Source organism: Micromonospora sp. A3M-1-15 (assembly GCF_024213425.1).
GTDB lineage: Bacteria > Actinomycetota > Actinomycetes > Mycobacteriales > Micromonosporaceae > Micromonospora > Micromonospora chersina.
In genome coordinates this window covers 221,932-277,834 of sequence record NZ_JANAVK010000007.1, presented here as the reverse complement: position 1 = coordinate 277,834, position 55,903 = coordinate 221,932, and the positions used below count along the sequence as shown (strand labels likewise).

Annotated in this window: 50 protein-coding genes, 1 pseudogene and 1 riboswitch (1 of these 52 cut by a window edge); of the genes and pseudogenes, 20 read left to right on the top strand and 31 right to left on the bottom strand. The window is 73.7% G+C overall.

Translation table 11 applies throughout. The features are described 5' to 3' along the window. Window positions 1–90: 90 nt before the first annotated feature. The gene (locus NLX85_RS29960; RefSeq protein ID WP_254340782.1) at window positions 91–2,130 is read left to right on the top strand and encodes an AAA family ATPase; all 2,040 of its coding nucleotides are present in this window, start codon (window positions 91–93) and stop codon (window positions 2,128–2,130) included. A gap of 14 nt (window positions 2,131–2,144) precedes the next feature. On the opposite strand, the gene NLX85_RS29955 is transcribed toward NLX85_RS29960, so the two are convergent. Beyond that, window positions 2,145–2,747 (bottom strand): hypothetical protein, encoded by a 603-nt coding sequence (locus NLX85_RS29955; protein ID WP_254340781.1) that lies wholly within the window; start codon window positions 2,745–2,747, stop codon window positions 2,145–2,147. Window positions 2,748–2,918: 171 nt separating this feature from the next. Between NLX85_RS29955 and NLX85_RS29950 the strand changes: the two genes are divergently transcribed. The 3 genes from NLX85_RS29950 to NLX85_RS29940 all read left to right on the top strand — a co-directional run bounded on the left by NLX85_RS29950 (window position 2,919) and on the right by NLX85_RS29940 (window position 5,406). Further along, a complete protein-coding gene (locus NLX85_RS29950; protein WP_254340780.1) occupies window positions 2,919–3,806 on the top strand; it encodes an ABC transporter ATP-binding protein in 888 nt (295 codons plus the stop codon). A 9-nt stretch (window positions 3,807–3,815) separates the two neighbouring features. Further along, window positions 3,816–4,553, top strand: coding sequence for an ABC transporter permease (locus tag NLX85_RS29945; protein ID WP_254340779.1), 738 nt, complete (start codon window positions 3,816–3,818; stop codon window positions 4,551–4,553). Window positions 4,554–4,647: 94 nt separating this feature from the next. Continuing rightward, the gene (locus tag NLX85_RS29940) at window positions 4,648–5,406 is read left to right on the top strand and encodes a VOC family protein (RefSeq protein WP_254340778.1); all 759 of its coding nucleotides are present in this window, start codon (window positions 4,648–4,650) and stop codon (window positions 5,404–5,406) included. Window positions 5,407–5,415: 9 nt separating this feature from the next. Here the strand turns inward: NLX85_RS29940 and NLX85_RS29935 are convergent, their stop codons facing one another. The 4 genes and pseudogenes from NLX85_RS29935 to NLX85_RS29920 form a co-directional block, all read right to left on the bottom strand. Continuing rightward, the gene (locus NLX85_RS29935; protein WP_254340776.1) at window positions 5,416–6,195 is read right to left on the bottom strand and encodes an ABC transporter ATP-binding protein; all 780 of its coding nucleotides are present in this window, start codon (window positions 6,193–6,195) and stop codon (window positions 5,416–5,418) included. Next, window positions 6,192–7,277, bottom strand: coding sequence for an iron ABC transporter permease (locus NLX85_RS29930; protein WP_254340922.1), 1,086 nt, complete (start codon window positions 7,275–7,277; stop codon window positions 6,192–6,194). Before NLX85_RS29930 ends, NLX85_RS29935 begins: the two co-directional genes overlap by 4 nt. 104 nt (window positions 7,278–7,381) lie before the next feature. Further along, on the bottom strand, window positions 7,382–8,317 hold the full coding sequence (locus NLX85_RS29925; RefSeq protein ID WP_254340774.1) for an ABC transporter substrate-binding protein: 936 nt from the start codon (window positions 8,315–8,317) through the stop codon (window positions 7,382–7,384). Between the two features lie 114 nt (window positions 8,318–8,431). Further along, window positions 8,432–8,523, bottom strand: a riboswitch (cobalamin riboswitch). A 107-nt stretch (window positions 8,524–8,630) separates the two neighbouring features. Continuing rightward, window positions 8,631–9,935 (bottom strand): annotated as a pseudogene (locus NLX85_RS29920) (M14 family metallopeptidase); the annotation flags it as partial. 207 nt (window positions 9,936–10,142) lie between these two features. Between NLX85_RS29920 and NLX85_RS29915 the strand changes: the two are divergent. Together NLX85_RS29915 and NLX85_RS29910 are read left to right on the top strand one after the other, a co-directional pair. After that, window positions 10,143–11,465 carry a C39 family peptidase gene (locus NLX85_RS29915; RefSeq protein WP_254340772.1) on the top strand — a complete coding sequence of 441 codons (1,323 nt, stop codon included), beginning with the start codon at window positions 10,143–10,145 and terminating at the stop codon, window positions 11,463–11,465. Window positions 11,466–11,494: 29 nt separating this feature from the next. Then, a complete protein-coding gene (locus NLX85_RS29910; RefSeq protein WP_254340770.1) occupies window positions 11,495–12,835 on the top strand; it encodes a C39 family peptidase in 1,341 nt (446 codons plus the stop codon). A 71-nt stretch (window positions 12,836–12,906) separates the two neighbouring features. On the opposite strand, the gene NLX85_RS29905 is transcribed toward NLX85_RS29910, so the two are convergent. Genes NLX85_RS29905 through mqnE form a run of 4 tightly spaced genes read right to left on the bottom strand, consistent with a single transcriptional unit; the run spans window position 12,907 to window position 15,363 of the window. Next, the gene (locus NLX85_RS29905) at window positions 12,907–13,392 is read right to left on the bottom strand and encodes a hypothetical protein (protein WP_254340768.1); all 486 of its coding nucleotides are present in this window, start codon (window positions 13,390–13,392) and stop codon (window positions 12,907–12,909) included. Window positions 13,393–13,446: 54 nt separating this feature from the next. After that, window positions 13,447–13,725, bottom strand: coding sequence for a DUF4229 domain-containing protein (locus NLX85_RS29900; RefSeq protein ID WP_254340767.1), 279 nt, complete (start codon window positions 13,723–13,725; stop codon window positions 13,447–13,449). A 26-nt stretch (window positions 13,726–13,751) separates the two neighbouring features. Continuing rightward, window positions 13,752–14,183 (bottom strand): hypothetical protein, encoded by a 432-nt coding sequence (locus NLX85_RS29895; RefSeq protein WP_254340764.1) that lies wholly within the window; start codon window positions 14,181–14,183, stop codon window positions 13,752–13,754. A gap of 10 nt (window positions 14,184–14,193) precedes the next feature. Further along, complete coding sequence (mqnE, locus tag NLX85_RS29890) at window positions 14,194–15,363, bottom strand: aminofutalosine synthase MqnE (protein ID WP_254340762.1); 1,170 nt, start codon at window positions 15,361–15,363, stop codon at window positions 14,194–14,196. A gap of 241 nt (window positions 15,364–15,604) precedes the next feature. Between mqnE and NLX85_RS29885 the strand changes: the two genes are divergently transcribed. The 4 genes from NLX85_RS29885 to NLX85_RS29870 all read left to right on the top strand — a co-directional run bounded on the left by NLX85_RS29885 (window position 15,605) and on the right by NLX85_RS29870 (window position 21,743). After that, window positions 15,605–17,176 (top strand): C40 family peptidase, encoded by a 1,572-nt coding sequence (locus tag NLX85_RS29885; protein WP_254340760.1) that lies wholly within the window; start codon window positions 15,605–15,607, stop codon window positions 17,174–17,176. Between the two features lie 108 nt (window positions 17,177–17,284). Beyond that, entirely contained in the window at window positions 17,285–18,778 is a 1,494-nt protein-coding gene (locus NLX85_RS29880; protein WP_254340758.1) for a hypothetical protein, read from the top strand. A gap of 187 nt (window positions 18,779–18,965) precedes the next feature. Then, window positions 18,966–20,981, top strand: a complete 2,016-nt coding sequence (locus tag NLX85_RS29875; RefSeq protein ID WP_254340756.1) for a DEAD/DEAH box helicase — start codon at window positions 18,966–18,968, stop codon at window positions 20,979–20,981. Between the two features lie 141 nt (window positions 20,982–21,122). Continuing rightward, the gene (locus NLX85_RS29870) at window positions 21,123–21,743 is read left to right on the top strand and encodes a putative glycolipid-binding domain-containing protein (RefSeq protein ID WP_254340920.1); all 621 of its coding nucleotides are present in this window, start codon (window positions 21,123–21,125) and stop codon (window positions 21,741–21,743) included. Between the two features lie 4 nt (window positions 21,744–21,747). On the opposite strand, the gene NLX85_RS29865 is transcribed toward NLX85_RS29870, so the two are convergent. From NLX85_RS29865 to NLX85_RS29855, 3 genes are read right to left on the bottom strand one after another with little or no spacing between them, the layout of a single operon-like run. Continuing rightward, complete coding sequence (locus NLX85_RS29865) at window positions 21,748–22,839, bottom strand: PLP-dependent cysteine synthase family protein (protein WP_254340748.1); 1,092 nt, start codon at window positions 22,837–22,839, stop codon at window positions 21,748–21,750. Between the two features lie 10 nt (window positions 22,840–22,849). Continuing rightward, window positions 22,850–23,692, bottom strand: coding sequence for an SDR family oxidoreductase (locus NLX85_RS29860; protein ID WP_254340745.1), 843 nt, complete (start codon window positions 23,690–23,692; stop codon window positions 22,850–22,852). 46 nt (window positions 23,693–23,738) lie between these two features. Continuing rightward, complete coding sequence (locus NLX85_RS29855; protein WP_254340743.1) at window positions 23,739–24,197, bottom strand: Lrp/AsnC family transcriptional regulator; 459 nt, start codon at window positions 24,195–24,197, stop codon at window positions 23,739–23,741. Between the two features lie 279 nt (window positions 24,198–24,476). On the opposite strand from NLX85_RS29855, the gene NLX85_RS29850 reads away from it, so the two are divergent. Further along, a complete protein-coding gene (locus NLX85_RS29850) occupies window positions 24,477–24,743 on the top strand; it encodes a BldC family transcriptional regulator (protein ID WP_013473529.1) in 267 nt (88 codons plus the stop codon). Between the two features lie 60 nt (window positions 24,744–24,803). Here NLX85_RS29850 and NLX85_RS29845 read toward each other — a convergent pair whose 3' ends face one another. Then, window positions 24,804–25,448 (bottom strand): UbiX family flavin prenyltransferase, encoded by a 645-nt coding sequence (locus tag NLX85_RS29845; RefSeq protein ID WP_254340741.1) that lies wholly within the window; start codon window positions 25,446–25,448, stop codon window positions 24,804–24,806. 139 nt (window positions 25,449–25,587) lie between these two features. Between NLX85_RS29845 and NLX85_RS29840 the strand changes: the two genes are divergently transcribed. Then, window positions 25,588–26,547 carry a terpene synthase family protein gene (locus NLX85_RS29840; protein WP_254340733.1) on the top strand — a complete coding sequence of 320 codons (960 nt, stop codon included), beginning with the start codon at window positions 25,588–25,590 and terminating at the stop codon, window positions 26,545–26,547. 7 nt (window positions 26,548–26,554) lie between these two features. Here the strand turns inward: NLX85_RS29840 and mqnP are convergent, their stop codons facing one another. Then, the gene (gene mqnP, locus NLX85_RS29835) at window positions 26,555–27,466 is read right to left on the bottom strand and encodes a menaquinone biosynthesis prenyltransferase MqnP (protein ID WP_254340731.1); all 912 of its coding nucleotides are present in this window, start codon (window positions 27,464–27,466) and stop codon (window positions 26,555–26,557) included. Beyond that, window positions 27,466–28,926 carry a menaquinone biosynthesis decarboxylase gene (locus tag NLX85_RS29830; RefSeq protein ID WP_254340729.1) on the bottom strand — a complete coding sequence of 487 codons (1,461 nt, stop codon included), beginning with the start codon at window positions 28,924–28,926 and terminating at the stop codon, window positions 27,466–27,468. Before NLX85_RS29830 ends, mqnP begins: the two co-directional genes overlap by 1 nt. 154 nt (window positions 28,927–29,080) lie before the next feature. Between NLX85_RS29830 and NLX85_RS29825 the strand changes: the two genes are divergently transcribed. Next, a complete protein-coding gene (locus NLX85_RS29825) occupies window positions 29,081–29,953 on the top strand; it encodes an alpha/beta fold hydrolase (RefSeq protein WP_254340727.1) in 873 nt (290 codons plus the stop codon). Window positions 29,954–29,962: 9 nt separating this feature from the next. Here NLX85_RS29825 and NLX85_RS29820 read toward each other — a convergent pair whose 3' ends face one another. Further along, complete coding sequence (locus NLX85_RS29820; protein WP_254340725.1) at window positions 29,963–30,523, bottom strand: carboxymuconolactone decarboxylase family protein; 561 nt, start codon at window positions 30,521–30,523, stop codon at window positions 29,963–29,965. 64 nt (window positions 30,524–30,587) lie between these two features. Here NLX85_RS29820 and NLX85_RS29815 point away from each other — a divergent pair, with 64 nt between their 5' ends. Both NLX85_RS29815 and NLX85_RS29810 read left to right on the top strand, forming a co-directional pair. Beyond that, on the top strand, window positions 30,588–31,058 hold the full coding sequence (locus NLX85_RS29815; RefSeq protein ID WP_254340723.1) for a MarR family winged helix-turn-helix transcriptional regulator: 471 nt from the start codon (window positions 30,588–30,590) through the stop codon (window positions 31,056–31,058). Between the two features lie 53 nt (window positions 31,059–31,111). Further along, on the top strand, window positions 31,112–31,300 hold the full coding sequence (locus NLX85_RS29810; RefSeq protein ID WP_254340721.1) for a hypothetical protein: 189 nt from the start codon (window positions 31,112–31,114) through the stop codon (window positions 31,298–31,300). Between the two features lie 48 nt (window positions 31,301–31,348). Here NLX85_RS29810 and ccsB read toward each other — a convergent pair whose 3' ends face one another. From ccsB to hemL, 6 genes are all read right to left on the bottom strand, one after another. After that, the gene (gene ccsB / locus NLX85_RS29805; protein ID WP_254340720.1) at window positions 31,349–32,320 is read right to left on the bottom strand and encodes a c-type cytochrome biogenesis protein CcsB; all 972 of its coding nucleotides are present in this window, start codon (window positions 32,318–32,320) and stop codon (window positions 31,349–31,351) included. Further along, entirely contained in the window at window positions 32,320–33,942 is a 1,623-nt protein-coding gene (locus NLX85_RS29800; protein WP_254340718.1) for a cytochrome c biogenesis protein ResB, read from the bottom strand. The genes ccsB and NLX85_RS29800 overlap by 1 nt, the downstream gene beginning before the upstream one ends. After that, entirely contained in the window at window positions 33,942–34,781 is an 840-nt protein-coding gene (locus tag NLX85_RS29795; RefSeq protein ID WP_254340716.1) for a cytochrome c biogenesis CcdA family protein, read from the bottom strand. Before NLX85_RS29795 ends, NLX85_RS29800 begins: the two co-directional genes overlap by 1 nt. Continuing rightward, a complete protein-coding gene (locus NLX85_RS29790) occupies window positions 34,781–35,353 on the bottom strand; it encodes a TlpA disulfide reductase family protein (protein ID WP_254340714.1) in 573 nt (190 codons plus the stop codon). Before NLX85_RS29790 ends, NLX85_RS29795 begins: the two co-directional genes overlap by 1 nt. Then, window positions 35,353–36,000 (bottom strand): histidine phosphatase family protein, encoded by a 648-nt coding sequence (locus tag NLX85_RS29785; protein WP_107075864.1) that lies wholly within the window; start codon window positions 35,998–36,000, stop codon window positions 35,353–35,355. Before NLX85_RS29785 ends, NLX85_RS29790 begins: the two co-directional genes overlap by 1 nt. A 64-nt stretch (window positions 36,001–36,064) precedes the next feature. Further along, window positions 36,065–37,402: a glutamate-1-semialdehyde 2,1-aminomutase gene (hemL, locus tag NLX85_RS29780; protein WP_254340712.1), complete on the bottom strand. Its 1,338-nt coding sequence runs from the start codon at window positions 37,400–37,402 to the stop codon at window positions 36,065–36,067. Window positions 37,403–37,552: 150 nt separating this feature from the next. Here hemL and NLX85_RS29775 point away from each other — a divergent pair, with 150 nt between their 5' ends. Continuing rightward, on the top strand, window positions 37,553–37,885 hold the full coding sequence (locus NLX85_RS29775) for an STAS domain-containing protein (RefSeq protein ID WP_254340711.1): 333 nt from the start codon (window positions 37,553–37,555) through the stop codon (window positions 37,883–37,885). 91 nt (window positions 37,886–37,976) lie between these two features. Here the strand turns inward: NLX85_RS29775 and NLX85_RS29770 are convergent, their stop codons facing one another. Both NLX85_RS29770 and NLX85_RS29765 read right to left on the bottom strand, forming a co-directional pair. After that, on the bottom strand, window positions 37,977–39,569 hold the full coding sequence (locus tag NLX85_RS29770) for an ABC transporter permease (protein WP_254340710.1): 1,593 nt from the start codon (window positions 39,567–39,569) through the stop codon (window positions 37,977–37,979). Further along, window positions 39,566–40,468 carry an ABC transporter ATP-binding protein gene (locus tag NLX85_RS29765; protein WP_254340709.1) on the bottom strand — a complete coding sequence of 301 codons (903 nt, stop codon included), beginning with the start codon at window positions 40,466–40,468 and terminating at the stop codon, window positions 39,566–39,568. The genes NLX85_RS29770 and NLX85_RS29765 overlap by 4 nt, the downstream gene beginning before the upstream one ends. Before the next feature lie 96 nt (window positions 40,469–40,564). On the opposite strand from NLX85_RS29765, the gene NLX85_RS29760 reads away from it, so the two are divergent. Continuing rightward, the gene (locus tag NLX85_RS29760) at window positions 40,565–41,074 is read left to right on the top strand and encodes a GbsR/MarR family transcriptional regulator (protein ID WP_254340708.1); all 510 of its coding nucleotides are present in this window, start codon (window positions 40,565–40,567) and stop codon (window positions 41,072–41,074) included. Window positions 41,075–41,078: 4 nt separating this feature from the next. Here the strand turns inward: NLX85_RS29760 and NLX85_RS29755 are convergent, their stop codons facing one another. Then, entirely contained in the window at window positions 41,079–41,636 is a 558-nt protein-coding gene (locus tag NLX85_RS29755; protein WP_091315495.1) for a two-component system response regulator, read from the bottom strand. After that, complete coding sequence (locus NLX85_RS29750) at window positions 41,633–45,985, bottom strand: HAMP domain-containing protein (RefSeq protein ID WP_254340918.1); 4,353 nt, start codon at window positions 45,983–45,985, stop codon at window positions 41,633–41,635. Before NLX85_RS29750 ends, NLX85_RS29755 begins: the two co-directional genes overlap by 4 nt. A gap of 182 nt (window positions 45,986–46,167) precedes the next feature. Here NLX85_RS29750 and NLX85_RS29745 point away from each other — a divergent pair, with 182 nt between their 5' ends. Further along, window positions 46,168–48,225 carry a SpoIIE family protein phosphatase gene (locus NLX85_RS29745; protein ID WP_254340707.1) on the top strand — a complete coding sequence of 686 codons (2,058 nt, stop codon included), beginning with the start codon at window positions 46,168–46,170 and terminating at the stop codon, window positions 48,223–48,225. A 34-nt stretch (window positions 48,226–48,259) separates the two neighbouring features. Here NLX85_RS29745 and NLX85_RS29740 read toward each other — a convergent pair whose 3' ends face one another. Continuing rightward, a complete protein-coding gene (locus tag NLX85_RS29740; protein ID WP_254340706.1) occupies window positions 48,260–49,735 on the bottom strand; it encodes an FAD-binding oxidoreductase in 1,476 nt (491 codons plus the stop codon). 100 nt (window positions 49,736–49,835) lie between these two features. Here NLX85_RS29740 and NLX85_RS29735 point away from each other — a divergent pair, with 100 nt between their 5' ends. Continuing rightward, window positions 49,836–51,932, top strand: a complete 2,097-nt coding sequence (locus NLX85_RS29735; protein ID WP_254340705.1) for a S9 family peptidase — start codon at window positions 49,836–49,838, stop codon at window positions 51,930–51,932. Between the two features lie 69 nt (window positions 51,933–52,001). Here NLX85_RS29735 and NLX85_RS29730 read toward each other — a convergent pair whose 3' ends face one another. After that, a complete protein-coding gene (locus NLX85_RS29730; protein ID WP_254340703.1) occupies window positions 52,002–52,943 on the bottom strand; it encodes a threonine/serine dehydratase in 942 nt (313 codons plus the stop codon). A gap of 64 nt (window positions 52,944–53,007) precedes the next feature. Between NLX85_RS29730 and NLX85_RS29725 the strand changes: the two genes are divergently transcribed. Beyond that, window positions 53,008–53,172: a hypothetical protein gene (locus NLX85_RS29725; protein WP_254340701.1), complete on the top strand. Its 165-nt coding sequence runs from the start codon at window positions 53,008–53,010 to the stop codon at window positions 53,170–53,172. A 33-nt stretch (window positions 53,173–53,205) separates the two neighbouring features. Here NLX85_RS29725 and NLX85_RS29720 read toward each other — a convergent pair whose 3' ends face one another. The 3 genes from NLX85_RS29720 to NLX85_RS29710 all read right to left on the bottom strand — a co-directional run. Further along, window positions 53,206–55,323: a bifunctional polysaccharide deacetylase/glycosyltransferase family 2 protein gene (locus NLX85_RS29720; protein ID WP_254340699.1), complete on the bottom strand. Its 2,118-nt coding sequence runs from the start codon at window positions 55,321–55,323 to the stop codon at window positions 53,206–53,208. A 2-nt stretch (window positions 55,324–55,325) separates the two neighbouring features. Beyond that, entirely contained in the window at window positions 55,326–55,745 is a 420-nt protein-coding gene (locus NLX85_RS29715; protein ID WP_254340697.1) for a hypothetical protein, read from the bottom strand. A gap of 95 nt (window positions 55,746–55,840) precedes the next feature. Next, window positions 55,841–55,903, bottom strand: the 3' end of a protein-coding gene (locus NLX85_RS29710) for an ABC transporter permease (protein WP_254340696.1). 1,461 nt of this gene lie beyond the right edge of the window; 63 of the gene's 1,524 nt are visible here — the last part of the coding sequence; its start codon lies beyond the right edge, outside the window; its stop codon occupies window positions 55,841–55,843.

Sequence of the window (55,903 nt, the reverse complement as noted above, 5' to 3'; positions counted from 1 at the left end):
GGTGAGTAGCACCGCACAGGACGTCCCCGCGCCGACCCGAGGTCGGAAACGCGAGCGGCAGCGTTGTTCCCCGTGACGAGGAGTACGTGGATGACCCTGCACGCCCAAGAACAGACACTGGATGCCGAGCTGGTCGCCGAGCGCGCCCACCTGGACACCTCCCGCGCGGCGCTGCGCCGGATGCGCGAGCGCGCCGAGTCCCTCTTCGCCACCGGCGACAAGGTGGCCGGGGACGCGTACACCGCCGAGCAGCTCGGCCGGCACATGGCCCGGCGGGTGAAGGAACTGGCCGACGACCCGACCACCCCGCTCTTCTTCGGCCGCCTCGATTTCGGCGACATGGATCCCGACCACGCCGGACGCGACTACCACGTCGGGCGCCGGCACGTCACCGACGAGCTGGGCGAGCCGCTGGTGCTGGACTGGCGGGCCCCGGTCTCCCGGTCGTTCTACCGGGCCAGCGCCCGGGACCCGCAGGGCGTCGCGGTGCGGCGCCGGTTCGGGTTCAGCGCCGGCGTGCTGACCAGCTTCGAGGACGAGCGCCTGGACCGGGGCGAGGAGCTGGGCACCGCCAGCCGCATCCTCACCGCCGAGGTCGAGCGCCCCCGCGTCGGCCCGATGCGGGACATCGTCGCCACCATCCAGCCCGAGCAGGACGAGCTGGTCCGGGCCGACCTGGCCGACTCGATCTGCGTCCAGGGCGCCCCCGGCACCGGCAAGACGGCGGTCGGGCTGCACCGCGCCGCGTACCTGCTCTACCTGCACCGGGAGCGGCTGCGCCGGTCGGGTGTGCTGATCGTCGGGCCGAACCGGGCGTTCCTGTCGTACATCGCGGCGGTGCTGCCGGCGCTCGGCGAGGTCGAGGTCGAGCAGGCCACCGTGGAGGACCTGGTCGCCCGGGTGCCGGTCCGCGCGGTCGACGACCCCGCCGTGGCCTCCCTCAAGCACGACATCCGGCTGGCCGAGGTGCTGCGCCGCGCGGTCGACGCGCACATCGGCACGCCCACCGGGCCGATCATGGTCTCGGACGGCTCGTTCCGCTGGCGGATCGGCCTCGACCCGCTGCACCGGCTGGTCGAGGAGACCCGCCGCGAGGGGCTGCCGTACGCGACCGGCCGCGAACGGGTCCTGGCCCGCCTCGTGGGGCTGCTGCAACGCCAGTCCGAGGCCCGCCGGGCCGAGTCGCCAAGCGACGCCTGGCTGCGCCGGATGAGCAGGGTCAAGCCGGTCACCGAGTTCCTCGACGCGGTCTGGCCGGCGCTCACCCCCGAGGGGCTGCTGCACCGGCTGCGCACCGACCCCGAGGCGCTCGCCGCCGCCGCGGACGGCCTGCTCACCGCCGAGGAGCAGGAGCTGTTCCGGACCGGCCCGGTGGGGCGTACCCCGAAGGCGACCCGGTGGACCGCCGCGGACGCCGTGCTGATCGACGAGGCCGCCGGGCTGCTGGAACGGCCCGCGAGCTTCGGGCACGTGGTGGTCGACGAGGCTCAGGACCTCTCCCCCATGCAGTGCCGGGCCATCGCCCGGCGCAGCGAGCACGGCTCGATCACCCTCCTCGGCGACCTGGCGCAGGGCACCGCGCCCTGGGCGGCCACCGACTGGCGGGAGTCCCTGGTCCACCTGGGCAAGCCGGACGCGGTCGTGGTGCCGCTGAGCGTCGGCTTCCGGGTGCCCGCCGCCGTGGTGGCGTTCGCGAACCGGCTGCTGCCGGCGCTCGCCGTCGACGTGCCACCGGCGCAGTCGCTGCGCCGGGACGGGACACTCGACGTGCGTACCGTCGAGGACCTGACGGCCGCCGCGGTGGTTGAGGTGCGGGCGGCCCTGGCGCACGACGGCTCGGTCGGCGTGATCGCCGCCGACGGCGCGGTGGACCGCCTCCGCGCGGCCCTCGCCGACGCGGGCGTCGAGACCGCGACCGCCGACGACGTGGAGGCCGCGGCGCGGGTGACCGTGGTCCCGGCGACGCTGGTCAAGGGCCTGGAGTACGACCACGTGGTGGTCGTCGAGCCGGCCGCGATCGTGGCCGCCGAGCCGCGCGGCCTGCACCGCCTCTACGTGGTGCTGACCCGGGCGGTGTCCCGGCTGGCCGTGCTGCACCGGGAGCCGCTGCCCGAGCCGCTGGCCGGCTGAACCCCCGGCCGGGCTCAGCCGGAGAGCGCGGCGGCGACGTTGCGCAGCGGCCGGCCCGACTCGGCGATCGGCACGGTGAACGCCAGCCAGGAGCCGTCGGCGAAGTCGAGGCGCAGCCGCTTCGGGTTCAACCGGTGCCAGCCCACCCGGGCCGACGCCACCTCGGCCCGGGACGCCGACCAGGCGACCCCGGTCTGCGCCACGGACCGCTCGTCGTCCGCGCGGCTGGACAGCAGCTTCATGGGCCCGCTCACACAGGCCAGCAGCCGCCGGTCGGTGGCCACCAGCAGGACGTCCCGTGCCGCCAGGTCCGGCGCGGGTGGATGCAGCGCGTGGCGCAGCCGGGAGGCGGCGGAGCCCGGGGCGCCGCGCCCGGCGATCCCCCAGATCACCCGGTCGACCAGCCGGTCGCCCCACGCCCAACTGACCAGCGGCGAGATCAGGTTGAGCAGCACCGCCCCGGCGCTCACCCGACCGGCGGGCGCCTCCGGCCCCGCCGCGTCGGACGGTGGAGGCGGCGGCGCCCCGTGGGCCGGCTCGGCCTTCGCGTACGCCAGCACCCGCTCGCCCGGCTCGACGAGCCGGCCGATCCGGTCGCGGTATCCCGTGCCCTCCATCGGCCCAGTATCGATCATGGACGTAACCGTCGTCGCCCGGCCGCTCCGCCGCCGGGAGGCACCACAGTGGGCGATCGGCACCCGCCCGCGGGGGACAGTGAAACTCGCGCCGGCACGGTACACAGGTGGGGGCATGCCCGTCCGGGGACCGCAACCCGTGAGGAGCTGAAGATGATTCTGGCCCGCGCCGACCAGGTCAGCCGCCGCTACGGCGAGGTGCTCGCCCTGGACCGGGTCGACCTGACCGTCCGCGCCGGAGAGCTGGTGGGCCTGCTCGGCCCGAACGGCGCCGGCAAGAGCACCCTGTTCAACCTGCTGGTCGGGCTGCGCCGCCCCAGCGCCGGCCGGGTCGAGCTGCTCGGCGGCGACCCGCGCGACCCGGCGAGCCGGCGGCAGCTCGGGGTGACCCCGCAGGAGACCGGCCTGCCCGGCACGCTGCGCGTCGGCGAGGTGGTCGACTTCGTGGCCGCGCACTTCCCCGACCCGGTCCCCCGCGACGAGCTGCTCGACCGGTTCGGCCTCACCGACCAGGTGCGCCGGCAGACCGGTGGCCTCTCCGGCGGGCAGCGCCGGCGGCTCGCGGTGGCGCTCGCCTTCGTCGGCCGGCCCCGCCTCGTGGTCCTCGACGAGCCCACCACCGGGCTGGACGTGGAGGCCCGGCACGCCCTGTGGGAAGCCGTCCGCGGCTTCCACGCCGAGGGCGGCACAGTCCTGCTGAGCAGCCACTACCTGGAGGAGGTGGAGGCGCTGGCGCAGCGGGTGGTGGTGATCGGGCACGGCCGGGTGCTCGCCGACGACTCCGTGGCGGCGATCCGCGGCATCGTCGGCGTACGCCGGGTCAGCCTGGTCGCCGACGACCTGCCGCCGCTGCCCGGCGTGGTGGCCACCGAGCACACCGAGGGCCGCACCCACCTGCTCACCACGGACGCCGACCAGCTCGTCCGCGACCTGGTGACCGCCGGCGTGGCGTTCCGCGACCTGGAGGTCCGGCCCACCTCGCTGGAGGAGGCGTTCCTGACCCTCACCGCCGACGACCGGCCCGCACCCACCCCCGCCTAGGAGACCGCCGTGCCGCTCGCCCTGGTTCACGCCCGCTACCAGCTCCTGGAGATCGTCCGGATCCCGGTCGCGATCTTCGGCAGCGCGTTCTTCCCGGCCGCCACGATGCTCTTCTTCGTCGTGCCGTTCGCGGGCGACGATGCCACCGCCGCCACCTACGCCACCGCCGCCATGGTCACCTTCGCGGTGATGAGCGCCAACATCTTCCAGTACGGGATCGGCGTCGCCGAGGACCGCGACCAGCCGTGGAGCTCGTACAGCCGGACGCTGCCCGCCGGGCCCGGCCCGCGCTTCGCCGGCCGGATCCTGGCCGGTCTGGCGATCACCTACTTCTCCATGCTCCCGGTCGTGGTGATCGCGGCGGTGGCCACCGCGGCCCGGGTCACCCCGACGCAGTTCCTGCTCGGCGCCGCCGGGGTCGCCGTGATCTCGGTGCCGTTCACGCTGCTCGGGCTGGCCATCGGCTACTCGCTGCCGAGCAAGGCGGCCATCGTGCTCGCGCAGCTCATCTTCTTCCCGCTCGCCTTCGGCGGCGGACTCCTCTTCGGCCCGGACAACGCGCCCGGCTTCGTGGACGCGATCGCGCCCTACCTGCCCACCCGCGGCGCGCTGGAGCTGATGTGGGCGGCCGTTACCGACTGGCGGCTGAACCCGATCTCCATGGTCATGCTCGGCGTCTGGATCGTGGCGCTCGCGGCGGTCGCCGGGTGGGCGTACCGACGGGACGAGGGACGCCGCTTCACCTGACCTTTTGTCCTAATCCGGCCCGGCGGTCGGTGCGGCGGTGCCACGATGCCGGCAGGGCGTGCCAGCGGGGCCGCCCCCGGCGAGAGGGGTCAGCGTGGACGGCGTGGAGCCCGGCACGCCCTGCTGGACCGACCTGGCCACCCCCGGGCTGGACGACGCGAAGCGCTTCTACCCGGAACTGTTCGGCTGGACCGGCCGGGTGTCCGACGAGCCGACCGCCGGCGGCTACACCACCTTCCTCAAGGGCGGTCGGGCCGTGGCCGGGGTCGGGCCGCCGGCCGCCCCCGAGCAGGTGCCGATCTGGTCGACGTACGTGGCGACCGACGACGCGGACCTGGCCGCCACCCGGGTGGAGGCGGCCGGCGGCCAGGTGGTGGTCTCCCCGTTCGACGTCTTCGAGCAGGGCCGGATGGCGGTCCTCTCCGACCCGGCCGGGGCGGTGTTCAGCGTGTGGCAGTCCATGGCGATGCGCGGGGCGGAACTGTTCAACGCTCCCGGCTCGATGTGCTGGAACGAGCTGGTCACCCCCGACCCCGACCGGGCGAAGGAGTTCTACGCGCTGGTGTTCGGCTGGCACCCCGAGGAGCAGCAGGCAGGCCCGGTCACCTACACCGGGTGGCGGTGCGGCGCCCGGATCGTCGCCGGCATGATGCCGCAGCTGGAGCCGCTGCCCCAGGACCTGCCCGCGTACTGGACGGTCTACTTCGCCGTCGAGGACGCGGACGCCACCGCGGCCCGGGCCGCCGAGCTGGGCGGCACCATCCTCGTCCCGCCCCGGGACAACCCGGCCGGGCGCAGCGCCGCGCTCCGCGACCCCCAGGGCGCCCTCTTCTCCGTCGCCGCCCTCCGCTGAGCGGCCCGGTCAGCGGGGGCGGACGGGGACCACCAGGGGACCGTGGTCGCCGGGGATGACCCGGACGTTGGCGCGGTAGTGGCGGGCCAGCAGGGTCTCGGTGAGGACCTCCTGCGGTGGGCCGGCGGCGGCGACCCGGCCCTCGGCGAGCAGGACCAGGCGGTCGGCGTACTCGCCGGCGATGGAGAGGTCGTGCATGGTGGCGAGCACGGTCAGCTCGTGCTGCCGGCGGAGCTGGTCGACCAGCTCCAGCACCTCCTGCTGGTGGCCGATGTCCAGCGCGCTGGTCGGCTCGTCGAGCAGCAGCAGGGTGGCGCCCTGGGCCAGCGCCCGGGCCAGGAAGACCCGCTGCCGCTCGCCGCCGGAGAGGGTGGCCAGTTCGCGACGGCCGAACGCGCCCAGGTCGAGCCGGTCCAGCACCTCGTGCACGGCGGCCAGGTCGGCGGCCGACTCCCGGCCCAGCGCCGGGATGTACGGCGTGCGCCCCAGCAGCACGTAGTCGAAGACCGACATGCCGGCGGGCACCACGGGGGACTGCGCCACGGTGGCCACCACCCGGGCGCGGTCGCGGCGGCGGAGGGAGTTGATCGGCGTACCGAAGAGGGAGACCGCGCCCGGCGCGGGCAGCAGGCCGCCGACGGCGCGCAGCAGGGTCGACTTGCCGGCGCCGTTCGGGCCGATCACGGTGACCCACTCGCCGACGGCGACCGCCAGGTCGACGCCGGCCAGGATCGGCGTGCCACCCAGCTCGACCCGCAGGTCACGCAGCTCCACCGCGGGGGCGGTCATGTCAGCACCCGGCGGGCGGTGCGCAGGACCAGCACGAAGAACGGGCCGCCCAACAGCGCGGTGACCACGCCGATGGGGATCTCGGCGGGGGCGGCGGCGGTGCGGGCGACCACGTCGGTGAGCGCCAGGAACGCCCCGCCGAAGAGCATCGACAGCGGCAGGATCACCCGGTAGCTCGACCCGGCGAGCAGCCGGACGGTGTGCGGCACGATGATGCCGACGAAGCCGATGAGGCCGGAGGCGGAGACCGCGGCGGCGGTGCCCAGCGAGGCGGCGGCGATCAGCAGGTAGCGGGAGCGCTGCGGGTGCAGCCCGAGGCTGGTGGCCTCGTCGTCGCCGACGGAGAGCACGTCCAGCTCGCGCCGGTGCAGCAGCACCACCACGGCGGTGAGCACGAAGTAGGGCAGGACCAACCGGACGTCGTGCCAGCCGGCGGTGGCCAGCCGCCCGAGCAGCCAGGAGTAGACCTGCTGGATGCTGTCGGAGTGCCGTTGCAGCAGGTAGGTCTGCCCGGCGGAGAGGAACGCGGAGACCGCCACCCCGGCCAGGATCAGCGTGGCCGGTGACCGGTCCCGCCCGCCGGCCGCGCCGAGCAGGTACGTCATGACGACCGCGCCGAGCGAGCCGACGAAGGCGGCGAGGGGGATGGTGAGCGGCATGCCGGTCAGCGACCCGCCGGCCCCGGCGCCGAGCGCGATCGCGGCGGTCACCGCCAGCCCCGCCCCGGCCGCCACGCCCAGCAGGTACGGGTCGGCCAGCGGGTTGCGGAACACGCCCTGGTAGCAGCCGCCGGCCAGGGCGAGCAGGGCGCCGACGAGCAGGCCGAGCACGACCCGGGGCAGCCGCAGCTCGGTGACGATGGCGATCTCCCGCTCGCTGAGCCCGCTGTCGAGGTGCACCCCGGGCAGCAGGTTGAGCAGCTCGGCGGCGACGCTGCCCGGGGGCAGGCTGACCGGGCCGAGCGAGACGCCGGCCACCAGCGCGACCAGCACCGCGCCGAGGCCGGCGAGCAGCCAGCGGGTGCGGAGCCCCGCCGGCCGGACCGTCGCACCCGGCCCGGCCGGCGGCCGTTCCGCGACCACCCCGGACCCGCCCGAAGGGTCGACGTCGGGCACGCCGGCCGGCCGGGACGCGTCGGGCGTCCCGGCCGGCCGGTGAGCGTTGTCCGCCGGTCGCACGGTCACCGTCAGGCCGGGACCTTGGCGGTGGCGTCGACGATCGCCTTGAGCAGGTCGACGACCCGCGGGCCCCAGCGCGAGGCGATGTCGTCGTCCAGGGCGACGACCTGGTTGTTCTTCACGGCGGTGACGCCGGCCCAGCCGCTGCGCGCCTTGACGGTCTCCGCGTTCTGCTTGCAGCACTTGGTGTCGGCCAGGAAGACGAAGTCGGGGTTGGCCTTGACGATGACCTCCTGGGAGAGCTGCGGGTAGCCGCCGCTCTTGCCGTCGGCGTCCGCCGGGTCGGCGATGTTCTCCAGGCCGGCGAGCGCGTAGATCGAGCCGATGAAGGTCTTGCTGGTCGCGCTGTACAGCTCCGGGCCGAGCTCGTGGTAGTAGGTGAGCTTCTTCGCCCGCTGCGGCAGGTCCTTGGTGAGCGCCGCGATGTCGTCCTTCATCTTCTTCGTGACGACGTCCGCCTCGGCCGGGTGGCCGGTGAGCTTGCCCAGGTCGGTGAGCTGCCGGTACGTGTCGTCGAGGGTGGTGGCCGCCGGGGTGAGCAGCACCGGGATCTTCAGCGTGGTGAGCTGGTCGACGATCTTGTTGGTGTCGTTGGAGAGCACCACGAGGTCGGGGCTCTTGCCGGCGATCGCCTCGGCGTTCGGCTGGAAGCCGGAGAGGTCGCTCTTCGGCGCCTCCGCCGGGTAGTTCGACTGGTCGTCGACGGCGGTGACCTGCTTGCCGGCGCCGATGGCGAAGAGCATCTCGGTCGCCGACGGCGACAGCGAGACGATCTTCTCGGGACGCTTGTCGAGGGTCAGCTTGCCGACGGTGACCGGGAAGGCGGCCGCCGAACGGCCGCCGGCGGCGGGGGTGTCGTTCGAGGTCTTCTCGGCGCAGCCGCCGAGGAGCAGCGCGCCGACCGCGAGGGCGGCGGCGAAGAGCCGGGGGGTACGTCTGGACATCGGTCCTCCTGTCGGTCGAGGAGCGTGGTGCTTCGCCGACAGGGACCGCCTGGGCGGGCCCGTCCGCGAGGCGCCCTTCCTCGAGAGCGCGTGTCGCGACCGTGCCGCAGGCGACCTGGCTCGTCCCCACGGTTGTCGGCGCCGGCGGAGGCCGGCGCCGCGTGCGGGGCATCACAGTTGCGGGACAGCGCCGGTTTCACACCGGCTTCGCTGCGGTCTGGTCGGTGCCACCGTAGCGCACGACCAGCGGAGATCGTCCGGACGGGAGGGGTGGTGGGGGCCTCGGCCGGGGCCCCCACGGCGCATCGCGTCAGCAGTAGGTGCTCTGCTTGCCGATCGCCCGGTACGGGCAGTCGGCGTACTCGGAGAGCAGCAGCACGGCCTCCCGGTTGCGGGAGGTCTGCGCGGGGATCACCTCGTCGGGCGGGTAGAAGCCGCCACCCGAGGCCGAGCCGGGGTACATCTCGAAGGTGTACGCCCAGATCTTGTGGGCGCCCCACATCCAGTCGATGCTGGTGCCGTCGGCGATGTAGAGGTCGCTGGACTGTTCCGGGGTGTAGCCGTTGCTGGACGCCATCTGCCGGCCGATGGTGGCGAAGGTGTTGTACTGGTCGGCGTTCATCCCGGTGGCGGTGTTGCTGTACGTGTAGCCGTACGGCCAGAGCACCAGCTGCGAGTAGGTGTGGAAGTCGATGTTCGCCTTGATCTGCTGCACCCCGCCGACCACCCGGCCGTTGACGAAGGTGCGCAGCGCCGCGGTCTCCGGCGCCGAGAAGGCGGACGGGCCGCGGTAGGTCTCCGACGAGGTCGAGCCGGACGAGCCGCCGCAGCAGCCCCACTGGTACGACCAGTTCCGGTTCAGGTCGGTGCCCACGTACGAGGAGCCACTGTTGGGCTGCCGGTTCTTCCGCCAGGAGCGGTAGGAGCCGGTGGCGATGTCGTACTCGCTGCCGTCCGGGTTGACCGTGGGGACGATCCAGATCTCCCGCGAGTTGACGATGTTGGTGATCCGCGAGTCGCTGCCGTAGTTGTCGGTGAACAGGTTGAGCAGGTAGATCGCCATCTCGACGGTCAGGTGCTCGCGGGCGTGCTGCTGGGCGTTGAAGAGGATCTCCGGCTCGTTCTCGTCCGTGCCGACGTTGTCGGAGATCTTCACGGCCATCAGGTCCCGGCCCTGGTAGGACCGGCCGATGCTGAGCTTGCGGGCGATGGCCGGGTGGTCGGCGACCACGGTGTTCACCACCGCGGTCAACTCGGCGTAGTCGTGGTAGTTGGAGTCGGCGGGCGGGAAGGCGTAGGCGACGGCGCCGGCGGCCGGGGCCGGGGCGACGTCCTTCTCCAGCCGGAAGCCGAGCCGGGTGATCGCGGCGGCCTCGGCGGTGGTCGCCGTGACGTGCAGCACGCCGTGTTCGGAGTGGTCGATCGCCGCGCCGGTGCGGGCGACGGCGCTGCGGTCGGCGAGGGTGCGCGGGCCGAGCACCCGGTAGGCGACGGCGGCCGGTTCGCCGTCCGGCGCGGGGCGGGCGGCGGCCGGGCCGGTGACCGCGGCGACGAGGGTCAGGCCGACGGCGGCGGCGAGGGCCAGCCGGCGGCGGAGGGGGGACGTGCGGAGGGCCATGGACAACCTCCTCGGGGTACGGAAGATCCCGTTGTCCGCACACTTCACCAGCAGTTACATGGTCATATCAACATTCATGATTGTCTGCTTTCCATCCCGACCGGATCCTCACGCCGGCAATGATTTTCCATGCGTGAACCTCTGGCGAAACTTCCCTCCAGGCGCGACAGTGAACGGCAACGATGCCGTTCTCCTGGAGGAGCTGCCATGGACCGGACATCCCTGCGGTCGGTCGCCGTCGCCGGCGCCACCGCGCTCGCCCTCCTCGCCACCGCCGCGCCGGCCGGCGCGACCACCACCACCGTCACGCACGACGAGCAGATCACCTGGCAGGGCTGGTCCGGCACGGCCTGGTCGACCGGCACCGCCGCCGGCACCACCGGCACGGCGGCCGGCCTGACCCTGGCCACCCCGGTCGGCACCATCCTCTACAAGGACCCGCACAGCAGCACCCGGCGCACCTGGGCCTACGGGACCTGGACCTCGCCGCTCACCCAGGTCGGCTTCTCCGCCACCGAGCTGGTCACCTCGTGGAACGCCGACACCCCCGCCGGCACCTGGCTCCAGGTCGAACTCCAGGGCACCTACACCACCGGCACCCGCACCCCCTGGTACGTGATGGGCCGCTGGGCCTCGGGCGACGGCGACATCCGGCGGACCAGCGTCGACCGGCAGGGCGACAAGACCTCCAGCGTCTACACCGACACGTTCGCCATCAACAGCCCGGCCGCCGGGGTGCTGCTGCGGGCGTACCAGCTCCGGGTCACCCTCTACCGGGACCCGGCCTCGACGGTCACGCCGGTGCTCCGCTCGGTCGGCGCGATGAGCTCGAACGTGCCGGACCGGTTCACCGTCGCCCCCAGCGCCGGGCACATCGCCTGGGGCACCGAGCTGGCCGTGCCGCGCTACTCGCAGAACATCCACGCCGGCCAGTACCCGGAGTACGGCGGCGGCGGCGAGGCGTGGTGCTCACCCACCTCCACCGAGATGGTGGTCGAGTACTGGGGTCGCAAGCCCTCCCCGGCCGACACGTCCTGGGTGGACCCGGGCTACGCCGACCCGACCGTCGACCACGCCGCCCGGATGGCCTACGACTGGCAGTACGGCGGCACCGGCAACTGGCCGTTCAACACGGCGTACGCGGCCAGCTTCCCGGGGCTGGAGGCCAGGGTGACCCGGCTGCACTCGCTCGACGAGGTGGAGCACTTCATCGCCGCCGGCATCCCCGTGGTGACCAGCCAGTCCTTCCTCGCCAGCGAGCTGGACGGGGCCGGCTACGGCACGGCCGGGCACCTCATGGTGGTGGTCGGCTTCACCGCCACCGGCGACGTGATCGCCAACGACCCGGCCTCGCCCAGCGACGCCGCGGTCCGGCACGTCTACCGGCGCGACCAGTTCGAGCAGATCTGGCAGCGGACCCGGCGGACCACCGCGAGCGGCGGCACGGGCAGCGGCTCCGGCGGCGTCGTCTACCTGATCAAACCGACCGAGGTGGCCTGGCCCGCCGTGGCCGGTTCCACCAACTGGTGATCCATCCCTACCCACCCAACGGAGTGCACATGGTCAGACCAGCCCTGCGTGCGGTCGCCCTCGTCGGCGCCGCCGCGCTCGCCCTCGTCGGTGTGACGGCCCCCGCCCACGCCGACAACAACCTGCCGGTCGTCGCGCACGACGAGCAGATCACCTTCCAGGAGTGGTCCAAGTACCCGGACTGGCGTGCCGGCACCCACGAGGGCACGTACGCCATCCCCGGGACCCGCACCGGGATCACCATCGGCCAGCCGGCCGGCACCACCGAGTTCACCGACGAGCACACCGGCGCCACCCGGACCTGGGAGTACGCCACCTGGACCTCGCCGGAGCGGGCGGTCGGCCTCGACGCCAGCGAGCTGGTCGCCTCGTGGAACGCCGCGACCCCGGCCGGCACCTGGATCCAGGTCGAGCTGCACGGCACGTACAACACCGGGCAGCAGACCCCCTGGTACGTGATGGGCCGCTGGGCCTCCGGCGACCAGGACATCAAGCGGGCCACGCTGGACGGCCAGGGTGACCCCTGGTCGACCATCTGGACCGACACCTTCTCGATCGACAACGCCCAGGCCGGGGTGCTGCTGCGGTCGTACCAGCTCCGGCTGACCCTCTACCGCGCGCCGGGGCAGACGGCCTCGCCGCGGGTCTGGATGCTCGGCGCGATGAGCTCCAACGTGCCGGACCGGTTCACCGTCGCACCGAGCGAGGGCGGCATCGCCTGGGGCACCGAACTGGCCGTGCCGCGCTACTCGCAGAACATCCACATCGGGGAGTACCCCGAGTTCGACAACGGCGGTGAGGCCTGGTGCTCGCCCACCTCGACCGAGATGGTGGTCGAGTACTGGGGCCGGAAGCCCTCCGCCGAGGACACCGCCTGGGTCGACCCGAGCTACGCCGACCCGACCGTCGACCACGCCGCCCGGATGACCTACGACTACGAGTACGAGGGCGCCGGCAACTGGCCGTTCAACACCGCGTACGCGGCCAGCTTCCCCGGCCTCGACGCCCGGGTCACCCGGATGCACTCGCTGGACGAGGTGGAACGCTTCATCAAGGCCGGCATCCCGGTGGTCACCTCGCAGTCCTTCCTGGCCAGCGAGCTGGACGGGGCGAACTACGGCACCTCCGGGCACCTCTTCGTGATCGTCGGCTTCACCGCCGACGGCGACGTGATCGTCAACGACCCCGCCTCGTCGTCCAACGACGCGGTGCGCAACGTCTACAAGCGGGAGCAGTTCGAGCAGATCTGGCTGCGCACCAAGCGGCACCGGGCGAACGGGACCGTGGCCTCCGGCTCGGGCGGCATCGCGTACCTGATCAAGCCCACCGACATGGCCTGGCCGGTCGTGCCGGGTTCCACCAACTGGTGACGGGACGGGCCCGGCACGGTCCCTCGGGACGGTGCCGGGCCCATCGGTACGGTCGTGGACCGGCCTGCGGGTCAGGCCGACGGAGCGAACGAGGCGGGCGGGGCCGCGGGCTCGGCCCGCCGGCTGCGCCTACGGATTGCCCGGACGATGATCACCACCCAGGCGACCAGGGCGGCCACACCGGCCAGGGCGAGCCCGGTGACCAGCAGGTAGGTCGAGCCGCCAGCGGTGGAGAAGACGCCCTTCCGGGCACCGGAGTCGAGCGCCGGGGCGGTGGCTCCGGCCGTCAGTCCGTCCGGCGCGTCGTAGAGGATCACGTCGGCGCGCTGGGCGCCGCCCTCGGTGGCGACGAAGGTCCCGTGCCACTCGCAGTTACGCCGGCCGCATTCCTCGTTCACCGCGGTGAACGTGCCCGGCGTGCCGCCACCGTTCTTCGCCTCCCAGGCCGGGGCGAGGTCGGTGACGCTCAGCATCAGTCCGATGGCGGCGATGACCGGCAGGCCGATCCAGACGAAGACCTTCGTCCGCCACCCGTTGATCGTGTTCAGGAAACTCACGGCGGCCGACCCTAGCGGTCGGCGTCGTTTCCCGCTGCCCCGTTCTCCGGAGGCTCAGCCCTCGCGGCGCTCGTCGGTGCCCTCGGCCTGGTCGTCCCCGGCCAGCGCGGAGCGCAGCCGGTCCTTCTCGGCGCGGCGCCGCTCCGACGCCTCGGCCATCTCCCCGGCCATCTCGTCCCGCCAGCCGCGGAGCAGGAAGAAAGACAGCGCGGCGGAGAAGACCAGCGCCAGCATCAGCCGCAGGAACATGTTCATCTCGACGAACCAGAGGGCCGCCAGCACGCCGACGAACAGCCCGATCCGGCCCAGCGTGTACTTGACCGCCGCGCTCAAGCCCGTACTTCCTTCTCTCTCACGCCTCAGCCCGTCCGCCGGGCCAGCCAGTGCACGCCATGAAACCAGATCACCGCGTAGACCACGGTGAACACCGCCGCGGCCAGCGCGCCGGAGAACAGCGGCGGCAGCCCGGCGGCGAGGCCGGCCACCAGCAGGCCGGCGAGGACGCCGACCGCGATCCCGGCCAGCGCCGCGAGCACCCGGGCGGCGCCGAACTCCCAGGCCCGGAAGTCGTCCCAGAACAGCCAGAGCGGCAGGATCACCGCGAGCCAGCCGTTGGTCCGCCCGAAGCCGCCCGCGCCCATGGTGGCGAAGGCCCACTCGAAGAGCACCAGCGCCAGCACCCCGATCACCAGGCCGGCGAGGCTCACCCCGAGCAGGTCGCCCAGGGTGAGGATGCGTCCCTCGGCGTCCCGGCGGGGAAAGCTCCGCTGCTGCTGCTCCTCGGTGCTCATCGACGTGCGGTCAGGCCCAGACCTGCTGCGGCTCGGCGCGGCGCTCGGCCAGCGACGGGGCCGCGTCGTACTCGCGGACGATCTCGTAGCGGGTGTTCCGCTCGACCGGGCGGAAGCCGGCGTCCCAGATCAGGTTCAGCAGGTCCTCGCGGTGCATGGTGTTCGGCGTGCCGTACGAGTCGGCGTCGTGCGTGATCTTGTATTCCACGACGGAGCCGTCCAGGTCGTCGACACCGAAGTTCAGCGACAGCTGGGCCACCGAGAGGCCGTGCATCACCCAGAAGTTCTTCACGTGCGGCACGTTGTCGAAGAGCAGCCGGGAGACGGCGAACGTCTTCAGCGACTCGGCCGGCGAGGCCATCGTGGTGCGTGCCTGGATCCTGTTACGGATCTTGCCGTCCGCCGAGTCCACGAAGTCGTGCTGGTAGCGCAGCGGGATGAAGACCGCGAAGCCGCCGGTCTCGTCCTGCAGCTCGCGCAGCCGCAGCACGTGGTCGACCCGGTGCCGGGGCTCCTCGATGTGGCCGTACAGCATCGTCGCCGGGGTCTGCATGCCCTTGCGGTGCGCCAGGGCGTGGATCCGCGACCAGTCCTCCCAGTGGCAGGCGTGGTCGACGATGTGCTGCCGGACCTCCCAGTCGAAGATCTCCGCGCCGCCACCGGTCAGCGACTCCAGGCCGGCGTCCATCAGCTCGTCGAGGATCTCGTCGGCGCTCAGGCCGCTGATCTTCTCGAACCACTGCACCTCGGTCGCGGTGAAGCACTTGAGCTTGACGTTCGGCAGCGCCGCCTTGAGCTCGCGCAGCACCTTCGGGTAGTAGCGCCAGGGCAGGGTCGGGTGCAGGCCGTTGACGATGTGCAGCTCGGTGAGCTGCTCGTCCTCCATCTCCTTGGCCTTGCGGACCGCCTCGTCGATGCGCATCGTGTAGGCGTCCTTCTCACCCGGCTTGCGCTGGAACGAGCAGTACGCGCACGAGGCGGAGCAGACGTTGGTCAGGTTGAGGTGCCGGTTGACGTTGAACATCACCCGGTCGCCGTTCATCTCGGTGCGCTTGTGGTGCGCCAGCCGCCCCAGCCAGGCGAGGTCGTCGCTCTCGTAGAGGGCCACTCCGTCCTCGCGGGTCAGCCGCTCCCCCGCGTAGACCTTCGCTTCGAGCTCGCGCTTGAGTCCGGCGTCCATCGAAAGCCACGTCCCTTCCACCTGCGGTCCCGGTCGAGCGTACGTCGCGCGTCGGACGAACCGACGACCCGGTCAACCGCAGCGACCTACTTCACCGGCCTCCCGGTCGGCCGTCACGCTCCGCGCATCGACATTGCTGCGTTGGTGAGGTAAGACAGGATGGGGCGGAACACACACCGGTACCGTCCTGGCTCACCGCGCCCACCTCGCGCGGAACACACCAGACCGGGACGGGGAGCGAATGGTCGACAGCACCCAGGGCCGACGCCGACGAAGCCGGAATCCGGTGGTCTCGCCGGTGCTCCGCCCGGCGCTCTGGTCCGCTCTGCTCGGGGCGGTCGCGGCCGCGGCGCTCGCCACGCCGGCCTGGGCCGACCCGCTGCCCGACACCGTTCCCGACACCGGCTCCCGCCCCCGGGTCACCGGCGCCCTCCAGCTGCCCACCGTGCCCGGCGCCGTCCCCGGCCTGCCCGGCACGGTGACCGGCGGGCCCGGCCACACCCCGGGCCTCCCCGGCGCCACGCCCGGCGTGACCAACCCGGCCGACGGCCCGCTGATCGCCCAGATCAACCAGGTCGACGCGCAGGTCGCCCAGCTCGGCGACAACCTGCTCACGATCAAGGGCGAGCGGGACACCGCGCAGGCGGACCTCACCCTCGCCGCCACCCGGCTCAAGGAGGCCCAGGACGCGCTCGTCCGGGCCCAGGAGAACGCGAAGACCGCCGCCGCCGACGCGGTCAAGGCCGACGCCGCGCTGCCGCCCGGCGAGTTCGGGGCCAACCTGCGCGAACTCGCCAACCTCCAGCGGATCACCCGGGGCGACAAGGCCGAGGGCGCCACCACGGCGGTGACCGGCGAACTCGCCCGGGCCACCGCCGCCGAGCGGGTCGCCCGGGAGGCGCACGCCTCGGCCGAGCGGCGCGCCGCCGAGAAGACCGCCCAGTACACCCGGGTCGAGACCGACCTGCACAAGCAGGAAGCCGCGCTGCTCAAGCTCCGCAGGGACAACGCCGCCCGGCTGCTGGAGATCGAGCGCCGCGAGGACGCCGCCGAGCAGCAGCTCGGCAGCCCGTACGTCGTCAACCAGAGCGTCAGCGGGTTGGTCGCCGACCCGAAGGCCCTGGCCGCGGTGCGGTACGCCCTCGCCCAGCTCGGCGACCCCTACCTCTGGGCGGCCGAGGGCCCGGACCGGTTCGACTGCTCCGGCCTGATGCTCGCCTCCTACCAGGCGGCCGGCTACCAGGGGCTGCCCCGGGTCTCCCGGGACCAGTACTTCGCCACCCGCTCCCGCACCGTCGACCCCAACGCGCTCCTCCCCGGCGACCTGCTCTTCTTCGCCTCGGGCAGCAGTTGGACGAGCATCCACCACGTCGCCATGTACATCGGCAACGGCAAGATGGTCGAGGCGCCGCGCACCGGCGACGTCGTGAAGATCTCGGTGGTCCGGTGGTCCCGGCTCTACGCGGCCACCCGGGTGATCGGCGCGGTCCCCGCCCCGGCCACCCCGGCGCCGGTCCCGACACCGACCCCGTCCACCACGCCGCCGAAGCCCAGCGCGACGCCCAAGCCCACGAAGACGGCGACGCCGAAGCCCACGAAGACGGCCACGCCGAAGCCGACGTCGAGCACGTCGAGCCCGACGCCCACCCCGTCGACCTCGCCCAGCGCCACGCCGACGCCGACGCCGAGCCCGTCCGACACGCCGAGCCCGACGCCGACCGACGCCGCCAGCGCCGAGCCGACCGGCAGCGCCGCGGACCCGTCGGGCAGCGCGGCCGAGAGCACCTCGGTCAGCCCGAGCGCCACCGACTGACCAACCGCCGCTCCGGCTGTGCTCCCGGGCCGGAATGTGGCACGGTGAGATCCAGGCACGCCCGACCGGCGCCACGGTCGGGGGCGAGCGTGGGCACGGAGGGGCGAGATGGGCGAGCACGACGTTCCGGCGGAGACGGTCCACCCCGGATCCGTCCCCGACGCCGCCGACCGGCCGACCGGCCCCGCCGAGGAGCGTCCGGGCCAGACCGCTCCGGTGGCCGTGGCCCGGGCCCGGGTCAGCGTCGCCGGCGCCACCGCGCCACCACCCGACGGGGAGCGGCCCAGCACGCCGGCCACCGGCAACACCTACCGGGCGGGTGGCTCCCCGACGGAGCCCGCCCCGGCGCTGGACCGGCGCCAGCCGGGTGCCTCCGTCCCGCCACCCTCGACCTGGTCCGCCTTCGCCGCGGCCGAGCGCTCGCCGGCCGACGGCGCCACCTCGACCGAGGGCGAACCGGCACCCGGCACGGACTCCCCCGCCGGTGGCGCCGGCACCGCACCGGTCGCCCCCGCACCCCGGGCCGCCGGCTCCGCGGCGGTGCCCGCGCCCCGCACGGAAGAGCCGGAGGTCGAGGCCGCATCCGCCCCGGCGGGCCAGCCGCCGGCCGACGCCGCCCCGGCGTCCGGCCAGGCCGGGCAGCCGCGGGCCGGCGTGGGGCACGCCCGGGCCAGCGCGTCGGTGCCCGGCCTGACCCGCGTCTCGGCCGACGAGGTCGCCGCCGCGCTCGCCGGGACGCCTGGCAGCGCCAAGGTCTACCGGGCGGGCCCCGTCAACCCCGAGCCGCCAGAGCCGGCCCAGCCGCCGGAGCCGGCCCAGCCCCCGACGCCGCCCGTGCCGGAGCCCGAGCCGGCGCCGACGCCCGTGCCCGGTCCGACCCCGCCCTCCCCGGCACCTCCCGTGCCGGCGCCCGAGCCCCCGTTCCGGCCCACGCCGCCGGTGCCCGCACCGCCGCCGGGTCCGACCCCGCCGGGGCCGGTCCCCCCGGTGCCGGGTCCGCCGGCGCCGCCGCCGGGACCGCCGGTGCCCCCGCCTCCGGCGCCGCCCGGCCCGATGCCGGCTCCGCCGTTCCCGCCGCCGCCCGCCATGGCCGGCGTGCCCGGGTCGACGCCGTTCCCGGGCGCCACCCAGCCGGGACCGGCCGCCCCGGCCTGGGCCGCCGCGCCGGCCTCCGCTCCGCCGCTGCCCACCGCGCCGCCCGTGGTGCCGGCACCGGCCCTGCCGTCCTGGCCGCCGTCGACCGACCCCACCGAGTACCGGGCCAGCCAGCCCGGTCAGGTGCCCGCGCAGCCGAGCCGCCCGGTGAACCACCCGCCGGCCGGTCCCGACCTGGCCGGCACCGCGTACGGCGGCACCGACGGGCCGGGATTCGCCACGGTCTCCCTCCCACAGGGCAATCCCCTGGAGAACTCCGGCTCGCTGACCGGGCACATCCTGGCGCAGGGCTGGGCCGAGGACGCCCCGGCGACCCGGTCCAGCAACACGAAGGTGGTGATCGTGCTGGCCGTCGCGCTGGCGCTGCTCGTGGCGATCAGCCTGGCGGTGGTCTTCCTGGCCAACGACGCGCTCAGCGGGATCACCGGCACCGCGCTGACCCGGTGACCGGGGTGAGCCCGCCCACTACGCACTCGCGGTGCGGTGGCAGGTTCGCCGCACCGCCGTACACTTGTGGAGATCACTGACCCGGCGCGCCCGTTGCGCGCCCATGGGCGATCTTGCGGGCGAATCGGCGGCGTGACGAAGCCGCGGCGGGCCATCGCGAAGATGCGCCCCGCTCGAAAGGCATTTCTTGACCACCATCGCTGCCTCCGGCACGTCCCCGTCCGCCGACCCCACCATCGACACCCCTGACTTCGCCGCGCTCGGCCTGCCCCGGCAGCTCGTCGAGGCGCTCGCCCGGCAGGGCATCACCACCCCGTTCGAGATCCAGCGGGCCACCGTGCCCGACGCCCTCGCCGGCCGCGACGTGCTCGGCCGGGGGCAGACCGGCTCGGGCAAGACCCTGGCCTTCGGCCTGCCGGTGATCGCCCGGCTCGCCGACCGCAACCGGGCCCGGCCGCTGCACCCCCGCGCCCTGGTCCTGGTGCCCACCCGCGAGCTGGCCATGCAGGTCAACGACGCGCTCGTGCCGCTCGGCAAGGCGGTCGGCATCTTCCTGAAGACCGCCGTCGGCGGCGTTCCGTACGACCGGCAGATCGACGCGCTGCGCCGCGGCGTGGAGATCGTCGTGGCCACCCCCGGGCGGCTCGGCGACCTGATCGAGCGGGGCGTCTGCAAACTCGACGACGTCGAGATCACCGTGCTGGACGAGGCCGACCAGATGGCCGACATGGGCTTCCTGCCCGAGGTCACCCAGCTGCTGGCGAAGACGCCGGCGGACGCCCAGCGGCTGCTCTTCTCGGCCACTCTGGACAACGACGTCGACTCGCTGGTCAAGCGGTTCATGACCGACCCGGTCACCCACTCGACCGCGCCGGCGACCGCCGCCGTGTCCACCATGGACCACCACCTGCTGCTGATCCCGCCGCACGACAAGTTCGCCGTGGCGGCGTCCATCGCGGCCCGCGACGGTCGCACCATGCTCTTCGCGCGTACCCAGCTCGGCGTCGACCGGCTGGTCGAGCAGCTCGCGGCCGTCGGCGTACGGGCCGGCGGCCTGCACGGCGGCAAGACCCAGCGGATGCGCACCCGGACCCTGGCCGAGTTCCGCGAGGGCCGGATGAACGTGCTGGTCGCCACCGACGTGGCGGCCCGGGGCATCCACGTCGACGGCGTGACGCTGGTGCTGCACGTGGACCCGCCGAAGGACCCGAAGGACTACCTGCACCGGGCGGGTCGTACCGCGCGGGCCGGGGAGTCCGGGGCGGTGGCGACCCTGGTGCTGCCGAAGCAGCGCCGGACCACGCTGGCCATGCTGGAGAAGGCGGGTGTCGAGCCTGCCGAGACCCGCGTCCGCGCCGGCGATGCCGAGCTGGCCGAGCTGACGGGCGCCCGCGAGCCCAGCGGCGTGCCGGTCCGCGACGAGCCGGAGCCGCGCCGGGGCGGCCCGCGCCGCTTCGGCGACCGGGACGGGCGCGGCGAGCGCCGCTTCGGCGACCGGCCGCGGAGCTTCGACCGGGGCGACCGCCGCGACGACCGTCCGACCGGCGGCCGCGGCTACGACCGCCCCACCGGCGAGCGGCGCTTCGACCGCGAGGACCGGAGCTTCGGCGAGCGGCGCTACGCCGACCGGGGCGGCTTCAACCGGGACGGGCGCGGTGACCGGCCCTCCGGCGATCGTGCTGACCGGCCCTTCGCGGAGCGGCGCTTCGGCGACCGCGACGAGCGCGGTGCCGGCCGACCCTCGGGCGACCGCCACTTCGCCGACCGGGCGGGGCGCGACCAGCACCGGCCGACCGGCACCAGCGGCGGCTACGACCGGGACGCCCGCGGCGCCCGGCGGCAGGACGACCGGCCCACCGCCGGACGCGCCTACGGCGACCGGCCCGCCGAGGGCCGCGGCTACGGTGACCGGCCCGCCGGCGGCGGCTACGGCGACCGGGACGGCTCGCGCCGTTACGGCGACCGGCCCACCGGCGGACGCGGCTACGGCGACCGGGACGGCGCACGCGGCCACGGCGACCACGGCCGCCGTTACGAGGACCGTCCGCAGGGCGAGCGGCGCTTCGGCGACCGCGACGGCCGGGGCGAGTTCCGTCCGGCCGAGCGCCGGAGCGGTTTCCGGCCGGAGGCGCGGGGCCGGGACGACCGGCCGCGCGACGACCGGCGCGGCTTCGGCGGACGACCGCCGGCCCGCACCCACTGACCCACGCCGCTGACTGGACCCCGCCGGACCAGGCGGGGCCCGCGAGCACCGACGCCGCCGTCGAGCCACCGCTCGGCGGCGGCGTTCGCGCATCCGCTGCCGGTGTCCGGCGGGTGGCGTAACGTCCGGTTCATGCCGACCATGCCGAAGTCGCTCTTCTGGTCCCGGACCGACACCGCCGGCTCCGAGCACGTCCTGCTCGACGATCGGCAGGGGCTCGTCGCGCAGGGCGTGGCGCTGGCCGTCGACCCGATCCCCTACACGTGCCGCTACCAGCTGACCGTGGGCGCGGACTGGTCGACCAGCCGGCTGGAGGTCGCCGCGGAGGGCGCGGGCTGGTCGCGGAGCGTACGCCTGGAGCGGACCGGGGACGGGTGGCGGGTGCGCACCGGCGAGGAGGGTGACCTGGACGCGGCGCTGCGCGCGGCCGGGCATCCGCCGGCCGGGCTGCCGGGCACCGACGACCCGGACCGGTTGGCCGAGGCGCTCGACGTCGACCTGGGCGGGTCACCGCTGACCAACACCCTGCCGGTACGCCGGCTCGACCTGAAACGGGCGGCCGCCGACCAGGCGCGGACCGTCAACGTCGCCTGGGTGCTGCTGCCCAGCCTGGCGGTGCTCCCCGCCGAGCAGGTCTACACCTCGCTCGGCCCGGGCCGGGTCCGCTACGCCAGCGGCTCGTTCTCGGCCGACCTGGACGTGGACCCGGAGGGCTTCGTGGTGCGCTACCCGGGGCTGGCCGAGCGGATCGACCCGCGCTGACCGCTCAGGCCGGCCAGGCGCCGGTGGCCAGGAAGCGGTCGATGGTGGCCAGGTGCGGGGCGAGGTCGAGGCCCTGCCCGGCCACCCACTCGTCGTCGTAGTAGGTGTGCGCGTAGCGGTCGCCCGGGTCGCAGATGAGGGTGACCACCGAGCCGGTCCGGCCGGCGGCGAGCAGTTCGGCGATCAGCCCGAACGCGCCCCAGAGGTTGGTGCCGGTGGAGCCGCCGACGCGGCGGCCGAGCACCGCCGAGCCGGCCCGCATGGCGGCCAGCGACGCGGCGTCCGGCACCTGCGTCATCCGGTCGACCACGCTGGGCAGGAAGGACGCCTCGACGCAGGGCCGGCCGATCCCCTCGATCCGGGAGCCCTTGTCGGTGCGGACGGACCAGTCGCCGGCCAGCCAGGCGGGGTAGAACGCGGAGTTCTCCGGGTCGACGACGCAGAGCTTGGTGGGCAGCCGGCGGTAGCGGGCGTACCGGCCGATGGTGGCGCTGGTGCCGCCGGTGCCGGCGCCCACCACGATCCAGGCCGGCACGGGGTGCCGCTCCAGGGCGAGCTGCGCGTAGATCGACTCGGCGATGTTGTTGTTGCCCCGCCAGTCGGTGGCCCGCTCCGCGTAGGTGAACTGGTCCATGTAGTGCCCGCCGCTGTCCTCGGCGAGCCAGCGCGCCTCGATGACCACCTTGGCCGGGTCCTGCACCAGGTGGCAGCGGCCGCCCTGGAACTCGATCTGGGCGATCTTCTCGGGCGAGGTGGAGGCGGGCATGACGGCGATGAACGGCAGCCCGAGCATCCGGGCGAAGTACGCCTCGGAGACCGCGGTCGACCCGGACGACGCCTCGACGATCGTGGTGTCCGGGCCGATCCAGCCGTTGCAGAGCCCGTAGAGGAACAGCGAGCGGGCCAGCCGGTGCTTGAGCGAGCCGGTGGGGTGCACCGACTCGTCCTTCAGGTAGAGGTCGATGCCCCACTCCCGGGGCAGCGGGAAGGGCAGGAGGTGGGTGTCGGCGGAGCGGTTGGCGTCCGCCTCGACCGTGGCGATCGCCTCGGTCACCCAGCTCCGGCTGGCCTCGTCACACCGGTCGAGATGAGTCACGCCGGCAACGTTACAAGCGAGGTGGGCTCGCGTCGGGACGGGCCCGGCGTGCCTGCCGGCGCTGGCCGGCCCGGCCGGCGGCCCGCACCACCGGGGTGAGGGCCAGGGCGAGCCGGGGAAAGGCGTCGAGGAGCCGCACCTGCGCGCCGCGCCAGCGCGGCAGGCTGACCACCGGCCGGGGCCGCCGGGCCAGCCGTACGGCCCGGGCGGCGACCCGCTCCGGCGTCAGCAGCGACCCGGTGAAGGAGGCGAGGGCCCCGGGGTCGTCGAGCTTGTCGTGCAGCATCGGCGTCCAGATCCCGTCCGGGCACAGACACGACACGTGTACGCCTCGAACGCCGGCCATCCGCAGGTCGGACAGGGTGCCGAGGCTGAACGCCAGCAGGGCGTGCTTGCTGGCCGCGTAGACGGTCTCGCCGGGGGCGGCGATCAGCCCGGCGAGCGAGACGACGTTGAGCACGTGCCCGTGGGCCTGGGCCCGCATCACCGTCAGGGCGGCGTGGGTGCCGTTCATGGCGCCCAGCGCGTTCACCTCGACCAGCCGGCGGCGAGTCGCCGCGTCGTGCGTCCAGGACGGCCCGGTGGCCAGGATGCCGGCGTTGTTGACCCAGAGCCCGAGACCGCCCGGCGCCCCGGCCGCCTCGTCTGCCACCGCCGCGCAGGCCGTCTCGTCGCGGACGTCGAGCGGGCGGGACCAGCCGCCGAGCGGCGCCGCCGCGGTGGCCACGGCCTCGGCGTCCACGTCGGTGAGCAGCACCCGCCAACCGTCGGCGTGCAACGCGGCGGCGATGGCCCGGCCCAGCCCGCCGGCCGCCCCGGTCACCACGGCCGCGCCCCGCCCTGGAGTCGTCATCGGCGCACGGTAACGCCCCGGGCCCGCCGGGACCAGAGCGCGCCGCTCAGGAGGCGGCGGGCTGGAGCGGCTGGGGGCGGTTCTCCCACTTGGTCGACAGCGCGATGCCGGTGCGGGTGGAGGCCACACCGGGGGTGCGGTTCAGCCGGACGATCAACTGCTCCAGCTCGGCGATGGTGCCCACCCGGGCCTTGAGCAGGAAGGACTCGACGCCCGCCATGAAGTAGCAGGACTCGATCTCGGGCATCTGCCGGAAGGCCTCCAGCACGTCGTCGGTGTCCGCGGTCGAGTCCTCCACGATGCCGATCAGCGCGGTGACCCCGAGCCCGATCGCCTCCGGCTCCACCTCGGCCCGGTACGCCCGGATGACGCCGCCCGACTCCAGCTTGCCGACCCGTTCGTGCACGGCCGGGGCGGAGAGGCCGACCTGGCGGGCCAGCTCGGCGTACGACAGGCGGGCGTTGCCCCGCAACAGCTCCACGAGGCTCAGGTCGATCGCGTCCACGGAGAGTGACCCTATCCTTTCGGGCGTAACGCCCGACGCCCGGCATCAGTTGAACGTGACGTCGCGTTGCCATTCACAAACGTGTCGTCACGGGGGTTCTGCGCCGGTAGCATTTACTAACTTCTCATTAACTTCTCACTGTGTGCGTTTTTCGCGTTTGGCGGACACGCCAGGTCGCTGGTGCTGTAATTGCCATACGTCCCTCATGACGGCTCTGGGCTCGCACCGGCCGGGGGCAGTGTGTTCAGCCGGGGGCTTCGTCGACGCGAGGAGGGGGCTGTGGACACTGGAGATCGCCTGCTGACACCGGGTGAGGTCGCCGCACTGTTTCGGGTTGACCCGAAGACCGTGACCAGGTGGGCAGCGGCCGGCCGGATCGGCAGCATCCGGACTCCAGGCGGGCATCGCCGGTTTCGGGAATCCGAGGTGCGGGCCCTGCTTGAGGGGGAGGGCATGCTGGACGAGGCGGAGGACATGGGCAAGGCGCGCAACATGGGCCCGACCGCCTCGACCGGCCCAGGGCCGGCGAACGCCGGAATGTACTGAGGCGACGCCGGTCGGGACGCTGGCCAGCCTCCGGCCGGTCCGCGTCCCGACCGGCGTCCTTCAGGTCCGGTCCGCGTCCCGCCGGGCGGCGGCCAGCTCACCGGACCAGCGGCGGAACAGCGTGTGCGGCACGCCGAGCGCGTCCAGCACCTTTCCGGCCACGAAGTCGACCAACTGCTCGGCGGAGGCCGCCGCCCCGGCCCCGTAGAAGCCGGGGCTGGCCGGCAGCACCACGGCGCCGGCGTCGTGCAGCGCGATGAGGTGCTCCAGGTGGCTGCGGGTCACCGGGGTCTCCCGGGGGACCACCACCACGGGCCGGCGCTCCTTGAGGTTCACCTCGGCGGCACGCTGCAACAGGTCCTTGGAGAGCCCGATGGCGATGCCGGCGCAGGCCGCCGTGCTGGCGGGGACGACGGCCATGCCGCGTACCCGGTAGGAGCCGCTGCTCGGGCCGGCGGCGAGATCACCGGCCGGCCAGTGCCGCAGGTCCGCGCCGGCGAGGTCGCGGCCCAGCCAGGCGGCCAGGTCCTCGGCCCAGTGCCCGTCGCGGAACGGCTTCCCGGTCTCGTCGAGGATGGTCAGCCGGGCGGCCCGGGAGACGATCAGGTCCACCGCCTGGCCGGCGTCGAGCAGGCCCCGGACGACCGCGGCCGCGTACGGCGTGCCGGAGGCCCCGGAGACGCCGACCACCCATGGTTCGCGCATACCGTCCAGCCTGCCTGGTCGGGCTGAGCGCCGGGCGGCGACCCCCGGCAGAGTGTCCCGCTTGTCCGCCGGGTCGGCGGGCGTGCCGGGAACGTGCGACTCTTCCCCTCGGCTATCCACGGCCAGGGAAGGACCGGTGATGACGGCGGCGGTGCTGCGGGCGTTGCGGTCCGAGTGCCCGATCCCGTCCCGGCTCTCCCCGCACGCCGACGCGGTGCAGGCATGGCTGGTCGGCCAGCTCGACCGGCTCGGGCTGCCGCTGGACCCGGCCATGCGGGAGCGGCTGGCCCGGGCCGGTTTCGCCCGCTACGCCGGCCGCCTCTACCCGGACGCCAGCGAGCCCGACCTCCGGTCGCTGGCCGCCCTGTTCACCTGGTTCTTCCTGGTGGACGACGCCTGTGAGGGGCCGGGCCGGCTGGCCCCGGCGCAGATCCGGGCGCTGCGCGACGGGGCGCTGACCCTGCTCCGCGAGGGCCCTCGGGCACGCCATCCCGGCTTCTCCGGCCCGCTGCGCCGGCTGCTGGTCCAGGCGTGGCGGGAGCCCCGGCGCCGGATGCCGGCCCGCTGGCGGCTGCGTTTCGCCGACGCCGTGGCCGACCACCTCGACGGCGCCTGGCGGGAGGCGGTCGCCACCGTCGCCGGGCGGCCACCGGGCGTCGAAGAGTACGTGCAGCTGCGCCGGGCCACCTCGGCGGCGTACGTGTCGTACCCCTTGATCGAGTTCGCGGCCGGGCGGCCGCTGCCCGACGCGGTCTACCACCATCCCGCGCTGCGCCGCCTCGCCGACCTCGCCAACGACCTGCTGTCCTGGTACAACGACCTGGCCTCGCTGGAGCGCGACCGGGCCGGCGCCGGGGGGCACAACCTGGTGCTGGCGGTGGCCGCCGAGCGGGGCGTGCCGGTGCCGGCGGCGGTGGACCTGGTCGCCACGCGCTGGCGCGCCGAGATGACCCGCTTCGTGGCGCTGCGCGCCGCGGTGCCGTCGTTCGGCCCGGCGCTGGACGAGTCGGTCACCGCCCACCTCGACGGGCTGGCCAACGCGGTCCGCGGCACGGTCGACTGGACGCTGGAGAGCGCCCGCTACCCGGTGGCCGGGTGACGCCCGCTCAGGGGCGCAGGTCGAGGCGGACCACCAGGTCCAGCAGGGCGAAGACGAACAGCGCGATGCCGACGAAGCCGTTGGCGGTGAAGAACGCCCGGTTGACCTTGCTGAGGTCGGTCGGGCTGACCACGAGGTGCTGGTAGCCGAAGGCGACCGCCGTGAACGCCAGCCCGATCCACCAGAGCCAGCCGAAGCCGACAAGCGCGCCGAACCAGATGAACAGCGCGAAGGTCACCACGTGCGCGACGGTGGAGGCGTGCAGCGCGAAACGCCGGCCGTAGCGGGCCGGGACGCTGTGCACCCCGATCTCCCGGTCGATCTCCGAGTCCTGGCAGGCGTAGATCAGGTCGAAGCCGCCGATCCAGAGGCCGACGGCGGCACCGAGCAGCCACGCCGGCCAGGAGCCGGCGAGGGTTCCGGTGACGGCCAGCCACGCGCCGACCGGGCCGACCGCCTGCGCGATCGCCAGGATGGCGTGCGGCCAGTTGGTGAAACGCTTGCCGTAGGGGTAGACGACCAGCGGCACCACGGCGAGCGGGGCGAGCACCAGGCAGAGCGGGTTGAGCAGGGCGGCGGCGGCCAGGAAGACCACCAGCGCGACGGCCGCACCGGTCCAGGCCGTCCGCACGCTCACCGCCCCGGTCACCAGTTCCCGGTTGGCGGTACGCGGGTTCCGCGCGTCGATCCGCCGGTCGAGGATCCGGTTGGCGGCCATGGCGAACGTCCGCGCCCCGACCATCGCCACGGTGATGAGCAGCAGGTCGAGCCAGCGCACCCGCCCGCCGTCGACCTGCATGGCGGTCAGCGCCGACAGGTACGCGAACGGCAGCGCGAAGACCGAGTGCTCGATCGCGACGAGCTTGAGGAAGGACTTGACCCGTCCCGGGCGTTCCGCCGGGGCCTCGGTGACGGCCATCAGATTCCGTACTCCTTCCAGCGCTTGTCGACAAGCGAGACCACCTCGGGCGACATGGTCATCTCCTCGGGCCAGCCCCGGGTGTAGCCCTCGGTGGGCAGCTTCCGGGTCGCGTCGAGGCCCGCCTTGCCACCCCAGAACTGCTGGTACGAGGCGTGGTCCAGGTGGTCGACCGGGCCCTCGGTGACCAGCAGGTCCCGGGCGTAGTCGACGTTGCCGAAGGCGCGGAACGCGACCTCGTTGTAGTCGTGCACGTCGCAGTCCTCGTCGACGATCACGATGAGCTTGGTCAGCGACATGAGGTGCGCGCCCCAGATCGCGTTCATCACCTTCTGCGCGTGCTTCGGGTAGCGCTTGCGGATGGAGACGATCGCGCAGTTGTGGAAGACGCCGGCGGCCGGCAGGTCGTAGTCGACGATGTCCGGGATCATCAACTTCAGCAGCGGCAGGAAGATCCGCTCGGTGGCCTTGCCGAGGCCGTGGTCCTCCTGCGGCGGCTTCGAGGTGATGATCGAGTGGTAGACCGGGTCGCGCTGCATGGTCATCGTCTCGACGTGCAGCACGGGGAACGGCTCGACGGGCGTGTAGAAGCCGGTGTGGTCGCCGAAGGGGCCCTCGGGCAGCCGCTCGCCGGGCTCCAGGTAGCCCTCCAGCACCACCTGGGCGTGCGCGGGAACCTGCAACGGCACGGTGAGGCAGTCGACCATCTCGACCCGCTCGCCGCGCAGGAAGCCGGCGAACAGGTACTCGTCGATGTCGCCGGGGAGCGGCGCGGTCGCCGCGTACGAGACGACCGGGTCGCAGCCGATGGCGATGGCCACCGGGAGCCGCTGGCCGAGCCGCTCGGCGACGGCGTGGTGCGCCGTGGAGTCCTTGTGGATCTGCCAGTGCATGCCGAGGGTGTTCCGGCTGTGCTGCTGGAGCCGGTAGAGGCCGAGGTTGCGCTTGCCGGTCTCCGGGTGCTTGGTGTGGGTCAGCCCGAAGTTGTGGAAGATCCCGCCGTCGCCGGGCCAGACCTGGAGGCCGGGCAGCCGGTTGAGGTCGACGTCGTCACCGCGGTAGACCACCTGCTGGCAGGGCGCGGTCTTGACCTTGCGCGGCGGCAGCGACTTGAGCTGCATGACCTTGCCGAGGCCGTCGCGGATGCCGGACCAGCCGACCGGCAGCTCCGGCTTGATCATCGCGCCGATCCGCTCGCCGATCTCGTCGAGCGTCTCGACGCCGAGCGCCATGGCCATCCGCTTCTCGGTGCCGAACAGGTTGATCGCCACCGGCATCTCGCCCCGGGTGGGCCGCTCGAAGAGCAGCGCCGGGCCGCCGTCGCGGACGGTCCGGGTGACCACCTCGCTGATCTCCAGCGTGGGGTCGACCGGGACGCCCACCCGCCGCAGCTCGCCCGCGGCCTCCAGGGCCGCGAGGAAGTCCTTGAGATCGGTGTACGGGAAGCCACGAGCCGCCATGCCCGCCAGTCTCCCGCACCGGTGTTCGCAGCGTCCAAGCCGGGTGGTGTGAGGTGTGCCCCGGCGTCGGGCTGGCGCACCCGGCGCGGTCGGGGGGCCCGGCATGGCTCTCCACTTCCCGGGTAGTCGAGCCGCCGGACGAGAGGGGGCGTCGATGGGCGAAGGACGGGTCCCGGCAGGGTTCACCGAGCAGCGGACCCGGGTCGGTGACGTGACGATCAACCACGTCCGCGGGGGCAGCGGGCCCACCCTGGTGCTGCTCCATGGCTACCCGCAGTGCTGGCGCATGTGGCGGCACCTGCTGCCGGTGCTGGCCGAGTCGTTCGAGGTGGTCGCGCCCGACCTGCGGGGCTTCGGCGACAGCGACGCCCCGACCGACGGCTACGACAAGAAGAGCGTCGCCGCCGACCTGCACGGGCTGCTGACCGGGCTCGGCTTGACCGAGGACATCCGCCTGGTCGGTCACGACGTCGGCACGATGGTCGCCTACGCCTACGCCGCCGCCCATCCCGACCGGGTGTCCCGGCTGGCGCTCACCGAGGCGCCGATCCCCGACGAGAGCATCTACACGATTCCAGCCCTCACCGCCGCCGGCCCGGCCGTGTGGAACTTCGGCTTCTTCAATCTGACCAACGGCCTGCCGGAGCAACTCGTCACCGGCCGGGAACCGATCTGGGTGGACCGGTTCACCGACTCGATCATGGTCAACAAGGGCAGCATCGGTCCGGAGGAGGCGGCGGAGTACGCCCGGCACCTCCAGGACCCGGCCCACCTCAGGGCGAGCTTCGCCTACTTCCGGGCGTTCGGCCAGGACGTGGCGGACAACGCCGCGTACCGGGCGACGAAGCTGCCGATGCCGGTCCTCGCCGTCGGCGCCCGGGCGAGCCTCGGTGAGCAGGTGGCCGAGCAGGTCCGCCGGTACGCCGACACGGTCACCGGCGAGGTGGTGGAGGAGTGTGGCCACTGGCTCTTCGAGGAGCGGCCGGCCGAGCTGGCGGACCTGCTGCTGCCGTTCCTGCGGAACTGAGGCCGCCGGTCAGGCGGCCGGCTCCCACGCGTAGGCGGCCAGCGGCGGGTCGAGCGGGGCGCCGGTGAGCCGGTTGGCGAAGGTCGAGATCGTGTACGTGCCGACGCCGAGCACCACGTCGAGGGCGTGCCGGGGCTGCCAGCCGGCGGCCAGGAAGGCGTCCAGGTCGTCGTCGGGGACGGCGCCCCGGTGGTCGAGCACGGCGACGGTGAACCGGCGCAGCGCCTCCAGGCGCGGGTCGGGCAGCGCGGCGCCGGCCCGGAGCGCCTCGATCAGCGCGGGTGCCGCGCCCTGCCGGGTGAGCGTCGCCGTGTGCATGGCCACGCAGAGGTGGCACTCGTTGCGGGTGGCCACGGTCAGCACGACCACCTCGCGGGCGAGCGGGTCGAGGTCGGTGGACTCGAAGACGGCGTTGGCGGTGAGGAAGCCCTTGAGCAGTTCGGGCGACTCGGCCATGAGGGCCACCGCGCCGGGGAGGTGACCGAACTTGCGGTGGATGTTTGTCATCGTGGGACGGGCGGCGGCGGGCGCGGTGTCGGGGGTGTGTGCGGTGAAGACCGGACGGGACATGACGGGTACCCCTCGGATAAGATAGTCAACGTGGTTGACGAAATAGTAAACGAGGTTGTCGAACATGGCAACGCCTGACCGCCCGGGCTTCGTACTCCCGCTGCTGCTGCTCGCCGGCTTCCGCACGCTCATCGACGACCTGCACGCCGAACTGGCCCGGCAGGGGCACACCGAGCTGCGGCCGGCCCACGGCTTCGTGCTCCAGGCCGTCGGCCCCGCCGGCACCACCGCCTCCGACCTGGGCCAACGCCTCGGCGTCTCGAAACAGGCGGCCGGCAAGACCATCGACCGCCTGGTCGCGCTCGGCTACCTGGAACGCGCCGACGACCCCGCCGACGCCCGCCGCAAGCTGGTCCGGATGACGGCGAAGGGCCACGACGGGCTGCGCCGGTCGGCGATCGTCTTCGACGAGCTGCGCGACCGGTGGGCGGCGACCCTCGGCGCCGACCGGGTCGCGGGCATCGAGGACGACCTGCGCCGGATGGTCCCGGCCGACGTCTTCCGGCTCGACGTCCCCGGCTGGTTCGGCGCGTGACAAACGTCGTCGGGCCTTGACCGCCCGCCAGGGCTGGCGGCGACGATGTCCGCATGGATGACGCGTACGTGGTGGGTGATCCGGACGGGCTCAGCCCGCTGCAGGCCGAGATCCGGGACGCCGTAGCCCGTGAGCTGCACGCACAGTTCGCGCTCCGGGCCGACCGCCTCGACCTGGCCGACCTGCCCGAGGTGGCGTACCAGATCACCCTGCGCGTCGACGGCGTGCTGACCGGCCGCTGAGACGACGCGACCGCCGGAGGCCCGTGGCCCCGGCGGTCGGCGCGCGGGTCAGACGCCGGCGTAGGAGTGCAGGCCGGTGAAGAAGAAGTTGACCCCGAACAGGTTCATCAGCATGGTCAGGAAGCCCACCACCGCGATCCAGGTGGCCACGTTGCGCCTGACGCTCGGGGTGGCCCGGGCGTGCAGGTAGCCCGCGTAGACCACCCAGGAGATGAACGCCCAGGTCTCCTTCGGGTCCCAGCCCCAGGCGCGACCCCAGGCCGCCTCGGCCCAGATCGCACCGGCGATCACCGCGAAGGTGAAGATCGGGAAGGCGAAGGCGTGCAGCGTGAAGGTCAGCCGCTCCAGGCCGGCCGCCGCCGGCAGCCGCCGGGCCAGGGTGTACGGGAAGCTCCGCCTGCCCTGCTCCCAGCCGGACCGCATCAGGTACGCCACGGCCGGCACCACGCCCAGCAGGAAGATGCCCGAGGCGAAGATGATCGTCGACACGTGGATGATGAACCAGTACGACTGGAGGGCCGGCATCAGCGGCACGACCTGCACGTAGAGCTTCAGCTCGGCGAACGCCAGCAGCAGCACCATGACCAGGGTCAGGAACAGCCCGAGCCGGCGCAGCGACGGCTGCTTCCAGAGCACCGCGAGCCAGGCCGCCGCCCCGATCCAGGTGACCGTCAGCACGAACTCGTACATGTTGCCCCAGGGCATCCGCTCGGCGGCGATGCCGCGGGTGACCACAGCGCCCAGGTGCAGCGCGGCGGCCAGCACGGTGATCCAGGCGGCGATCCGCCCGGCGAGCGCGGCGCGGGCGGCGGAGCGGTCGGGCCGCGTCGGGGCCGGGGTGGCCGGCTCCTCGATCGTCCCGCCGGGGCCGCCGACGCCGGCGCCGACCAGTTCCCGGGCCGGGGCGGCCGCCGGCACCTTCCGGGCGTTGCCCACGGCGTACTCGACGGCGTGGCTGATCATCGCGACCAGGTACGCCAGGATCGCGAACGTGACCAGCTGGTCGGAGAGTGCGGACATCACTCGTCTCCTTCTCGCGCCCGCCGGTCGTCCCGCCCGCCGTCGCTGACCGCGGCGACGAGCTGTGCGAACTCGGGGGCGAAGCCCGGGTGCTCGGTGCGCGGCAGCCCACCGGCCTCCACCAAGCTACTACCGCTCGTCGGAGATCCTTCCTCCGGGGGCGTCACCCGGAACCAGACCCGGCGCCGCCGGCCGAAGAGCGAGCCCATCAGGCCGAGCAGCAGCGTCCCGCAGGCGACAAGCATCATGGTCTGCCCGGGGGCGTGCCGGACCGCGATGGTGATGTACGGCTGGGTGCCCACGAACTCCAGCGTGCTGCCGTCGTCCAGCTTCCACTTCTCGCCGAGGCCGAGCTTCCGGTCGCCGATCTGCTTCAGCTTGCCGTTGCCGAGCTGCCGCTTGTCGAGCTGGTAGACCGAGCCGGGGATGCCGGCGTCCAGCCCCAGGTTGCCCCGGTACGCGGCCAGCACCACCGCCGGGTTCCGCTCCTCGGGGAACTGGGACGAGACGAACGGCGCGGTGTCCGGGGCGGTGGGCAGGTAGAGCCCGTCGAAGGCGACCTGCTGGTCGGGGGCCCGCTTCCCGGTCTTCGGGTCGACGTTCGCGTCGGGGAAGAGGGCGACGCCCTCCTCGGTGGCGTTCTGGTCGCCGGTGCGCAGGAACGGGGCCGTGCTGGTCTGGGTGCGGCCGTACTTGTCGGTGTACCTCAGGATCGGCGCGTACCCGTTGCCGAGCAGGTAGACGTTGGCCGAGCCGAGCCGCAGGGGGGAGTTCACCGAGAAGCCGGCGGTCCGGGTCGACCCGTCGTCCAGGTGGTCCACGGTCACCGTGGCCCAGTAGCGGGAGGCCTGCCCGGAGGGCAGGTAGTCGGCCTCGAACCGGTCCAGCGTGAGGCAGAACGACGGCAGGTCGGCGCTGTCCACCCGCGGGCCGAGCGACGCCTCGGCGTACTGCTGGCGGGTGTTGCAGAAGGCGTTGTCCGCGCCCGACACCAGGATCCGGTTGCCGTGCCAGCCGTACCAGGAGCCGAGCGCGACCCCGAGCAGGACGGCGACAAGCGACACGTGGAAGAGCAGGTTGCCGGTCTCCTTGAGGTAGCCCTTCTCGGCGGAGACCTCGTTGCCGCGGACGGTGACCCGCCAGCGGCGCCGGCGCAGCACCGCGGCGATCGCCTCGGGGTCGGCGGCGGCCGGCGACTCCAGTACCGCGTGCTGGGGCAGCCGCTCCAGGCGCTTCGGCGCGGCCGGCGGCCGCATGCGCAGGGCGCGGACGTGGTCGCGGGCCCGGGGCAGGATGCAGCCGACCAGCGAGGTGAACAGCAGCAGGTAGATCGCGGAGAACCAGACCGAGCCGAAGACCTCGAACATGCCGATCTGGTCGAGCCGGGGCGCCAGGTCGGGGTGGTCGACGAAGTACTGGTTGACCTTCTCCGGGTTGACCCCGCGCTGCGGCAGCACCGAGCCCGGGATGGCGGCGATCGCGAGCAGGAAGAGCAGGATCAGCGCGGTACGCATGCTGGTGAGCTGCCGCCACGAGTTGCGCAGCAGGGCCAGCGCCGGGTTGACCCGGCGCCGGGGCGCGCCGACGGGCGGGGCGGCGGGCCGGTCGTCCACGGTCGTCATCAGATGCTCACCTCGCCCACGCCCACGTGCGTCTGCAACCAGATCACGAAGTCCTGCCAGCCGCCGGTGACCAGCGCGACGCCGATCAGGATCAGCAGCGCGCCGCCGATCCGGGTGACCCAGCGGCTGTTGCGCCGGACGGCGCGGAACACCCCGAGCAGGCGGTGGAAGCCCAGCCCGAAGACGACGAACGGTACCCCCAGCCCGAGGCAGTACGCCACGGCGAGCAGCACGGCCCGGTCGGTCCGCCCGTCGACGGTCGCCATGCCGAGCACCGCACCGAGCGTCGGCCCGGTGCACGGCAGCCAGCTGAGCGCGAAGACCGCACCGAGGACGGGAGCGCCGAGCAGTCCCGCGGCGGGCAGCCGCCGGATGCGGAACTCCCGCTGCATGCCTGGGATCACGCCGAGGTAGCCGAGGCCGAGCACCACCACGAGCGCGCCGATGACGATCTCCAGCGTGCGCTCGTACTGGAAGAGGAGCTTGCCGACCCCGGAGAAGAGGATCGCGGTGGCGGTGAAGACCGCGGTGAAGCCGGCGATGAAGAGCATGGTGCCGGCCAGCACGCGCCCCTTCACGGCGACCGTCGGCCGGGCCGCCGGGGGCGCCGCGACCGCCACGCCACCGCCGCCCGTCTCGCCCGCGACGGGCGCGGGGGCCGCCGGCCGGGCCCGGCCCTCCAGGTCCGCCCCGGCCAGCCCGGTGACGTACGACAGGTAGCCGGGCATCAGCGGCAGGACGCACGGGGAGAGGAAGCTGACCAGCCCGGCGAGCGCCGCGGCCCCGACGGCCAGCAGCAGCGGGCCGGACTCGGCGAGCTGGCGGAACGTCTCGCCCATCAGCGCGATCCGGAGACGGGCTGCTCGGCCGCGACCCGTTCGACGACGGGTTGCAGTTCGTCCCGGGTGACGGCCCGGCGGATCACCACCGCGACCCGGCCGTCCCGGTCCAGGACGACGGTCGCCGGGGTGGTGTTGGGCGGGATGTCGAAGTTGAGCGCCTGCCGGCTTGCCGGGTCGAAGAGGCTCGGGTAGGTGACCCGGCCCTCCTCGAACGCGAGCGCCTTGTCCTTGCTGTCCTGCACGTTGATGCCGAGGAAGGTCACCCCGGACGCCTTGGTGGCCTGGTAGGTGGCCTCCAGGTCGTCGACCTCGGCCCGGCAGGGCGCGCACCAGGAGCCCCAGAAGTTGACCACGACCACCTGGCCACGGGCTTCGGAGACGTCGTAGCTGCCGCCGGTGAGCAGCTCACCGCTCACCTTCGGGGTCTTCGACCGCTGGTCGGGAGCGCAGGTGATGGTGACGCCGTCGCTCTCGCAGCGGCTCTCCTCGTTGCCGGAGGAGCAGCCGACCAGCGCCGTACCGGCGGTGACGGCGGCGAGCAGGGCGGCGACGAGCCTCCGGGTGCGCATCAGGCGCCCTTGGCCGTCCGGGCGGTCGGCGAGATCGCGATCAGGTGCGCCGCGGGCTCGGAGTAGCCGATGCCGGAGATCTTCGCGCCGTCGAAGTGGAACGAGGTGAGGCTGGCCAGGCCGCACTGCCGCCTGCGCGGGTCGTGCCAGAGCCGCTTGCGCTCGACGTAGCGGCGCAGGGTCCAGATGGGCAGCTGGTGGGAGACGAGCACGGCCTCGCGCCCCTCGGCGGCGATCCGGGCGGCGTGCAGGGCGGCGAACATCCGCTCGGCGATCACCCGGTAGGCCTCACCCCAGGACGGGGTCACCGGGTCGCGCAGCACCCACCAGTTGCGCGGGTCGCGGAAGGAGCCGTCGCCCGGCGAGACCTTCTTGCCCTCGAACCAGTTCGCGCTCTCGATCAGCCGCTCGTCCACCCCGACCGGGAGGCCGAACTGCGCGGCGATCGGCTCGGCGGTCTGCTGGGCGCGTTCGAGGGGGCTGGCCACCACGTGCACCACGGTCCGCTCGGCGAGCGCCTGGGCGGCCGCCTTGGCCATCTGGACGCCCAGCTCGGAGAGGCGGAAGCCGGGCAGCCGGCCGTAGAGGATGCCGTCCGGGTTGTAGACCTCGCCGTGCCGCAGCACGTGGACCACCGTCTCGCTCACGCCTGTGCCCCCTTCGTTCGCGACTGCGGGGCTCGCAGACCCGGCTCACTCCTCGCGCTCACCGCTAGCCCCCGTGTCCTGCCGCCGCTGCTGCCGTCGCCGCCTCGGGCAGGGCCGCGGCGATCTGCTCCAGGGCGGCGTCGTCGATCGCCGCCGACACGAACCACGACTCGAACGCGCTCGGCGGCAGGTAGACGCCGGCGGCGAGCATGGCGTGGAAGAACGCCTTGAACGCGGGCACCTGCTGGGTGCGGGCGCTGTCGTAGTCCGCCACGTCGGCGTCGGTGAAGAAGATCGAGAACATGTTGCCCGCGTACGAGAGGCGGTGCGGGACCCCGGCGGCGGCCAGCGCCTCGGTGGCGAGCTTGCCCACCGTGGCGGCCGTCTCGTCGAGCCGGCGGTAGAGCGCGTCGTCGGCCAGCCGGAGCGTGGCCAGGCCGGCGGCGCAGGCCAGGGGGTTACCGGAGAGCGTGCCGGCCTGGTAGACCGGGCCGGCCGGGGCGAGCTTCGCCATGATCTCCGTGCGCCCGCCGAACGCCGCGGCGGGCAGCCCACCGCCCATGACCTTCCCGTACGTCCACAGGTCGGCGTCGGACGGGTCGAGGCCGTGCCAGCCGGCGCGGGAGACCCGGAACCCGGTCATGACCTCGTCGACGATGAGCAGCGCGCCGTGCGCGTGGGCGATGCGGGCGAGCTGCTGGTTGAAGTCGTCGCGCGGGGCGATCACGCCCATGTTGCCGGCGGCCGCCTCGGTGATGATCGCCGCGATGTGCGGGCCCTCGGCCGCGAAGGCCTCCTCGACCGCGCGCAGGTCGTTGTACGGCAGCACGATGGTGTCGCCGGCGGCCGCCCCGGTCACGCCGGGCGAGTCGGGCAGGCCGAAGGTGGCCACGCCGGAGCCGGCGGCGGCCAGCAGCGCGTCGGAGTGGCCGTGGTAGCAGCCGGAGAACTTGATGATCTTGGCGCGGCCGGTGAAGCCGCGGGCCAGCCGGATCGCCGACATGGTGGCCTCGGTGCCCGAGTTGACCAGGCGGACCTGCTCCACGGGGGTACGCGCGACGATCTCCGTGGCCAGGTCGACCTCGCCCGGGGTCGGCGTGCCGAAGCTGGTGCCGAGCGCGGCGGCCTCGCGCAGCGCCTCCACCACCGCGGGGTGGGCATGGCCGAGGATCAGCGGACCCCAGGAGCAGACCAGGTCGACGTAGCGGCGACCGTCGGCGTCGAAGAGCCAGGGACCCTCCCCCCGGACCATGAAGCGCGGGGTGCCGCCGACGGCACGGAACGCGCGCACGGGGGAGTTGACCCCGCCGGGCACGATGGCCTTGGCGCGGTCGAACAGGGCCTCGGAGGCCGGGGCGTCGACCGGGTAGCGGCCGGATCCGGCGGAAAAGGTGTCGCTCACGATGCCGCCATTGTGTCAGCGCCGGGCGGCTGATCGGCAGGCACCCCGCACCGGGGGTTACCGGGCTCACGCCTCGTCCGTTCGGCGCGGTTCACCAACCGGCGGGTCGCTCGACGGGCCCGTTGGTCGACATCGCGATAGGCTGACCGGGTGGATCGTGCCGAACTGTCCATCACGCTACACCGGACGGGTGACGAAGCCGTGCTTCGCCTCGCCGGTGAGATCGACATGCTCACGGCCGCCCAGCTGTCGACAGTCGTCAACGAGGTGCTGGCCGAGCCTCCGCCGCGCATCGTGCTCGACATGGGCGGGGTCACCTTCTGTGACTCCCAGGGCCTCGGCACCCTCGTGGTGCTCAGCCGCAAGGCCAGCCACGCCCAGAGCCTGCTGGTCCTGAGCAACGTCGGCGACTTCCTCCTCCGCGTCCTGGACATCACCGGCCTGCGCAGCGCCCTGATGATCCGCAACGAAACAGCCCCCTGACGGGGGCCGCCCCCTCCGCGTTGATCAAGAAGTTTGCGTCGGCCGAGGCCGGATTTCTGACGCAAACCTCTTGATCAACTGCGTCGGCGGGTCAGGTGACGGGGACGTCGCGGCGGCGGAAGGCCGTCAGGCCGGTTGCTGTCAGGGCCAGGGCCACCGCGGCCAGGGCCCACAGGGGCGTGGCGCTCCAGGTGTCACGCAGGACCTGGGGGGTGTGGGTGAACGGGGACAGGTCCAGCAGCCACTGGTCGAGTTCGAGCACCGCACCGAGCTGGCCGAGCAGCACGCAGACCGCCAGCACCGCCCAGGCCACCGGGGCGAGCCGGGGCAGCAGGCCGTAGAGCAGCACGGCGAGCCCGGCCAGCACCCACGTGGCGGGCACCTGGGCCAGCCCGGCGCCGGCCATCCGGGGCAGCTCCCGGGGCACGTCCTGCACGCTCAGCCCGTACGTCAGGCCGGTGGCCAGACCGGTCACGGCGAGCACCACGACCGGGCCGACCAGCGCGAAAACCACGTGCGACAGCAGCCAGGTGGAGCGGTGCGTGCCGGTGGCGAGCACCGGTTCGGCGTGCCCGGCGGACTCCTCGGCGCGCATCCGCAGCGCGGCCTGGATGCCGTAGCCGGCCGCGGCCAGCCCGGCCAGGCTGAGCGTGGCGCCCAGGTAGGCGTCGGCCAGGCCGGAGGCCCCACCGATCCGGGCCATGATCTGCTCCAGCTGCGGGTTCCCCTCGACCGAGCGGCCGGCCGCCTCCGCGGCGCCCCCGAGGATCAGCCCGAGCAGGCCGAAGCCGACCGACCACCAGAGGATCTGCCCCCGGTGGAGTCGCCAGGCCAGCCCGAACGGGCCGGCGAGCCCACGGCCCGCGGTGGCCGGCCCGAGCCGGGGCGGCAGCACCCCGGCGCCCAGGTCGCGGCGCACCGAGACGGGGTACGCGACCGCGGCGAGCAGCGCCGACGCGACCAGCGGCAGCGCCAGCACCCACCAGCGCTCCCCCTCGAAGGGCCGGATCCGGGGTGCCCAACCCAGCGGGGAGAGCCAGCTCGGCCAGTCGTTGCTGGCGGTGTCCCCCACCATCCGCAGCGCGAACGAGGCGCCGAGCACGGCGATCCCGATGCCGCGTGCCCCGCCCGCGGTCTCGGTGAGCTGGGCGGCCAGCCCGCCGAGAGTGGCGAAGACCACGCCGGTCAGGGCGGTGCCGAGGCCGTACGCGTACGAGCCGGCGGCCGGCAGCCCGGTGGAGGCCAGCCCGGCCGCCGTGAGCAGGCCGAGCAGCAGGTCGGCCGCGTACGTGACGAGCAGCGCGGCGGTCAGCCCGGCGTGCCGGCCGAGCACCCCGCCGCCGAGCAGCTCCCGCCGGCCGGCCTCCTCCTCGACGCGGGTGTGCCGGATGACCGTGAGCAGGCTGGCCAGCGCCACGATGACCAGCAGGAAGCCGCCGCGCTGGGCGGTCAGCGCGCCGACGCTCTCCCCGTAGACCGGGCCGAGCAGCGCGATGATCGAGGGATTGCGGGCGGTGCCGGTGACGTACGCGGCCCGCTCGGCGTCGGTCGGGAACAGCTCGAAGAAGCTGGTCGCGTACGTCATGGGCAGCACGGCGAGGACCAGCACCCAGAGCGGCAGCAGGACGCGGTCCCGGCGCAGGACGAGCCGGGCCAGGTGGCGGGTGCCAGCGAGCGTGCTCATCGGGTCAGCTCCTCGGGGACCGCCTCGTAGTGCCGCAGGAAGAGCTCCTCCAGCGTCGGCGGCGTGCTGACCAGGCTGCGGACGCCCAGCTCGGTGAGGCGCCGCAGGGCGGTGTCCAGCGCGGCCGAGTCGACGTCGAAGCGCACCCGGTTGCCGTCCACCCGCAGGTCGTGCACGCCGGGCAGGTCGGCCAGCCCGTTCAGCGGGGCGGCGACCTCGGCGTCGATGGCGGTGCGGTGCAGGTGGCGCAGCTCGGTGAGGGTGCCGGACTCGACGGCCCGGCCGTTCCGGATGATCGTCACCCGGTCGCAGAGCGCCTCCACCTCGGCCAGGATGTGGCTGGAGAGCAGCACGGTGCGGCCGTCCTGCTTGGCCCGGCGTACCCAGTGCTGGAAGACCTCCTCCATGAGGGGGTCGAGCCCGGAGGTCGGCTCGTCGAGGATGAGCAGTTCGACGTCGGAGGCGAGCGCGGCCACCAGCCCGACCTTCTGCCGGTTGCCCTTGGAGTAGGCCCGGCCCTTCTTGCGCGGGTCCAGCTCGAAGGACTCCAGCAGCTCGGCCCGGCGCTTCGGGTCCAGCCCGCCGCGCAGCCGGCCGAGCAGGTCGATCACCTCGCCGCCGCTCAGGTTGGGCCAGAGGGTGACGTCGCCGGGCACGTACGCGAGCCGGCGGTGCAGCGCGACGGCGTCCCGCCAGGGGTCGCCGCCGAGCAGTCGGACGGCCCCCGCGTCCGCCCGCAGCAGACCGAGCAGCACCCGGATGGTGGTCGACTTGCCCGAGCCGTTGGGGCCCAGGAAGCCGTGCACCTCGCCGGTGCGGACGGTCAGGTCGAGTCCGTCGAGGGCTCGGGTCCGGCCGAAGGTCTTCACCAGGCCGGACACCTCGATTGGGGTTTCCATGCTTCGGAAGCTACGCTCGTTTCACAAACTTGTGAAGATACTGAGATCCGAGGCACCATCATCTTCACGGCATTTTCACGCGAGGAGCCGCCGCCCATGCCTGACGACCACCGCCCCACCCCGCACGAGGAGGAGGTCCACCTCTTCGTCGAACGGATGGCGATGGCCTTCGCGGACGTCGGCTTCCCCCGGATGGCCGGCCGGGTGCTGTTCACCGTGATGAGCGCGGACCAGCCGCTGACCGCCGCCGAGATCGGCGAGCGGCTGGGGGTCAGCGCGGCGGCCGTGTCCGGCGCGGTGCGCTACCTCACCCAGTTCGCCATGCTGGTCCGCGAGCCGGTCAAGGGCTCCCGACGGGACCGCTACCGGATGCCGGCCAACCCCTGGTACGAGGCCACCATCACCAAGACCGGCCTCTACAAGAACTTCATCGACATCGCCAACGGCGGGGTGGACGCGCTGCGCGGGCGGGACACCCCGGCGGGCGAGCGGGTGGCCGAGATGCGGGACTTCTTCCTCTTCGTACAGGAGGAGATCGACGCCCTCGGCGAACGGTGGCGGGCCCGGCGCGCCGAGACGGGGCACGGCGACCGGGCCGACGCCTGAGGGCTCAGGCGGTGTTGCCCCAGCGGGCCTGCTCCAGCAGGTCCACCGCACGCTCCCGGGACTCGGCGTCGTCCTCGGCGCGCAGCAGCGCGGTCGCCTCGTCCACCGCGTCGGTCAGCACCCGCCACTGGGCGTCGCGCTCCCGCACCAGGTCGGACTGGGCGGCGAGCTGCCGGGTCTTCACCCACAGCTCGACGAAGACCGACACCTTGGCCCGCAGCACCCACGGGTCGAACGGCTTGGTCAGGTAGTCGACCGCGCCCACCGCGTAGCCGCGCAGGGCGAGCTGGGCGTCCTTGTCCGCCGCGGTGAGGAAGATGATCGGCACGTGCCGGGTCCGCTCCCGCCGCTTGATGTGGGTGGCGGTCTCGAAGCCGTCCATGTCCGGCATCTGGGCGTCCAGCAGGATCACCGCGAAGTCGTCCACCAGGAGCTGCTTGAGCGCCGCCTCACCGCTCTCCACGGCGACCGACTGCACGGGCAGCCCCTGGAGGATCGCCTCCAGGGCCATCAGGTTCTCCCGCCGGTCGTCCACCAGCAGCGCCTTGGCCATCTGGGTCACGGATTCTCCTCGCCTCGGCTCCGGCCGATCCAGGACGCCATCATCTCGATCAGCTCGTCCAGGTCCACCGGCTTGGTGATGTAGTCGCTACCCCCGGCCGCGATCGCCGACTCCCGGTCACCGGGCATCGCCTTCGCGGTCAGGAACACGATCGGCAGGTCGGCGAAGCGGTGGTTGCGCCGGATCTGCGCGGTCGTCTCGTAGCCGTCCTGGTCGGGCATCATCGCGTCCATCAGCACGATGTCCACCTCCGGATGCTCGGCCAGTTGGCGGACCCCGTCCGCTCCGTTGTCCGAGTAGAGCACGGTCATGCCGTGCAGTTCCAACGCGGAGGTCAGCGCGAACACGTTCCGGACGTCGTCATCGATGATCAGGACGGTCACGCCCTCCAGCCGGCGGGTCGCCGGGGTCTCCCGCGGCTGCGGCAACTCCATGGGCATGAGCAGGGAAGACGGCAGGCCCGCGCGCTGCGGCGAGGGCGGCGCCGGCGCCACCACCGCGTCCGGCGCCAGCACGTCGGGTACGAAGAGGGTGAACGTCGAACCCTGCCCGGGCGCGGAGGACACCGTGATCGTGCCACCGAGCAGGCGGGCCAGGTCCCGGCTGATCGACAGGCCCAGGCCGGTGCCGCCGTAGCGCCGACTCGTGGTGCCGTCGGCCTGCTGGAACGCCTCGAAGATCAGCGAGAGCTTGTCGTCCGAGATGCCGATGCCGGTGTCGATCACCGTGAACGCGATGACCTGCCGGGCGTTGGTCAACGCCGGCACGTCGAAGACCGCGTGCTCGGGGGCCGGCGCGATCCGCAGGGTCACCGCGCCGTTGTCGGTGAACTTCACCGCGTTGGAGAGCAGGTTGCGCAGGATCTGCTGCAACCGCTGGGCGTCGGTGACCAGCGCCGGCGGCAGCTCCTTGCTGATCCGGACCTGGAAGTCGAGGCCCTTCTCCTCGGCCTGCGGCGCGAACGCCTGCTCGACGTAGCCGCGGATCTCCGAGAAGTGGATCTCGGTCGGCTCCACGTCCATCCGGCCCGCCTCGATCTTGGACAGGTCGAGGATGTCGTCGATCAGGGACAGCAGGTCCGATCCGGCGCTGTGGATCGTCCGGGCGAACTCGATCTGCTTCGGGCTCAGGTTCTGCTCCGGGTTCTCGGCCAGCAGCCGGGCCAGCAGGAGCAGCGAGTTCAGCGGCGTACGCAGCTCGTGGCTCATGTTGGCCAGGAACTCCGACTTGTACGCCGACGCCCGGGTGAGCTGCTGCGCCTTCTCCTCCAGGCCGAGCCGGGCCAGCTCGATCTCCCGGTTCTGCGTCTCGATGTTGGTCTTCTGCTCGGAGAGCAGCTTCGCCTTGTCCTCCAGCTCGGCGTTGGTGCGCTGGAGTTCGGCCGACTGCTCCTGCATCTCGTGCGCCAGCCGCTGCGACTGCGCCAGCAGCTCCTCCGTACGCCGGTTGGCCTGGATGGTGTTGACCGCCACGCCGATGGTGAGCACGAGCCGCTCCAGGAACGCCAGGTGCAGCTCGGAGAAGGTGCTCACCCCGGCGAACTCGATCACGCCGAGCAGCTCGCCCTCGAAGAGGACCGGCAGCACCACCAGGTCGGCCGGCGGCGTCTCGGCCAGACCGGACCGGAGCACCAGGCGCCCGTCGGGCTGGGCGTTGACCCGGATGGTGCGCCGGGACAGGGCGGCCTGCCCGACCAGCCCCTCGCCGGGGCCGAAGGTCACGTCGTGCCCGCGGGCCACGTAGCCGTAGGAGGCCGTGAGCCGCAGCCGCATGCTCCCCTCGGAGCTGTCCGCCAGGAAGAACGCGCCGAGCTGCGCGTCGACCAGCGGGGTCACCTCCATCATGATCATGCGGCAGACCTCGCCGAGGTCCCGCTGGCCCTGGAGCAGGCCGCCGATCCGGGCCAGGTTCGAGTCGAGCCAGCCCTGCTCGGCGTTCTTCTTGGTCGTCTCCCGGAGGGTGACGATCATCTGGTTGATGTTGTCCTTCAGCTCGGCGACCTCGCCCTGCGCCTTCACGCTGATCCGCTGGGTCAGGTCGCCCCGGGTCACCGAGGTGGAGACCTGGGAGATCGCCCGGAGCTGCGTGGTCAGGGTCGAGGCGAGCTGGTTGACGTTCTCGGTGAGGTCCCGCCAGGTGCCGCTGACGCCCTTCACCTGCGCCTGACCGCCCAGCTTGCCCTCGATGCCGACCTCGCGGGCCACCCGGGTGACCTCGTCGGCGAACGAGGAGAGCTGGTCCACCATGGTGTTCACGGTGTTCTTGAGCTCCAGGATCTCGCCCTGCGCGTCCACCGTGATCTTCTGGCCCAGGTCGCCCTTGGCCACAGCCGTGGTGACCGAGGCGATGTTCCGCACCTGGCTGGTCAGGTTCGACGCCATCGAGTTCACGTTGTCGGTCAGGTCCCGCCAGGTGCCGGAGACACCCTTCACCTGGGCCTGGCCGCCGAGCTTGCCCTCGGTGCCCACCTCGCGGGCCACCCGGGTCACCTCGTCCGCGAACGACGAGAGCTGGTCGACCATCGTGTTGACCGTCGACTTCAGCTCCAGGATCTCGCCCTGCGCGTCCACCGTGATCTTCTGCGACAGGTCACCCTTGGCCACCGCCGTGGACACCTGGGCGATGTTCCGCACCTGGGCGGTCAGGTTCGACGCCATCGAGTTCACGTTGTCGGTCAGGTCCCGCCAGGTGCCGGCGACGCCGCGTACCTGGGCCTGGCCGCCGAGCTTGCCCTCTGTGCCCACCTCGCGGGCCACCCGGGTCACCTCGTCGGCGAACGACGACAGCTGGTCGACCATCGTGTTGACCGTCGACTTCAGCTCCAGGATCTCGCCCCGAGCGTCGACGGTGATCTTCTGGCCCAGGTCGCCCTTCGCCACGGCCGTGGTGACCGAGGCGATGTTCCGCACCTGGCTGGTCAGGTTCGACGCCATCGAGTTCACGTTGTCGGTCAGGTCCCGCCAGGTGCCGGAGACGCCCTTCACCTGGGCCTGGCCGCCGAGCTTGCCCTCGGTGCCCACCTCGCGGGCCACCCGGGTCACCTCGTCGGCGAACGACGACAGCTGGTCCACCATGGTGTTCACGGTGTTCTTCAGCTCCAGGATCTCGCCCTGCGCGTCCACCGTGATCTTCTGCGACAGGTCACCCTTGGCCACCGCCGTCGACACCTGCGAGATGTTCCGGACCTGGCTGGTCAGGTTGCCGGCGAGCTGGTTCACGTTCTCGGTGAGGTCCCGCCAGGTGCCGGAGACCCCGCGCACCTGGGCCTGGCCGCCCAGCTTGCCCTCGATGCCCACCTCGCGGGCCACCCGGGTCACCTCGTCGGCGAATGACGACAGCTGGTCCACCATCGTGTTCACGGTGTCCTTCAGCTCCAGGATCTCGCCCTGGGCGGCCACCGTGATCTTCTGCGAGAGGTCGCCGCGGGCCACCGCGGTCGAGACCTGGGCGATGTTGCGGACCTGGCTGGTCAGGTTCGACGCCATCGAGTTGACGCTGTCGGTCAGGTCCTTCCAGGTGCCCGCCACGTTCGGCACCTCGGCCTGGCCGCCGAGCTTCCCGTCGGTGCCCACCTCGCGGGCCACCCGGGTCACCTGCTCGGCGAAGAGCCGCAGCGTGTCGGTGAGCGAGTTCATCGTGTCGGCCAGCTCGGCCACCTCGCCGCGGGCGCCGACCGTGATCTTCTGCGACAGGTCGCCCTTCGCCACCGCCGTCGCCACCTGGGAGATCGACCGCACCTGGCCGGTGAGGTTCGACGCCATGGTGTTCACCGAGTCGGTGAGGTCCTTCCAGGTGCCGGCCACGCCGCGGACGTCGGCCTGGCCGCCCAGCTTGCCCTCGGTGCCCACCTCCCGGGCCACCCGGGTCACCTCGTCGGCGAACGACGAGAGCTGGTCGACCATGGTGTTCACGGTCCGGCCGATGCGCAGGTACTCGCCGCGCAGCGGGCGGCCGTCGATCTCCAGCGCCATGTGCTGGGACAGGTCGCCGTCGGCCACCGCCACGATCACCCGGGCGATCTCCGTGGTCGGGCGGCCCAGGTCGTCGATGAGCGAGTTGACCGCCCGCTGCCCCTCCGCCCAGGAGCCGTCCAGGCCCTCGTCGTCGAGGCGCTCGGTCAGCCGGCCGTCACGGCCGACGACCCGGCTGATCCGGCGCAGGTCCAGGTGCTGCCGCTCCTGGAGCGACACCACGTCGTTGAAGGTGTCGGCCATCTCGCCGGCCAGGCCGGCCCGCCGGGGCAGCCGGACCCGGAGGTCGCCGCGGCGCACCCGCCGCAGCGCCTCGACCAGCTCGCCGAGGAGCGCCTCGTGGTCGTCCGCGGCCACCGGTTGTTTCGCCGTGGTCATCAGTTCCTCGCTCAGCTCGGGGGCCATCAGGCTCGTGCCGACACGCGGCCATCCCACCATTCTGCCGCGTGTCACGTCGAGGACACGGGCGGCGAGCCCGCGCCACGCCCGTTCTGTCCCGCGCCGACCGGAATCGGCGGAGCGGCTTGGCACCCGGGGTGGCGGCGGTGGAGGATACGAAGGTGTCAGCGGAGGCGGGGCCGGCCATGAACGGCGGCTCGGACGAGCACATCCGGCGGGTCCGCCTCCCCGCGGACCGGCGGACGCCCGCCGCGGCCCGCGCGCTCGTGCGGTCCGTGCTCGCCGAGGCGGACCTGCACGAACTGCTCAACGAGGCGCTGCTGCTCACCACCGAACTCACCACCAACGCGGTCGAGCACGCGCGCACCGAACTGGACATCGAGGTCGAAGCCGACCCGGCCGGGCTCACCGTCACGGTGACCGACTTCGCCTCCGGCCCGGTCGACGAGCTGCTCGTCGGCGTCCGGAACACCACCTCCGACATCACCGAGGTCGCCGAGCGCGGGCGCGGGCTGCTGCTGGTCGACCACTTCGCCAGCCGGTGGGGCACCACCTACCTGCCCACCGGGAAGGGCGTCTGGTTCCGGCTCGACCGGCCCGGTGTGGGGGCGGCCACCCGGTCCGCCGGCATGACGCCGGCCACCCAGACCGACGGGGACGGGGGCACCCCGAGCGCCGCCGCCATGAGCGAGTTGATGCAGACCACGCCCGACCCGTACGCCGACGACCCGCTGCCCGAGTTCGCCGCCGGGCTGTTGACCCGGGTCGCCGAGATGGTCGGCGCGGCCGGCGGCGTCGTACGGCTGGACCGGGGCGACGGCCAGGGCAGCCAGGTGCTCGCCCGCTACGGCCGGCAGCCCCGGGAGGGCAACCAACTGCTGCGCGTCCCGCTCGCCGTGCACCGCCCGTACGCCGGCGAGCTGGAGCTGGACGCGGCGCCCTCGGCGTACGCCCGGCCCCTCGCGGTGCTGGCCGGCGAGCGGCTCTCCCTGCACCTGGAGAACGACCGGCTGCGCCGGGCCGACGTACGCCGGTCGGCCTGGCTCACCTTCCTCGCCGAGGCGAGCGAGCTGCTCGCCCAGTCGCTGGACGTCGAGCTGACCATGGCGCTCGTCCCGCAGCTCGTGGTGCCCCGGCTGGGCCAGTGGTGCGCCGTGCACACCACCGACGAGTGGGGGCGGCTGCGGCTCGCCGCGGCCAGCCACGCCGACGAGGCGGTGCTGCCGCAGCTGCACCGCGTGCTCCAGGAGACCGGGCCGGACTCGATCCAGGCCCGGCTGCGGGAGGCGTCCCGGAGCGCGGCGCAGGTGCCGCTGGGCGCGCCGATGGAGGGCTTCGCCGTACCCCTGATCGCCCGCGGGCAGCGGCTCGGCACCCTGGCCGTGGGCCGCCACCAGCGGCACCGGCACGACCCCGACGAGGTCTCGGTGCTGGAGGACGTGGCCCGGCGGGCCGCGCTGGCCATCGAGAACGCCCGGATCCACGCCGAGCGCCGGCGGGTCGCGCAGACCCTCCAGCAGTCGCTGCTGCCGCCGGTGCTCCCGGTGGTCGAGGGCATCGGCTTCGCCGCCGAGTACGTCCCGACCGGCGACGACGCCGAGGTCGGCGGCGACTTCTACGACGTGGTGCCGCTGCCGGACGGCCGGTGGCTCGTGGTGATCGGCGACGTCTCCGGCAAGGGCGTCCAGGCGGCGGCGGTGACCGGCCTGGTCCGGGACGTGATCCGGGTGCTGGTCGGCGACGGCAAGCCGCTGCCCGAGGTGCTCGGCCGGCTCAACGAGACGCTCGTCGAGCGGGGCGGCGGCCGCTACTGCACGCTGGCGCTGGCGGCGGTCGGACCGGGCGACGGAGACCAGCTCGACGTCTCGCTGCACCTGGCCGGACACGACCGGCCGGTGCTGCTGCACGGCGGCGGCGGTGCGGGCTTCGTCGGCACCGGCGGCACGGCGCTGGGCCTGCTCGACGCGATCGCCACCCCCACCGCCGAGATCGCGCTCAAGCCCGGCGACGCGCTGATCTTCTACACCGACGGGGTCACCGAGCGGCGGCGCGGCCGGGAACTGTTCGGCACCGACCGGCTCCGCGAGTCGGCCGCGCCCCTGGCCGGCTACTCGGCGGACGTGGTGGCCGCCCGCCTCCGCGCCACGGCCATCGCCTTCTCGGTCGAACCCCCACGCGACGACATAGCCGTCCTGGTCCTCCGCAACGACGCCCTCTGACCCCGGCCGGCCCGGCCCGGGGCGGGGCGGGGCGTTACAGGCCGCCGGGGAGGCGGCCGGGGGCCAGGCGGTGGTGGGGGTCGAGGTGGGCCTTGGCGTTGCGGAGGCGGGGCAGGGTGGGCAGCTCGCCCCAGAGGTCGACGGCGCGCCGGACCGGCGCGGGGGCGGACACCACCACGCAGCGACCCTGGCGGGCGAGGAGCACGCCCCGGACGGCCGCGAGGATCGAGGCGACCCGCTCGGGCGGCAGTGAGCCGGGCAGCGCGGCGTGCACGGCGCCGATCCCGGCGGAGCCGCGTACCGGAACCGGGGTGCCGGCCGCGTCGCGCAGCGCGTAGACGGCGGCGTGCAGGTCGTTGATGGGCACCTCGATCCGCAGCGCGGTGTCGCCGGGCGCGAACGGGTAGCGGCCCCACCACTCCGGGGCGGCGTGGTTCACCACGGCCTCGGGGCCCAGCAGCGCGGTGAGGCGGTCGGCCCGCTCCGCCACGTCGGCCGGGCCGCCCTCCAGCAGCACGACGAGGCTGCCCGCGGCGGCGGGCCGCGCCGGGCGGCCGGTGACCGCCGGGTGGTCGGGCCGGCCGGCCACGGAGGGGTGGGACGCGGGGATCCGCCGGCGCGGCAGCGACACGGGCACGGGCAGGTCCAGCTCGACGGCCGCCGGGTCGAGCCCGGCGGCGAGCACGGCCCGGACCAGGTCGTGCACCTCCAGCGGGGTCCACACGGGACGGGACACCCAGACCCGGCCGGCCGGCACGGCCTGCACGCGCATGGTGGCCGAGACGAGCACCCCGAGGCCGCCCTGCGAGCCGCAGAGCAGCCGCGCCACGTCGAGGCCGGGCACCTCGGCCCCGCCGAGGACGGCCGAGGCGCCACCGGGCGTCGCACCGCCACCGGGCCCGGCCGCCGGACCTCCGCCCCGACGGGCGGACGGGGCGGCCTGCCCGAACTGGGCGGTGCCGGGCAGACCCACGCTGACCAGCTCGCCGTCGGCGTCGAGGTAGCGCACCCCGACGAGCTGGGCGCACGGGCTGCCGTGCCGGTGGCGCAGCGGGCCGGCCTCGTCGGCGGCCAGCACGCCGCCCAGGGTCGCCCCGGGGGACGGCGCGTCGACGGGGAGGCGCCGGCCGGTGCGCTCCAGCGTGGCCTGCACCGCCCGCAGTGGAGTGCCGGCGCCGATCTCGGCCACCGAGGAGCCCTGCGGCTCGTGCCAGACCCCGGCCAGCCGGCCGGTGTCGAGCATGATGTCGACCTGCGCGGGGGCCGCGCCCCAGTCGATCTTCGTGCCGGCGCCGCGCGGCACCACGGTCAGGTCGTGCGCCGCGGCGAGGCGGAGCACCTCGGCCGCGGCGTGCGGGCCGCCCGGCACGGCCACCCAGCGGGCCGTCCGGCCGGCCACCTCGTCGGCGGGGCCGGCGAAGCGGGCGAACGGCCGGCCGCAGATCTCCGCCAGCTTCCGGGTTATCTCGAGGGCTCCGGGTCGATCCGTGGAACTCGCTGCAGCCGCCATGGCGGTTATCGTACACATGTTCGAAAGCCCTGTCGGCGAGTCGCCGCGTTCCCACGGCGCGCGACCCCGGCCGCCGCCCGCCGGCCGGTAACGTGACGCCGTGACCACCGAGAACCCTGTCCCCGTCGCCAAGCGCGTTCCGGCCGACCGGACCCACCACGGCGACACGGTCGTCGACGAGTACGCCTGGCTCGCCGCCAAGGACGACCCGGACACGATCGCCTACCTGACCGCGGAGAACGCGTACACGCAGGCGCGCACCGCGCACCTGGACGGGCTGCGCGCGGACCTGTTCGAGGAGACCCGCCGGCGCACGCAGGAGACCGACCTGTCGGTGCCGACCCGCAAGGACGGCCACTGGTACTACACCCGCACGATCGAGGGCCAGCAGTACGGCGTGCAGTGCCGCCGGGCCGTCCGCGACGGCGAGACCACCCCGCCGGTCAGCGAGGACGGCGCGCCGCTCGACGGCGAGGAGGTGCTGCTCGACGGCAACCAGCTCGCCGAGGGGCACGACTTCTTCGCGCTCGGCGCGTTCGACGTCAGCCCGGACGGCCGCTGGCTGGCCTACTCCACCGACTTCTCCGGCGACGAGCGCTTCACCCTCCGGGTCAAGGACCTGTCGACAGGTGAGGTGCTGCCCGACGAGATCCCGGACACCTTCTACGGCACCGCCTGGTCCAGCGACGCCTCGACGCTGTTCTACGTCACCGTCGACGACGCCTGGCGGCCGAACCGGGTCTGGCGGCACACGCTGGGCACCCCGTCGAGCGAGGACGTCGTGGTGCACCAGGAGGACGACGAGCGGTTCTGGGTGGGCGTCGAGCTGACCCGCTCCGAGCGGTTCGTGGTCATCGACATCCACAGCAAGATCACCAGCGAGGTGCGGGTCATCCCGGCCGCCAACCCCACCGGCGAGCCGGCGATCATCGCGCCGCGGCGGCAGGGCGTCGAGTACGCGGTGGAGCACCACGGGCACCGCTTCCTCATCCTGCACAACGACGGCGCGGAGGACTTCGCGCTCGCGTACACCTCGGCGGACGCGCCGGGCGACTGGACGCCGCTGATCCCGCACACCCCCGGCACCCGGCTGGAGTCCGTCGACGCGTTCGAGAACCACCTGGTCGTCTCGCTGCGCAGCAACGGGCTGACCGGCCTGCGGGTGCTGCCGGTCGGCGGCGGGGACAGCTTCGACATCGACTTCCCCGAGCCGCTCTACAGCGTCGGGCTCGACGCCAACCCGGAGTACCGCACCAGCGAGGTGCGGCTGCGCTACACCTCGCTGGTCACGCCGGACTCGGTCTACGACTACGACCTGGTCACCCGGCAACTGGTGCTGCGCCGGCGCAAGCCGGTCCGGCCCGGCCCGGACGGGCGGGAGTACGACCCGGCCGACTACGAGCAGCACCGGGACTGGGCGCTCGCCGACGACGGCACCCGGGTGCCGATCTCGCTGGTCTGCCGCACCGGCACCCCGCGCGACGGCTCCGCACCGGCCGTCATCTACGGCTACGGGTCGTACGAGGCGAGCATGGACCCCTGGTTCTCCATCGCCCGGCTCAGCCTCCTCGACCGGGGCGTGATCTTCGCGGTCGCGCACATCCGCGGCGGCGGCGAGCTGGGCCGGTGCTGGTACGACGAGGGCAAGCTGCTGGCCAAGAAGAACACCTTCACCGACTTCGTGGCCTGCGCCCGGCACCTGGTCAAGGCCGGCTGGACGGCGAGCGACCGGCTGGTCGCCCGGGGCGCCTCCGCCGGCGGCCTGCTGATGGGCGCCGTGGCCAACCTGGCCCCGGACGCGTTCGCCGGGATCGTCGCGCAGGTGCCGTTCGTGGACGCGCTCACCTCGATCCTCGACCCGTCGCTGCCGCTCACGGTCACCGAGTGGGAGGAGTGGGGCAACCCGCTCGACGACCCCGAGGTCTACGCGTACATGAAGTCGTACACGCCGTACGAGAACGTGACCGCGGTGGACTACCCGGCGATCCTCGCGGTGACCAGCCTCAACGACACCCGGGTGCTCTACCACGAGCCGGCCAAGTGGATCGCCCGGCTGCGGGCGGTCGCCCCGCAGGGCGACTACCTGCTCAGGACCGAGATGGGGGCGGGCCACGGCGGCCCGAGCGGCCGGTACGACGCCTGGCGCGAGGAGGCGTTCATCAACGCCTGGATCCTGGACCGGTTGGGCCGCGCCTGACCGCCGGCGGAGGGGCCGGCGCCGGCCCCTCCGCACCGACGGTCCGGGCCCGGCGCGGCCCGGACGGTCTCAGCCCAGCACCGCGGCCAGCACGTGCGGGTCGGCGTTGCCGCCGGTCACCACCGCGACGGTACGCCCCGGCGGCAGCTCGTCGCGGTGGAACAGCCGGGCGGCCAGCGCGACCGCGCCGCTCGGCTCGGCCACCAGCCGGGCGTCGCCGAGCAGCCGCCCCAGCGCCGTGACGATCTCGTCCTCGGTCACCGTGACGATGCCGTCGAGCCGGTCCCGCAGGTGGGCGAGGGTCAGCTCGGACAGGTTGGTCCGCAGCCCGTCGGCGCAGGTGCGGTAGGTGCGTTCCACGTCCCAGACGACCACCTCCCCGGCCGCGAGGGAGTCCCGGGCGTCGGCGGCGAGCAGCGGCTCGACCCCGACCACGGCGGCGGACGGGCGCAGCGCCTTGACCGCGGTGGCCACCCCGGAGGAGAGCCCGCCGCCGCCCACCGGCACCAGCACCACGTCCACGTCGGGCAGGTCCGCGACGATCTCCAGCCCGACGGTGCCCTGCCCCGCGATGATCCACGGGTGGTCGAACGGCGGCACCAGCACGGCTCCGGTGTCCACCACGACCTGTTCCGCCTCGGCGAGCCGGCGGGCCGGCGGGACGAGCCGCACGTCCGCGCCGAGCGCCCGCATCCGCGCCACCTTGACCTGCGGCGCGCCCTCGGGCACGACCACGGTGCACGGCACGCCGAACGCCCTCGCCGCGTAGGCCAGGGCCTGGCCGTGGTTGCCGGAGGAATGGGTCACCACGCCCCGGGACCGGGCGGCCGGGTCCAGCCGGGCCACCGCGTGGGTCGCCCCGCGCAGCTTGAAGGACCCGACCGGTTGCAGGTTCTCCGGCTTGAGCCACAGCTCGTCGTCCCAGAGCGTCGGCAGCAGCGGGGTGCGCACCACGGCGCGCGCCACGTCCTCGGCCGCGGCCCGTACGTCGGCGATCGAGACCAGCTCCATCGTCCCATCCTGCCGCGCGCCGGGTCGGGCCGCCGCCCCGCGCGCGGCGCCTAGACTCGGCCGGGTGGACGAGGACGAGCAGCGGGCGGAGACCGGACCGGGGGCGGCCCGGCGCGCGCCGGCCTGGCTGATCCTCGGTGTGGTCGCCTCCGCCCTGGTGGTCTGCTGCTGCTCGGCGCTCATCGGCCTGGCCGTCGCCTGGTCCGCCGGGCTCCTCGGCACGCGCTGACCGCGCCGCCGGGCTCGGACCAGCACCGCCGGGTCAGCGGGCGGGAGTCCCCTCGACCAACGCCGCCGCCTCGCCCGTACGCACCATCCGCTGCCAGCGCAGCCGGTTGCCGACCACCGCCGTCACCACCGACTGCACCACCACCAGGTACATGACCTGGCGGTAGACGAGCTGCTGGAGCGGCAGCGTCCAGAGCGGGCCGAAGCGTTCCCGGTCCAGGCGCAGCGCGTACGCGGCGGTGCCGGCCTGGAGCAGGAACAGGCCCAGCCAGGCCAGCGCCAGCTGGGTCCAGGGCAGGAAGAGCAGCCCGTAGAGGGCGAAGACGTCGACGGCGGGCGCGGCCAGCGGCAGCACGATCTGGAACACGGCCAGGTAGGGCAGCCCGCGCCGGCCCAGCTTCCCGCCGGCCCCCGGCTCGCGCACGGCGTGCCGGTGCTTCCACATCGCCTGCATGGTCCCGTAGCACCAGCGGTAGCGCTGCCGCCAGAGCTGGCGCAGCGACGAGGGCGCCTCGGTCCAGGCGATCGCGCCCTCCTCGTACACCACCCGCCAGCCGGCCCGGAGCACCTTCATGGTGAGGTCGGTGTCCTCGGCCAGGGTGTCGGCGGGGACCCCGCCGATCGCGAACAGCACCTCGCGGCGGAACGCGCCGATCGCGCCGGGGATGGTCGGCATGCACTCCAGCACGTCGTACATCCGGCGGTCGAGGTTGAAGCCGATCACGTACTCCAGGTGCTGCCAGCGGCCGAGCAGCCGGCGCCGGTTGGCCACCTTGGTGTTGCCGCTGATGGCGCCCACGGTCGGGTCGGCGAAGCCCTGGACGAGCCGGTGGACGGTGTCCGGCTGGAAGACGGTGTCGCCGTCGACCAGCACCAGCAGGTCGGCGCGGGCGGCCTGGATCCCGGTGTTCAGCGCGGCCGGCTTGCCGGCGTTGGCCTGCCGGATGACGCGTACCCCGCGCAGCCGCATCCGTTCGACGATGTCGGCGGTGCCGTCGCTGGAGCCGTCGTCCACCACGATCACCTCCAGCGCCGGGTACGCGCTGGCGACCAGGGACCGCACGGTGGCGGCGATGTTGGCGGCCTCGTTGTACGCCGGCACGATCACCGACACCGGCGCGATCACCTCGGGCAGCCGGCGCCGGGGGCGGCGTACCCGGCGGACGTGCCGCTGGGCGCAGACCACCTGCACGGCGAGGCGGACCACGCCGAGCACCAGAGCCACCCCGAGCAGCAGGTTCATCGCCGAGGTCAGCCAGTCGGCGCCGGTCTGCGCCCACCGCAGCGCGGTGCCGCTCAGCCGGGCGCCGGTGGTGGCCGGGACCATCGAGTCGGGCGCGCCGATCCCGGCGGAGACGGTCGTGAACGTGTAGCCCTGCGTCCCCAGCCGGGTGAGCAGCTGGTCCAGGGCGGCGACGGTCTGGCCGCGGTCCCCGCCGCCGTCGTGCATGAGCACCACCGCGCCGGCGCCGCCCTGCGGCGTGGCCGCCTTGACGATGGCCGGCACGCCCGGGCGCTGCCAGTCCTTGGTGTCCCGGTCGGCGAGCACCGCCACGTGGCCGCTGCCGGCGGCGTTACGCAGCGCCTCGTACTGCGCGTCGGTCATGGCGGCCGTGGTCGACGAGAAGGGCGGCCGGAACAGGGTCACCTCGCGGCCGGTCACTCCGGCGATCGCGTTACGGGTCCAGGAGAGCTCGGCCGCGGCACGCCAGCCCGGCGCGGCGGTGAGGTCGGCGTGGGTGAAGGTGTGCGAGCCGATCTCGTGCCCCTCGGCGAGGATCCGCCGGACCAGTTCGGGATGCTCGTCCACCCGCGAGCCGACCACGAAGAACGTGGCGTGCGCGCGGTGCCGGCGCAGCACGTCGAGGATCTGCGGCGTCCAGCGCGGGTCGGGACCGTCGTCGAAGGTGAGCGCCAGGGTGCGCGCCGGCAGCCGCCGGCTGACCGGCGTGGGGCCGTCCAGCCGCAGCACCGGCCCGCCGGTGGCGACCGCGCGGGGCGCCGGCGGGGCGGGCGCCCGGTCCGGGCCGGAGCCGCCGCCGACGGCGCTGACCAGGCCGTGGAAGCTCAACGCGGCGAGCAGGGCGACGAGGCCCAGCAGGAGCAGCACCCAGTGCGCCCGGGGGTCGGGGCGGGCGACGTGTCTCGCCATGGTCAGGGCTTGCCCGGTGTCCTGCTCGGCCTGGCCGTGCTCCGCCGCTCGTCGCCCTGGCCCGGCCCGGTGGTGGACGGGCGGGGCGCCGCCGAGGTGGTGGTCCGGGTGGGTGCGGTCGTGCTTGTGCCGGTCGACACGGGCGCCGGGCTGGTGCTGGTCGCCGGCGAGGGCCGGGGGCTCGGGCTGGTCCGCTGCTCGCCCCGGGACGGCGCGTCGACCCCGGCCTCGATGGGCGGCACCTTCGTGTCGGACCAGCCGGGCAACGGCACCGTGGAGTCGAAGAACAGCCCGGCCAGGATCAGGCCGAGGCTGGTGAGCAGGCCGAGGCCCATCGCCGTGCCGGCGATCACGGTCAGCCGGCGACGCCGGCCGCTCCGGTCGACGAACACCGGCGGCGCGCCGCCCGGCTGGTTCTGCATGGTGCTGATCTCCCGCTGTCACGCTCGGGCCGGCTCGGGAGACCGACCTTGGGCCTCCCGAGGCAAACAGCGCCCGTGCCGCCGAACGCGTTACGTCAGGTCGTGCGCAGCTCCTCCACCGTCGTGCTGGCGCGCAGGAAGAGGACGCCGACGCCGAC

Coding starts and splice junctions, on each gene's coding strand:
- NLX85_RS29830 (WP_254340729.1), bottom strand. CDS start 28,926: ATGGCGGCTCGTGGCTTCCCGTACACCGATCTCAAGGACTTCCTCGCG.
- NLX85_RS29730 (WP_254340703.1), bottom strand. CDS start 52,943: ATGGAGCTGGTCTCGATCGCCGACGTACGGGCCGCGGCCGAGGACGTG.
- NLX85_RS29770 (WP_254340710.1), bottom strand. CDS start 39,569: ATGAGCACGCTCGCTGGCACCCGCCACCTGGCCCGGCTCGTCCTGCGC.
- NLX85_RS29895 (WP_254340764.1), bottom strand. CDS start 14,183: ATGAGCACCGAGGAGCAGCAGCAGCGGAGCTTTCCCCGCCGGGACGCC.
- NLX85_RS29720 (WP_254340699.1), bottom strand. CDS start 55,323: ATGGCGAGACACGTCGCCCGCCCCGACCCCCGGGCGCACTGGGTGCTG.
- NLX85_RS29825 (WP_254340727.1), top strand. CDS start 29,081: ATGGGCGAAGGACGGGTCCCGGCAGGGTTCACCGAGCAGCGGACCCGG.
- mqnE (WP_254340762.1), bottom strand. CDS start 15,363: ATGGACGCCGGACTCAAGCGCGAGCTCGAAGCGAAGGTCTACGCGGGG.
- NLX85_RS29715 (WP_254340697.1), bottom strand. CDS start 55,745: ATGCAGAACCAGCCGGGCGGCGCGCCGCCGGTGTTCGTCGACCGGAGC.
- NLX85_RS29960 (WP_254340782.1), top strand. CDS start 91: ATGACCCTGCACGCCCAAGAACAGACACTGGATGCCGAGCTGGTCGCC.
- NLX85_RS29885 (WP_254340760.1), top strand. CDS start 15,605: ATGGTCGACAGCACCCAGGGCCGACGCCGACGAAGCCGGAATCCGGTG.
- NLX85_RS29840 (WP_254340733.1), top strand. CDS start 25,588: ATGACGGCGGCGGTGCTGCGGGCGTTGCGGTCCGAGTGCCCGATCCCG.
- NLX85_RS29910 (WP_254340770.1), top strand. CDS start 11,495: ATGGTCAGACCAGCCCTGCGTGCGGTCGCCCTCGTCGGCGCCGCCGCG.
- NLX85_RS29950 (WP_254340780.1), top strand. CDS start 2,919: ATGATTCTGGCCCGCGCCGACCAGGTCAGCCGCCGCTACGGCGAGGTG.
- mqnP (WP_254340731.1), bottom strand. CDS start 27,466: ATGGCCGTCACCGAGGCCCCGGCGGAACGCCCGGGACGGGTCAAGTCC.
- NLX85_RS29750 (WP_254340918.1), bottom strand. CDS start 45,985: ATGACCACGGCGAAACAACCGGTGGCCGCGGACGACCACGAGGCGCTC.
- NLX85_RS29810 (WP_254340721.1), top strand. CDS start 31,112: ATGGATGACGCGTACGTGGTGGGTGATCCGGACGGGCTCAGCCCGCTG.
- NLX85_RS29815 (WP_254340723.1), top strand. CDS start 30,588: ATGGCAACGCCTGACCGCCCGGGCTTCGTACTCCCGCTGCTGCTGCTC.
- NLX85_RS29740 (WP_254340706.1), bottom strand. CDS start 49,735: ATGGCGGCTGCAGCGAGTTCCACGGATCGACCCGGAGCCCTCGAGATA.
- NLX85_RS29860 (WP_254340745.1), bottom strand. CDS start 23,692: ATGACGACTCCAGGGCGGGGCGCGGCCGTGGTGACCGGGGCGGCCGGC.
- NLX85_RS29935 (WP_254340776.1), bottom strand. CDS start 6,195: ATGACCGCCCCCGCGGTGGAGCTGCGTGACCTGCGGGTCGAGCTGGGT.
- NLX85_RS29925 (WP_254340774.1), bottom strand. CDS start 8,317: ATGTCCAGACGTACCCCCCGGCTCTTCGCCGCCGCCCTCGCGGTCGGC.
- NLX85_RS29870 (WP_254340920.1), top strand. CDS start 21,123: ATGCCGAAGTCGCTCTTCTGGTCCCGGACCGACACCGCCGGCTCCGAG.
- NLX85_RS29760 (WP_254340708.1), top strand. CDS start 40,565: ATGCCTGACGACCACCGCCCCACCCCGCACGAGGAGGAGGTCCACCTC.
- NLX85_RS29795 (WP_254340716.1), bottom strand. CDS start 34,781: ATGGGCGAGACGTTCCGCCAGCTCGCCGAGTCCGGCCCGCTGCTGCTG.
- NLX85_RS29880 (WP_254340758.1), top strand. CDS start 17,285: ATGGGCGAGCACGACGTTCCGGCGGAGACGGTCCACCCCGGATCCGTC.
- NLX85_RS29800 (WP_254340718.1), bottom strand. CDS start 33,942: ATGACGACCGTGGACGACCGGCCCGCCGCCCCGCCCGTCGGCGCGCCC.
- NLX85_RS29820 (WP_254340725.1), bottom strand. CDS start 30,523: ATGTCCCGTCCGGTCTTCACCGCACACACCCCCGACACCGCGCCCGCC.
- NLX85_RS29955 (WP_254340781.1), bottom strand. CDS start 2,747: ATGGAGGGCACGGGATACCGCGACCGGATCGGCCGGCTCGTCGAGCCG.
- NLX85_RS29765 (WP_254340709.1), bottom strand. CDS start 40,468: ATGGAAACCCCAATCGAGGTGTCCGGCCTGGTGAAGACCTTCGGCCGG.
- NLX85_RS29915 (WP_254340772.1), top strand. CDS start 10,143: ATGGACCGGACATCCCTGCGGTCGGTCGCCGTCGCCGGCGCCACCGCG.
- NLX85_RS29790 (WP_254340714.1), bottom strand. CDS start 35,353: ATGCGCACCCGGAGGCTCGTCGCCGCCCTGCTCGCCGCCGTCACCGCC.
- NLX85_RS29845 (WP_254340741.1), bottom strand. CDS start 25,448: ATGCGCGAACCATGGGTGGTCGGCGTCTCCGGGGCCTCCGGCACGCCG.
- ccsB (WP_254340720.1), bottom strand. CDS start 32,320: ATGTCCGCACTCTCCGACCAGCTGGTCACGTTCGCGATCCTGGCGTAC.